Origin of the sequence: Paenibacillus sp. FSL P2-0322 (assembly GCF_037975315.1) — a bacterium.
Lineage (GTDB): Bacteria > Bacillota > Bacilli > Paenibacillales > Paenibacillaceae > Paenibacillus > Paenibacillus polymyxa_B.
Map to the genome: position 1 here is coordinate 678,186 of NZ_CP150243.1, position 57,671 is coordinate 735,856.

A 57,671-nucleotide genomic window follows, 5' to 3' on the forward strand; every position below is an offset into this window, starting at 1 on the left:
ATTACGGTTGATTGCCGTTTCCAGTACAACTTGTACATCGGGCTGGCTCCCTTGGTTTGACAGCCCCAGCGTGGATAAAAGAAACGGACCCACGTCATGCGCTTCACTGATTGCACCAAATTCAAACATCCAGATGCCTTGCGGAAAACGTTCCGTAAGCGTCGAAGCCAGTTCGACAGCAAGGGACGTTTTGCCGATTCCACCAGATCCAATGATGGAAACTAGCGCGTGGTGAGTTAACTGCTCCGCCAAGGCATCTCTGGATTGATGTCGTCCAACAAAGGTGGATGGCATCTTCCGTAATCGGGCTGGTGCCGTGACCGCGGTACCTCGCTTTTCTTTGCCTGTCTCCGGCTGTATAGCTTTGGTTGTCATCAGCGTATCAAACCAGGCCTTATCAAAATCCTCAAACTCGCGTCTCGTGGCTGAACGCGCTTCCGATAAACGCTTTACAGCCATCCAAAGCTGTTCAGCTTCCTGGCGAGGATCTCCCTTCAGAAACAACCCTTCTTCCCAAAAAACCTGAATAATCTGCTTGAGGTTTCCGATGCTGGGTAGACGATCTCCACTTTCCCATTGCTGTACCGTCCTTGGATCAACACCAACCCGCTTCGCCAGATCCACTTGCCGCATCTTTTTTGACGTCTCTTGTCTGGAAGGTCTCGTACGAATTTTTTTGATCCATTCATGGGGCCAATCTTTTGCGTATTTACTGTCATCCATTCAATCACCTGAATTTCATAGTTTGAGCAACTTGAACACACGAACAAACACGAACTTATGTACATTCGTGCTCTGGATTGTAGCAGATAAAATAATCCATATCAACATAAACAAAACAAGGAGGTAACACTGATGCCTTTAACTCGCATTGTTACACTGAAGGGTCGTCCGAGTAAAGAGAAAACGCAGATCGGGGAAGTTGTCTTGCAAACTGTCGTGGATAAACTGCATGTACCTGCAAACGATCGGTTTTTGATTATTGAAGAACTGGATCGCGAAAATTTGAGTTTTGATCCAACGTGTCTCGACATTGAAAGAAGTGATGGATTTCTTATCATTCAAATCACTTTGAACATCGGTCGTTCTGATGAAGTGAAAAAAGATTTTTACGCGGCACTTGCCGAGCAGTTGCATCAGAAGATTGGTATTCGTAAAGAGGATGTATTCATCAATCTTATTGAGGTTACGAAAGAAAACTGGTCGTATGGCAATGGTCTTGGTCCATTCCTCGCCTAACTCATTACCCATTATAAATTTCGTTTATATAAGAAAGGAAGTCATAACCATGTCAACATTATTATATATTACTGCTCACCCTGGTAACCCGGAAGCATCCTACAGCCTTGCTGCCGGCGAACAATTTGTACAAGCTTATCGCGAAAGCCACCCACAGGATGAGGTTATTCATGTGGATCTGTATCGACGCAACATTCCGTACATTGATGCTGACGTATTGGAAGCGTGGGGCAAGCTGCAAACGGGCGGTACGTTCAATCAACTGACAGTGGAACAGCAGCAAAAAGTAACTCAGTTAAATGAACTTCTGGAGGAGTTCGTGACCGCAGACAAATATGTGTTCGTGACACCGATGTGGAATTTCTCATATCCTCCGGTGATGAAAGCATACATTGATTCCTTCTGTGTCAGAGCTAAAACATTCAAATACACCGAAAACGGCCCGGTCGGCCTGCTCAAAAACAAAAAAGCATTCCACATCCAAGCTAGTGGCGGCGTGTACTCCGCAGGTCCTGTCGCTGATCGGGAGAACGGCAGCCGTCACCTGAGAACCGTACTGAATTTTGTGGGAATTACTGACGTGGATCATCTATACATCGAGGGTATATCTTCAGCAGGAGAGCGTGCGCCTCAGATCAAAGCCGAAGCCATTGGACAAGCACGTACAGCAGCGCAAAACTTCTAAGCAATGATGAAGCATGTATCGTAAAACATGTTTGCATACATCTCCGGCTCACGTTTGTCATTCAAAATCTGTTCGGTACGTCTCCGCAGCTATTCAGCATACTGTTTGCCCTGAACGGACTGGGACTAATCATTCCAGGTCAGATTACAGGGCGACTGTCAGTGAGCATTAGCGGGCAAACTCTGTTTATAAGCGAAATTACGCTGGCAACTGTGAGTGGTTTAATCTTATTCATTGTGCTGATCAGTGGTGGGAGACTGTATGCCGTTTGCACCCCTCTATTTTTCACCGTTTCCAGCGTCGGTATCGTAACCACAACCGGTTTCTCCCTTGCGATGCAAAACTATGTACAAGCGGCACCTTTGACCGGCCTCGGTGGGGGTAAATCGGCCATACCCATGGTCCTAATTATTGTGTTATCTAACATGGTTGCAGTTGCGTGTTATATGATCTTCACCCGCAGAAAACCCGGCAACAATCAATGAATTCAAGGAGGAAGCATAATGAAGGTAACCTATCATGGACATTCTGTTGTAAAAATTGAGACCCTCGGGAAAATCATTCTGATCGATCCGTTTATTACAGGGAACGCCAATACGGACCTGGATGCATCCACGGTAAAGACGGATGTGATTCTGTTAACCCATGGGCACGGCGATCATGTGGGAGATACCGTAGAGATTGCCAAACGTAACAACGCGCTGGTTATTGCTTCGGCAGAACTGGCGGACCTGCTCGGATGGGAAGGCGTACGTACACATGCAATGAGCATCGGCGGAGCGTATACATTTGACTTTGGGAAAGTGAAATTGACACAAGCTTTTCATAGTTCAAGTCATGTATACAAAGAAACAAAAACAATTATCTATACGGGGATGCCCACGGGAATACTGTTTTCCGCCGAAGGCAAAACGCTGTTTCATGCCGGGGACACAGGCCTGTTTTACGATATGAAGGTGATTGGAGAACGCAATGCAATTGACCTGGCTTTTCTACCCATCGGGGACAATCACACTATGGGTCCAGAAGACGCCGCAGTGGCTACAGAATGGCTTCAGGCCAAACAGGTTGTACCGATCCATTTCAACACGTTTCCGTTCATTAAGCAAGACCCCCATTTCTTTGTTTCGTTACTGCCGACCGGGATAGGGGTAGTTCTTGAAGCTGGTGAGGGAATTGAACTTTAACGCTGATCATTTTGACTTTATCACGAAATAATCGGCCGAAAACAAGAAAACAAAGAAGTCCATCTTATACGATTATCAAGAGATATTTTTGATAGCCCAGTAAGGTAGGGGGGGATTTCAATTATCCGCTCTTTCGAACAGATTGAAGACGCGTTGCGTCATAGCACACAGCAGGATGAATATATATTGGATGGTACGCTGGTGATTGAGGAGTATATAGACGACGGGGAAGAATACAGCGTTGAGGTGCTGACGACTAATGGAAGGCACGAAGTGCTTGCAATCACAACCAAAGAGGTGGTAATGCCTTATTTCATAGAGGCTGGTCACCTGTTACCCGCACCTTTGAAAATGGAAGATCGAGAGGCTATTCAAGAAACGGTATGCAGTTTACTCACTTCCATTGGACATCTTGAAGGCCCCTCACATACAGAAATCAAGCTACGGCGAGGCATACCGTACATTATCGAGTCTCACACACGATACGGTGGCAATCAAATTTGGGATATGGTTCGGCTAACCACAGGCGTCAACATGCAGCGTGCTACCGTGTGTCATTTGCTCGACATTCCTTATGTGAAAGAGAAGGTGAAATATCCGTTCTGCTGCATAAAATTGTTGCTGCCACAAGTGGAAGGAAAGGTCGTCATTATGAGCGTCAATGGAGTAAACGAGGCGGAGCATGCGCTTTCATTAATCCGAATTGAAACAGCCTCCATCCAGCAGGTTCAATCTATCTGAGCACAACTTGCACGAGACTGTTCATTTGTATCGGGTCTGCCCAAGGGCAGACTCTTTTTTTATACAAGAAAAAGTCCATCTTATAATCGTCAGCTTGGTTTTTTTGTGAAAATATGGTCCAAAGGTCCTTTGTTCTGAACCAATTAATAAAAATATATAAAAAAGATAGAGAATTCCTTATCAAAGATATTGGATTTTGGTACTCAATTTTATTGTTTATCGCACAAATTTTAGTTGACTCGCTAGTACACAACTTTATTGTCTGAAGAGAGGTGTCATATTTAATGAAAAAATTTTCAGATTAAACGAGAAAAATCATCATAATTGACAAAGAAGAAGTTATACAAATTATTGATTGTATAAATACTCATTTTTAGAGTTGTGGATATTCTCATGAAATATGAAAATTAGGGCAGATCTAATAACTTCGAGTCAATGAGTTCTCATTAATTATGAAAATGATCCTCAAATAATGCATGTATTCTGCTGTTGTTTTCTCATTAATTTATGACACCACACATGTGAGTAACTATTAGAAGAGGAATTACTGAATAAAAATTATCTGCAATTATAATTAAGATTAATTGTAGTATGCACCGAGTCTAAACGGGAGAAATAGTTTGTTTAATAATTACTAGTTTGTAAGATGTCATACTTGTTGGAAACATGTGATGATATTTTCCTTGAATTTATTGGATCGCTAAAGCAGCCTCCTTTTGTTTCCGAATATTTCATAGCTCTCTATGCTGTAATCAAAACCATGCGCAGTCATTTGCGCGTGGTTTTTTACGTAAAAACATTTACAATATACATTTGATTGTTTTCCCCTGAATGATTAATATAATGGACAATGTCATAAACCTGCCGTATTAAAAATAGAGATGAGGATTGCTATGAATAAAGCAAAGATTCTTATTATTGAAGATGATGCCCCGATTGCCGACTTGCTTTCGTACGGGCTTTCTATGGAGGGGTTCCAGACACGCACAGCGGCCAGCGGAGCAGCGGGAATGCATGAGTTGCAGTCGTTTCAGCCCGATTTGCTGCTGCTGGATTGGATGCTGCCTGACCAGAGCGGTCTAGATATTTGCAAAAAGGTGACTATGGACTATAACATACCGATTTGCATGATTACGGCCAAATCGGATATTACCGATAAGATTCTCGGCCTTGAATTCGGTGCCGATGATTATATTACCAAGCCTTTTGATCTGCGCGAAGTTGTTGCACGCATTCGAACCATTTTGCGCAGAGTGGAGCAGGCGAGCAGCCCGGACAGGGAAGAAGCCGCGAAAGCCGTCATTAGGTTTGAAAATATTGAAGTGATCGAAGAAGAACGGCTTGTCCAAAAAGAGGGCCGTCCCGTTGAATTGACCCCCAAGGAATTTGACCTGCTTATGATGCTGGTTAAACATCCGGGCAGAAACTTTACACGTTCCGAACTGCTTGATCTGGTATGGGGTTATCATTTTGCCGGAGATACCCGTACGGTTGATACGCATATCCAAAGACTCCGCAAAAAGCTGGATGCCACTGGATGCATTACTACCGTCTTCGGAATCGGGTACAAATTCAAAAAAATGGGTGGATAAGCATGATACGTAAAATCAGCATCAAATTTCTGATCGGTTTTTTTCTGATTTTTTCGTTTTCTTTTGTCGTGCTTAATCAGACAGTCAAGGAATTTATCCGGACAAGCAATCAGAATTTGGTTACCTCCGAACTGATCGGACTGAAAAACAATAGCAATGTGTATGTGCGCCAGGCTTTCCTGATTAACCATTTCAGCAGCAATGAGCTGTATTTTGGAGAGATTGCCAGGGAGATAGCAACTGATCTGAACCATACCACGGACAGCAGTGTTGGCGTATATACGGTGAAAGGCAAATTGCTTTATGCCCCGGACAGCTCCTTATTTCAGCAGCAAATGCAAAGCGATCTACAGCAGGCGATTGATGGCAATACAGCGTACAGCATTACTTATGATCGTAATAAGACGACTGTCCTTTTCTCCTATCCGGTTGTTATAGACGGTTCAAAGGTGGGCATACTGCGTTTTTACAAAGATTTCAGCTCACTCTACGAACAAACCGGACAGATTCGGCAGATTACTCTCTATATTGCCTTGGCGATTTTTGCGGCAGCCTTTCTGTTTTCCTATATTCTTTCCAGGCATATTACCATCCCGCTGACCAGACTGACGCAAGCATCCACCGAGGTGAAAAACGGGAATCTGGATATCCGCCTTCATTTTAAACGCAGGGATGAAATTGGCCGATTGTCCGAAAATTTTAATGATATGATTGATCAAATTAGTAGACAGATTCATATTATTGAGAAGGACCGGGACCATTTAAAGCAGCTTCACCAGCAGGAAAAGCGCTTTTTTGACAATATTACTCACGAACTGAAAACGCCATTAACCTCCATTTTAGGATATGCAGAGCTGATCAGGCTGAACGGTGAGAAAGATCGTGTTTTTTTTGATAAAGGAATGAATCATATTATCGAGGAGAGCAGGCGCCTGCATGCGATGGTGCTAAAACTGCTGGAAGTTTCACGCAAAAATATCATGATCAATGAGCTTGATCGGGTGGATATCGGGCTGATCCTACGGGATGTGTGTGAATCGATGGTGATCCGGGCACAGCGCTATAAAAAGACCATCGAATATGAGATTAGTGAGGAATTGATCATGTTGGCCGATGGGGACAGAATCAGACAGCTGTTCATCAATTTGATAGATAATGCGATAAAATACAGTTTGCCGTTTTCGGCAGTATCGGTAAAAGCGGTGCGGTCAGAAGAAAAGATCCGCTTGATCTTCAGCAATCCAAGCGATCCGATTGAGGCAGAACATCTGTCACGCTTGTTACAACCATTTTATCCGGCTTATTCCGACAGCGCGGAAGAAGGCAGTGTAGGCTTGGGTCTCAGTATTGTGAAATCCATCGTTGAAGAATTTGCAGGTTCCATCATGATTACAAACGAGCATAATGAAACAATCGTAACGGTGGAATTTAAAGCTCTGGAAACCGCGGGGAACGGAGAATGAATAATGGGCAATAAATATAAAAATTTTGTAATGCTGCTGGTCGTATCTGTCGTGGTATTACTGCTGTCAGGATGCGGTTCAGAACCAAAAACAGAGACCGTCGTCATCGCCGACAGCAATGAAGTTTCCAGTGCCGATCAAAGCTCTCGGCCGTTTCAGGTCCAAAGAATATATCGGCTTCCGGATCGTTTTGTGAATACGGGTCAGCTGCTGGGCTGGTCGTCTGCAGATGCTGTCATCGCTTCGTTCGGAGCCATGACCATACTGAAGCGAGGCACGCTGGAACGTTTAACTTATCCGTATGAGCAGAGCAAGGCCATACCCGGAATCGGCAATGTAACTTCCAATACTATACTTTCTCCCGATGGTAAATATATTTGCGAATTTTCTCGTTCTTCCTCGGAGACAACCTTAAAGCTTATTTCCTTGCAGGATGGCAAAGAAAAGGAAATAGACAGGATCAGTACCAGAAACGATTCTTATGTACAATATGTTTCCTGGTCTGCCAACAGTTCGTATATCGGCTACCTGGTAGAAAACCCGGTTGATAATGGAGCTGATAGCCTGTACATCTACGATATGGGGGCTCAAACTTCCAGCAAATATCAGTTAAAAGGTATCCTAAAGGGAGACACGCTTTTGAGTGTTAACCTTGCAAATGATGGTCGCAGCGTACTGCTGCAGTTATTTCGTGCAAAACAAGGTCAGAAAAAGGTGCTAACCATGGGGAAGGTTTCCGGGAAGAATATTGAGTTTCAATACGAGCGTCAGTTTGGTGGAGATTCAGTAGCCTGGATGAATAACGACCAGTTTGTGTTTCTCGGAACGGATAGTTCATTGTACGAATATGATCAGCGAAACGGCGAGCTCTCCGTCATTCTGGAAAAAGTGCTTGATTTTGAATTCTCGCCTGACAGGAAAAATATCGCATACACCGTGTATGATCAAAATGTCACTTACGTAGGCAAGGTGCAAGGAAGAAATATACTGTACAACGAACCGGTGTATCGCGGAATTTTGCCGACGCATATGTACTGGAATCCGAACAATAAAAGTGTACTGCTTCAAGGACAAAAGCAATTGGATTCCTCGCAGACTGCGCCAACGGATTCTCCTAGCAAGGAGTCATTGATCATTGAATTGAAATAGTGATTAGGATCGCCATATTTGTATATGTCAAAAACCTTATTTCGGTTGTTCAGCCGGAATAAGGTTTTTCTTTTTGCAACCGTTGTGACAATTTGTTTACATGTTGATCAAACTTTAGCGACATCTTTTTTCTATAGTAAGTAAATGAAGCAAGATCTATTAGCCTATAAGGACAAGGAATGGACCATAGTGAATGGAAACCGGAATCTGCACCTGAATCAACCCATAAAACGTTATATGACCGGTCTGGATGGGCTAAGGGCCATCTCCGTGCTTGCTGTTATTGCTTATCATCTTCATTTCAGATGGGCAGAGGGTGGGCTGCTGGGAGTGGAGATTTTCTTCGTCCTGTCAGGATATCTAATTACGGATCAGATCCTTTTTGAATGGAGGACGCGCAGCGGTTTTTCTATTGTGCAATTCTGGATAAGACGAATGCGCAGACTACTGCCAGCAATGATCTTTATGATGACTGCAGTGGCATTGTGGTTTTTAATTACCGATTTCTCCAGACTGCAGGAATTAAGAGGGAATTTTGTATCCTCGCTTTTTTACGTAAACAACTGGTATCTCATTTTTCATCATGTTTCCTATTTTGAGAGCTTTGGCCCGCCTTCTCCAATCGGGCACCTCTGGTCGCTTTCCATTGAGGAACAGTTTTACGTAATCTGGCCGCTTGTTCTACTGATCGGTCTGTGCCTTGCACCGCGACGAGGCAGACTGATGTTATACATTCTGGGTTGCGCCGCCGTATCCGCCATAGCAATGGCCGTTATATACGAACCCGGAACAGATCCAAGTAGGGTGTATTACGGGACGGACACGCGGGCGTTTGCCATTTTAATCGGAGCGGCTCTGGCGGTAATCTGGCCCAGCTGGAGACTGAGCGACAATGTATCTTCTTCGTCCCGGACCATGCTGGATATGACTGGCGTGCTGGGCATTGTAATGCTGTTTATCCTGATCGGTCAGACCAACCAGTTTGATGATTCGCTGTATCGCGGCGGTTTTCTTTATTTATCACTCATTACTGCAGTTGTTATTGCTGTACTTGTTCATCCGGCCAATCGACTGGAACGATTGCTCGGCTGCCGGCCTCTAAGCTGGATCGGTAAGCGATCTTACAGTCTGTATATATGGCATTATCCGGTCATTATTTTATCAAGTCCCGCGGTAAGTACCGAAGATGCCAGCTATATGCGCATTGCTCTGCAGGTAATGGTCAGTTTCATAATGGCGGGTCTTTCCTACAGATACATCGAAGAGCCCATCCGCCGCGGGACCTTTGGGACCAGCCTAAAATCACTCCGCAGATCAGGCGCTGGCAGCCAACTAGGTCTTGTCGTAATTGTTATCGCCATCATTCTGGTCCTGACATCATGGAAGACGGATTCACCAGATCCTGTACCCGATGCGCCAGCAACTGTAAGCCGGGAATCCGTCCAGACAGAAACGCTGCAATCCGGCTGTTCCGCTGAAAATCATTCCGCTGAAAATACAGGCCATTCCGCAGAAGGAGAGGGGGTCACGGCGATTGGAGATTCTGTCATTCTGGATGCCGCCCCGTTTCTGGAAAAACAGCTTCCCGGTATCATCATAGATGGCAAGGTGGGACGGCAAATGTCACAGGCCGAGGATGTGCTTGATGGCCTGCGGGCACAGGGCAAACTTGGCCATAAAATTATTATTGAACTCGGCACCAACGGCGTTTTTAACCAGAGTCAACTGAAGTCCTTGCTGGCTTCACTGCAGGATTCCCGGCACATTTATCTGATAACGACCAGAGTACCGAGAGGGTGGCAGAATACCGTAAATGACAATCTACGTGAAATTGCTGGTGAATTTCAAAATGTCCGGCTTATCGACTGGTATTCGGCCAGCGAAAACCGCAACGATCTGTTTTATGACGATGGTGTTCATCTGAAACCAGAAGGCGCTCAGTATTATGCCTCGTTTTTGATTGATGCTATCAAACAAGATAAAACCTACTAGCATGTTAAAGGGAAGGATGAACTAGGTATGAACAAAAAAAATGGATGGATGGTAAAAACATTAGGGGGTTTTATGGTTATCCTTATCGCTTTAGGAGCCATCGGCCTCCATATGCACGCAAAGCAAAATTCGGATGATAACGAATCACGCAGCAAGGATTCTTCTCTATACAATCTTGATGCGATGCAGCCCGCTGCACAAAAGCGTGCGGCTTCCAGCACCAGCGGAGAACAAGCTCAACCATCCGCTTCCTTAAACGGCGAGGGCGTCACGATGATTGGAGATTCGGTTACGGTCGGAATTGAGCCTTATTTAAAAGAGCAGCTTCCGAATATGACGGTTGACGGCAAGGTTGGCCGGCAGATGTCTCAAGCTATAAAAGTCATTAATGAATTGTCCGCCCAAGGCAAACTGGGAGACCAGGTCATTATCGAACTCGGCACCAACGGTCCGTTTAGCAAAGACCAACTGCGCGACGTACTGCAATCCCTTTCTGGAGCCAGACAGGTAATCTTGGTTACCACCCGGGTGCCGAAAGGCTGGCAAGACACGGCGAATGACACGATTGCACAGGTCGCTGGTGAATACAGTAACGTCAGCGTGGTGGACTGGTATTCGGCTAGTGTAGGCAAAGATGAATATTTTTATAGAGATGGCGTCCATTTAAAACCAGATGGTAGCCGATACTACACTTCACTTCTCGTAGCAGCCTTGCAAAAATCTTAAATACAGAAAGGGGCAGGGGCGTTCATCATCCAGAAAGGAAGAATGACATGACACAGAGGAAAAAGAGGATATTGACTGTAACATTGTTACTTGTGGTCGCTGCTGTAATCTTTGTCTTTTACTATTTCTTGTCCATTTACAAAGGATTAGAAGGACTTAACAAAACACCGGCAAACTCCTCGTTCATTAAAGTAAGCACCGATAATGCCGAAGCTCTGGAAGCTCCGGAGTGGGAGGGAACCGAGCCTGTCAACATTCTGCTGATGGGTGTGGATGCCCGTGGAAGTGACAAGGGCGAGGTACCCAGATCCGACAGCATGTTGGTCGTTTCATTGAATCCTGCCAATAAGCATATTCATGTATTTTCGATTCTTCGAGACACTTATACGGATATTCCCGGGTACGGCAAAAATCGAATTAATACCGCTGTTACGCATGGGCCAGATACGGCGATGAAAGCAGTCAGCGAATTGCTGGGGGTGCCTGTTCATTTTTATGTATATACGGATTTCCAGGGGTTTATTAAACTCGTGGATGCTGTAGGCGGACTCGATTTTTATGTCGAAAAGGATATGTACTATGAGAGCAAAGCCGATCAGCATGAGTATGATATTAATTTAAAGCAGGGACAGCAGCATTTCGACGGCAAAACGGCGCTTCAATATGTCCGTTTTCGTCATGATGCCATGTCCGATTATTCCAGAACAAAAAGACAGCGGCAATTGATTACGGCATTAGCCGAGAAGGTAAAAACAACGACTTCCATTATGAAGTTTCCTTCCATTCTAGAGGAAATCAGTCCGTATATCGATACCAATTTGTCAGTCTCTGATATGTGGAATTTGGCTTCGGTAGGGTATCAAAGTACATTACAGGGAAATGAACAAATACCGCCAATGAAGCTGTTAAAAGAAACCTATGTTGGCAGAGCGGCTGTTCTGGACGTAAAAAGTCGAACGGATTTGAAGCAATTTGTGCAAAGTATCATAAACTCCGACGCTTCTAACTCGATTACAGACAATCCTTCCGAACAAAAGTAGAAAACAGATTTTGAATAGGATTGGACAATATATAAAATCATCATTTGCCGGACAATAGTCTGTTAAATGCTCTTTGTGAATAAAGAAGAGTACAACATGGTCTTTCGGTTATAAATAGGGGGAAAAAGAATGGGTACAAAACCGATAGTAAAGTTCTGCTTGGCGTTAACCATATCCGCCGCCATGCTTCTGGAGATCACTGCTCCGCACATGGCTATGGCTGATGCTGCACAGCGTGCAAAAAGCACGTTATTGAACGATAAACAGAGTCAACCAACAAAAACAATTTCAACGCAAGGTGAAAATACCCGGACACTGAAATTGGATAACAATGTAGCATCCATGACGAAGAAAAGAACAATTAAAGCTAGATTTAAACTTCCGAAGGGGACCAATATAAAGAAAATACGCTGGACATATGGTGGAAAGCCATTATCGGAATGGAAATCGTACAAGAATGGCGATTATAATGGCGCCCCCTTTATCACAGTTACTCAGATAAAAGCAGAAAACGGAGAAGTCACTGCAAATATCAATTTCGGTCTTACTTACGGTACGGAGAATCTTGCCGAACCGAGTCTGCAGCGTCCGCTATACGCTTCCCTGATGGGGACCTATGAACTGGCTGCAGTAGTCAACGGAAAAACTGTTGCCCGTGCTCCCATGAAACTGGTCCCGTACGACAGCTTCCGCACGTATGACGAACTGAAGCCGGAGATTGATGCGATTACGGCACAGGCAGCTCAAAAAAACAACAGATACATTAAAACGATGTCGATCGGCAAATCCGTGGAAGGCCGCGATATTTATATGACTGTGCTTGCCAAAGATAAAGCAACGATTGACAAATATCAGAATGTAACTCATCCTGACATGCTGAATCATCCTGCAAAGCTGGAGAACGATATTAAATCCGGTGCATTCGGAGATTATCAAGTGCCCATCTGGATCAACAATATTCATCCAAATGAAGCGCCGGGCTTTGATGCGATTATCAATTATTTTAAGACCATGGCCCTCGATAAAAATGTTACGTACAAGACCACCCCGTCCAATGGAAAATCGAGTACGGTAACTCTGAATTTGGATGATGCGCTTGATCATGTATTTTTCCTGTTCCTGTATACGGAGAATCCGGATGGAAGGGTTCATACCGAACGTTCTAATGCTGAATATTTTGACTTGAATCGGGATAATTCATATCAAACTCAGCCTGAAACACGCAGTATAACAGAGCAAATCGCCAGATGGTCGCCGATTTCTTTCCTAGATCTGCATGGGTTTGATAAGAATTTTCTGATTGAGCCTACCACACCGCCTCACAATCCGAATATTGAATACGATTTGCTTATGGATAACATGGTAGAACAGGCAAAAGTGATGGGTGAAGCAGGTATTGCAAACACGAAGTATGATTACTACCATATTCCTTATGAAGAACATCGTAAAACGGCCGAAAATCCTAAATATGTTTCCAAAGGAACTGCTTCGGGATGGGACGATGCGTCTCCAGCCTATACAGCTGTCTTCGCCATGCACCATGGTGCAATGGGACATACGCTGGAAACACCTGAATCGAATGAGGAGTCGACCAAAGCATTGTACTATAGTGTCGCTGCAGCAACCGATTATGTTATGGAAAAGAAAGAAAAGTTATTTTTGAACCAGCTGAAAATATATGAACGTGGAATTAATAATATGGATGATCATGCCGTAGATCGGTATCTAGTCAATGCAAAAAATCAAGTCATTGGCCGCCCGCGTCACGGTAATAAGAATTTTTTCCCTGAATATTACGTTTTGCCGACTGATAAAAGTCTTCAAAAAAATCCGCTGGAAGCCTACCGGATGATTGAATATTTTATCCGCAATGGAGTAAAGGTTGAACGCTCGACAAAAGCTGTAAGTGCTGCTGGCAAGACCTACCCTGCAGGTTCATTTATCATAAATATGCATCAGGCCACACACGGCATTGCAAACATGGTTTTATATGATGGTATTGACGTCTCAGATTATGCTTCCGTAGCTGGCGAGATTGTACAGGACTTTCCAGTCCTACGAGGATTTGAATGTGATGCGATTAGAGAAGCCGGAGTGTTTGCGGGCAAAACTTCTCCGGTGACTTCCGTATCGATTCCGGCAACACAAATGCCGAATCATTCTGCCTATGTTTTAATTCGAAACACCAATAACGATGCCATCAAAACCGTTAATGAATTGCTTAAATCCGGCAAAGCGGTTACGATGCTATCCAAAAGCGGAACAGGATATGAAGCGGGTGACTTTGCAGTGGCCTATGATGATCTGCACCCGCTGGCCTCGAAATACGATCTTGATGTAACGGCATTCGGCAATAACAGACCTGTTGGCAAAGTTCTTAAACCTTCTACGGTAGCCGCTCTCGGCGAACCAGCTTATGTGCTCAAAAATCTCGGTTTTAAAGTGACCGATGATCAGCAGCATGCCGATGTGCTGGTGAATACATTCGATTCCGACAAACTTGTCGAGAAAGGGAAGCCTTACATTGCTTATGGAAATATGGGGATGGTTAATGTGAAAAACTGGATTCCCCAATTTGCGTTTGCTGGACCGACATGGGAAAGATACGAAGGGGTCTTCCTGGCGAATATCAAACAGGATCATGTGATTACAGCTCCTTACGATAGTGAAGAATACTTCTACACCGTTACAGGTTCTTACATTACGAAACTACCTAAAGCAGCAAAAGTTCTTGCAACCATAAGTAATAAAGAAAACTTCTTCAAAGCGGGCTGGTGGCCAGGTCACGATGCCGCAAGAGGAAAGATCATGGCCTTCACCTATAAGGAAAACAAAAAGAATCTTACTGTTTTCTCCAATGATCTAACCAATGGCGCTCATTCACAGCAGCAATTCCGACTACTGGCCAATTCAATTTTTAATGCCGTCGCCGAAAAATACTGAGTGACTTTTAATAATATTGCAAACAACCTTATTCCAGTGATCAACTGCGAATAAGGTTGTTTTTGCGATAAAACGGTTTCGCCTACTGTGACATTTTGTTTACAACTTGATCAAACTTTAGCGACATCTGCAGGATATATTGGACTATAGCGTGACATCAATCCTCTGCATAACCAGGTTGATAAAAATGTGAATTCAGTATTTTCAGGGAGGAATGCAAGTTGCTAAGCAGTATAAAGCTGATGAGCAGATTCGTCAGAGAGTATGTGGAGGAGACAAGAATTAAGGATACTGTTTATTCCAAAAGCGTTCGACCCGCACAATGGTTACAACAGCAGCAGTTTTGCTCGTGACGGCCCCGCCGCTAATGGTTCTTGGATCAAGCATTTTCTCGAGCGCCTATCTTCTTAGTGATATCGCGGGAGGTTCGATGTCTGCTCTCGCCTGGGCTCCTGCATTTGTTACTGGTATGGCCATTGGTCGCTTTGCTCTCACCAGGATGCGAACTGCTCTCTTACTCACAGGCAGCGGTATCGTTATGCTTGTTATTCGTACAACACTGGCTGCTTATGTACTTCCGAATTGGAGTCTGCACCTTGAATAATGGCTGGTAAGTGTGCACGGAGCTGCTCCTGCACAGCCGGATGAATACGCAATTTGGCCTCTTATAACGTTAAAAATATTTAGTATCATTCCATCTTATACTTTTAATATTGAGGAAAATATAAGATTCGTATAACAACGTATTTATATAAAGATATAAAAATTGGAAAGAAGGCGGTTCTATGAAAAAACACATGTTGATTTTATTGCTATTGGCCTTATCGGCCAGTTCTTTATCAGCGTCCTTTGTTCAAGCAGAAGAGGCGCAGCAGCAGTCTTCCAATACAAGTGTGAAATTAACACTGAGTCAAGCCCAGCAATGGGCGCGATCAAATAGCTTTAGCTTGAAGGAAGCCCAGCAAACGATAGATCGTAACCGGATTAACCTAAAAAATGCAGGTAAGAATTTGGATTTTATTCCGGCAGGTACAGGCAACGGTGAGGAAGATGCGGCTAGTAGCTCAGCTTGGAAGGGGTATGCCTCATCGACGGTTTCTTATTTGGAATCTAAGAAGCAAATTGAACTTGCCCAAGATCAGACAGACTACGCTACAATGAAAAACTATTACGATGTACTTCTGGCTGATAACAAAGTGAAGAGCAGTGAGGATGCACTTACGCTTGCGTTATTGGAGGAAAAAGCTGCTGAGGCGAAAGCCAACCGTGGGAAAATTTCTCCAGGTGATCAAAGTACCATTACTCAGAATCGACTAGAAGCACAAAAGAATGTAGAGATTGCAAAAGCTGCGCTTCGAAAAGCGATGGATTCACTAAATACGCAAATGGGGCAACCTCAAGGTACGGTGTATGAACTGGTTGATCGACCTGTTTACCGGAAGATGGATAACACGAATTTAGATACGCTGGTGACGCGTGCAATCTCGGCGAGTCCTTCGGTATGGAGGCAGGAGGAGGCTGTCAAGCTGGCAAAGATGGAAGTTAAATATTACACGTGGAACTCAGGAAATGATGATTATGAAATTAAACAGATTGAAGTAGATTCAGCAGAAGGCGGATTGGAAAATACCAAGGACCAATTAGCAGAAACACTGAAGAGTATGTACTTTAACTTACAGCAGAGTTATGAACAATACGAACAAATGCAAAGTAATCTGCAGAACACTAATAAAGTATTAGATATATCTCGTAAAAAAAAGGAACGAGGATTTGCTACAGGTACAGAGGTCGCCACGAATCAGTTAAAAGTGAAGCAAATTGAACGGAATAAGGATGAACTAATTGTTCAAATGACAATGCTACAACATGCTTTAAACAAGCCGTGGAGCGTATAGGTTTTAGAAAAAATACATTTTAAGGGGATATAACATTGTCGGAAACAGAAAAGAAAGATGCTTTGCAAGTGTTAAGAAGGAAAAAAAGATTGAAAGGGATCATAGGTATTCTTGTCTTGGTTATTATAGCGGGAATTGGAAGTTTTGTTTATATGAAAAAGGGGCAGGAAAAGCCCGTGGAGAGTCCTGTGAACCAGATCGTACAGGTACAGAAAACAAACATGACCGAGTCGCTTAAAGTGACTGGGACCGTTCAGGCATCTAAGGAAGTGAATATTAATTTTACAAATGTCGAGGGTGCCAAGCTCATTGCTGTCAATGTCAAAGCAGGAGATAGTGTCAAGGCTGGTCAGGTGCTGGCTCGTTTGGATGATTCCGATTCCAGGTTACAAATTAAAAATGCTGAGTCCAATGTAGCGATAGCCCGAGCCAAGCTGGAGGAAACCAAGCGTGGACCGAAGTCCAGTGATATTGAGCTCCAGAAGGCAAATGTCTTAAAGGCACAGATGGCGATTAAAACAGCCAAGGACGGGATGGATTTAGAGGAAGCCACTGCACAAAAAGAGGCGGCCAAGGTGACTTTGGATAAAGCACAAAAGGATTATGATGACCAGGTTTATCTAGTTCAGAATGATGCAGCTGCAGAAAGTGACCTGGCGACGGCCAAGCAAAACCTGGATAAGGAAAAATTGGATATGAATAATGTTGAACTTCAATATAAAAAGGCAAAGAACCGCCAAGCTCAGGCGATTGAGGAGGCGAAAATGGGCTATAAAACAGCTTTAATACAATTAAGAGCTGCACAGTCCCCGCCTGATGCTTCCAACATTCAATCCGCACAGGCTTCTTTACAACAGGCGGAAACGGAATTGGAACAGAAGAAAAGTGTCCTGAACAAATTACAGGCTACAGCGCCATGGGATGGAATAATCATGAAGGTCAACGGCGATGTGGGTACCAGTCCTACAGCACCTTTTATTGTTATGAACAACTCTAATACAGGCATTATGAAGGTTAGTGCCAAGGTTAACGAAAGTGACATTGCTAAAATGAGGACTGGGCTTCAGGCTACGATGCACACAAGTTCATTCCCGGACAAACAATTTAAAGGCAAAGTCCTCTTTGTATCTCCAGAGCCGGTTACTGAATCCAATGTGACTACATACAAAATTGAATTATCTTTAGATAGCCAAAAAATAAAGCTACAGTCAGGGATGAATATAGATGTATCGCTCCAGTTGGCTGAGCACAAAGATACGCTTACAGTGCCACTGTTCGCATTGAGATCCGAAGGTGGAGTGGATGGAGTATATGTAGCGAAGAACCCGGCTAACCCTGCAGATTATGAATTCAGGCCAGTGAAGCTGGGTGTCTATACAGCGGATCAGGCCGAAATCAAGTCCGGTGTCAAGGAAGGCGAGACCATTGTTATTCCACCTCAGAGTGGTAGTGCTGGTTCCAATGGCAGTCAAGAGGGTCAAGACCCTGATGGGGGTCAGGCACAATGAGAGAAAATCAATCCCATAAAGTTGTTATCGAAATTAAAGAACTGAAAAAAATGTATGAGGTAGGCGGTCAGAAGATTCAGGCTCTGCGCAGTGTTAATTTATCTATTAGCGAAGGTGAATTTGTTGCCATTATGGGACCTTCTGGTTCGGGCAAGTCTACCATGATGAATGTCATTGGTTGTCTTGATCATCCCGATACCGGAGAGTACTACCTGGATGGGTACTCCATATTGGATGCTCGTGAGAACGAGCTTTCGGAGATTCGAAATCAGAAACTGGGTTTTGTGTTTCAGAAATTCTATCTACTTCCCCGAACTACAGCATTAGCAAATGTAGAGCTACCTATGATGTATGCAGGTATACCTGCCAAGGAACGCCGGGAACGAGCCGTGGAGGCACTACGTAGCGTTGGTCTTGCAGAACGAATGTATAACAAGCCTAATGAGCTTTCTGGTGGTCAGCAGCAACGTGTCTCCATTGCCCGAGCATTGGTGAATAATCCTGTTATTCTGCTGGCGGATGAGCCTACGGGAGCACTGGATACGAAGACGAGCGTCGAGATTATGGAGCTGTTCCAAGGCTTGAATGAGCTGGGAAAAACTATCGTCTTGGTCACGCATGAGCTGGAAATTGCTGAATATGCCAAACGATTGATTAGTTTTCGGGATGGTAATATTGAACGAGATGAGCGTATTACGAATAGACGAATTTCATCAAGGATGGTAAGCCTATGAATTTGATGGAAACAATCCGTGTATCTATGAATAGCTTAACCACCAACAAGATGCGCTCATTTTTAACGATACTCGGTATTATTATTGGGGTAGCGGCGGTTATTGCCATTATGGCAATCGGAAATGGATCTAAGGCCAGTATTAAGGAGGAAATCGACAAATTAGGAAATAACGTGCTTATGGTTGCTCCAGCCATGCCAATGACTGAAGAAGAAGTCATTGTGAGCAACTTGGCCTCATTTACGTGGGCTGATATCGAGGCGTTGGAACAAAAGAAGTCTATAGATGCATTAATGCCAAATATAACGAGCAATTCAAAAGCTACGTGGGGGCGATATAACTATAACGCCACTATTGTAGGGACTTCCGCTTCATTCTATAAGGTCAAAAAGGCTTCCTTTGCCGAGGGTAGAACATTTACCAACGATGAGATGGATAAACGCATGAATGTCGCCGTCCTTGAAAGCCAAGCGGTTCAACGTCTTTTTGGTGGAGATACCCAAAATGTATTAGGACGAACGTTTCAAGTTAAACAGATCCCTTTCAAAGTGATCGGAGTATTGGATACTCAGCCAGTTACGAACTTAAGCTACGGTAGTGATGATCAAATTTATATCCCTGCTACCACTATGATGAACCGTTTGGGTGAGAAGAATATTGTCACTCTGGATGTGTCCGCCAAGTCACCAGCTTTGATGGATCAGGCTCATTCAGACATATTGGAAAGCTTGCGTGTGACGCACCAGCTAAAACCTTCAGAACCGGATCAATTTCAAGTTACAAGTCTGTCCGAAGCAGTAGGTGCAGCTTTAGGTGTAGATAAAATCATGAGCAACTTGCTGGGAGGTGTAGCCGCGATATCGCTCGTGGTAGGGGGAATCGGAATTATGAATATTATGATGGTTTCAGTTATAGAGCGTACGAGAGAAATCGGGATTCGAAAAGCTATCGGTGCCAAGCCAAGAGATATTATGATTCAATTTCTGTCAGAAGCAGTTATCTTCGGTCTAATGGGTGGTATCCTCGGGGTTGTTACTGGTATAGCAGCATCCAAAATAATTGAAGCAACTTCTCATATGGCCATTGAATTTACGGTCTCGCCTATCATATATTCGTTTCTCAGCTCCGCAGGTACAGGCATTCTATTCGGGGTATATCCAGCTTATAAAGCAGCAAGCTTGAAGCCTATAGATGCATTGAGATACGAATAATTTTATTGGCACATGATCGCAAAATAAAACGTAAACTGCTTCTAGATTTTGGAGAAACATATACTATTGAAAAAAGCTATACGCATAATAGAACCAGAGCTCATCGGATTAAGAGAAGAAGACTACTGTTTATTATTATCATTTGTATTGTTCTAAATATTTTAAAACTCTCTGACATCTTCAGTAGTAAACCACATCCAGTAAAAACGATTGAATTTGCAGAAAAAATAAAAACAGTATCAACCGACAAATTAAATAACGAATCCAAAGGGAGCGAATCCTCTCTAAAAAATGTTACTGATATTGAAGATGCAGCCATTTGTTGAAAAGTACTTGAATCAGCAAATGCTCGTCCAAAAGCCTGAGGAGACAGATGATAAAAATTTCTATGTTATTTATGTCAAGAGAACACTGTAACCAAACAGAACGGAAGGAATAAGCAAAATATGGACATTAAAGATTTAGAGGATCTATTTTTATCTTATAAATCAGAACTCTTTGGAAATCCTTGAGAATAGTGCATAACAAACAGGATGCCGAAGATTTGTTGCACGAATGCTTTAATTCGGTTTATAAGTGCTTCCCTTGACTGGCCCAAAGATCGTATCCGTTTTATCTTTTGAGAATTGCCAAAAATCTTGTTATAGATTTATTAAGAAATGAAAAAAGATGGGAGGATACTCTTCACATAGAGAACTAATTGATTATCACTGGGATACCCTGGATTTGAAAATTCGAGAGGAAGTCGATCGGATTTTTTTGATGGTAAGTAATGACTAGCAAAGGACTGTACTTAATTGCGCCTAGTCCAAGGATACTCCATAAAAGAAATAGCTAATAATTTTAAACAAGAGTGAAGCTTCTGTGAAGTCGTTGCTGCACAGAGCTTCTTTTCAAGCACTAATCCTTAAATTTCTTTTTATTGTTGGGACTTTTTGGACCTGTCTGATTTCAATGCGCAGGTCAGGTGTCGGGCACCCAGGTAGGCCTTTCCGTAATCGTTATTGCCTTTGTTTTGATTCTGGCTTCATGGAAGACGGATACGTCAAAGCCCGACCTTTGCCTGATGCGCCGGCCGCTGTAAGCCAGGAACCGGTCCAGACGGAAAAGCTATGCTTCCGTAGTAGGTGAGATTGTGCAGGATTTCCTGGATCTGCGCGGTTTTGAACGTGATGCGGTTAAAGAAGCTGGCGTATTTGCGGACAAAACCTCTCCGGTAACAGAGATGCTGTATCATTCCATCTATGTGTTAATCCGAAATACAAATAACGAAGCCATCTAAGTGGTCAATGAACTGCTAAAAAAAAGAATAAACGTCACCATGCTTATGAAGAGCGGAGCCGGTTATGAAGCCGGTGACTTCGCAGTGGCTTATGACGATCTGCATCCGCTGGCAGCCAAATACTATCTTGATATAACGGCATTCGGCAATAACAGACCCGTTGGCAAAGTTCTTAAACCTTCTAATGTGAAAAACCGGGTTCCTCAATTTGCGTTTGCTGAACCGACGTGGGAAAGATGCTAAGGGGTCTTCCTGGCAAATGTCAAACAGGATCATGTGATTACAGCCCCTTACGATAATGAAGAATACTTCTACACCATTTCAGGTTCTTACATTACAAAACTACCTAAAGCCGCAAAAGTTCTTGCAACCATAAGTAATAAAGGAAACTTCTTCAAAGCGGGCTGGTGGCCAGGTCACGATGCTGCAAGAGGAAAGATCATGGCCTTCACCTATAAGGAAAACAAAAAGAGTCTTACTGTTTTCTCCAATGATCTAACCAATGGCGCTCATTCACAGCAGCAATTCCGACTACTGGCCAATTCAATTTTAAATGCCGTCGCCGGAAAATACTGAGTGACTTTTAATGATATTGCAAACAACCTTATTCCAGTGATCAACTGCGAATAAGGTTGTTTTTGCGATAAAACGGTTTCGCCTACTGTGACATTTTGTTTACAACTTGATCAAACTTTAGCGACATCTGCAGGATATATTGGACTATAGCGTGACATCAATCCTCTGCATAACCAGGTTGATAAAAATGTGAATTCAGTATTTCAGGGAGGAATGCAAGTTGCTAAGCAGTATAAAGCTGATGAGCAGATTCGTCAGAGAGTATGAGGGAGAGGAAAATATTAAAAAACGAGCTTCTTCCGTAAACAGCCAGTTGAATGAAAATCAAGTAGATGAAAAGACGGTTGCTAATAAATTGGATGAAAAAGCAGTAGATACAGCAGGTATATCCAATACATCCTACGACGGTACACAAAGCGATATTCCTTCTCGAAGCTCTGTAGAAGAGTCGAGGAGAAGGCGGGGCACCGGGCGTCTTGTAGCACTTGATGCAGTACGAGGACTGGCGGTGCTGGGAATGTACTTGCAGCACTTCGGATCGAACCCAAACGTTTCTGCGATTGTTTCCGGAAACACGACACTATTATTCGTATTGTGCGGGGGTATGTCTTATTCCATTATGGCACAGCGCATGATGGATCGGGGAGCGGATACGGCCGCTTTCCGTGCGCGAATGCTGGCACGCGCCGTATTTGTTGATATTATCGGATATTTGCTTATTATGCTGAACACTCCATATGGTGTCATTTTGCCTGCCTATGCAGCTATGTTTGTGTTGGCACTAATGTTATTTCGCCGTTCGCCCCGCACCATTGTTACAACAGCAGCAGTTTTGCTCGTGACGGCCCCGCCACTAATGATTCTTGGATCAAGCATTTTCTCGAAAGCTTATCTTCTTAGTGATATCGCGGGAGGTCCGATGTCAGCTCTCGCCTTGACTCCTGCATTTGTTGCCGGCATGGCCATTGGCCGCTTTGACCTCACCAGGATACGCACAGCTCTCATACTCGCAGGCAGCGGTATTGTTATGCTTGTGATAGGCAAAACGCTGGCCACTTTTGTGCTTCCAGGTTGGAGCCTTCGTTTTGAACAATGGCTGATCAGCGTACAGGGAATTGCTCCTATGCAGCCGGATGAATACGCAATTTGGCCGCTTAACACGGAACCACCAATGTGGCATATGCTTTTGCAGTCGGCTCCGCACACCGCTTCGTCATTCCAGACGATTATAGGCCTGGGAATCTCGTTTCTGGTATTGGGACTAGCATGCTTCGTGGCGAAGAAATTTTCCGCTGTATTAATGCCTTTTGCGGCAGTCGGGCGCGTGGCGCTGACCATGTATGCCATTCAGTTTGTGGTGGTCTGGATTCTTGATCTGATAGGAATCGGGCATAGTCTCGAAGGCGTTCCGTTCGGCGACCTGATTATCGCAGTGGCGGCACTACTGCTGGGCTGGCTGATTGCGCGGCTTCCTGTCGGCCCGCTTGAAGGACTGATGCGCCGTTTTGACCGAGTATTCAGTCCTACCCAACCAGTCTCACAAACAGTAAAGTAGATAGCCTTCTTGATACTCTATATTTATAGTCATAGAAAGTGCCGGGTTATAATTAAAACGGACTGATCAAACAGGATACCAGATAAAGAGAATACAGTCCGATTTTCGGTATTCATCGGCTCTGATCATGGTGCCTAAATAAACTGAGCTATAAGATAATCAATGAACAGAATTGAAAAAGAGAAACTAATCATGAAAATAATAGAAAATATTAATATTTAATTTCTCGGAAGGGGTGGGTTCAATTGTGAACCCATCCATTTTCCATTGAGTACAGTTATGGTTCTTTCTGTAAACAAAATCACTAATTACTGGCTAGAGGAAAAAAAGCCCTACGACTACATACATGAAGTTTTCCGCAAGATCGATGGGTCTCAAGGAAATTATGAGGGAATACGTCTACAATATGCTGATTTGAGTGAAAGTTCCTTTATAAATAGTGATTTTACGGGGGGCAATTTGATTGGTTCCTGTTGGTATAAAGCATATTTACAAGAGGCTGATTTTAACGATTGTTTGATACAAGAAGCACGTTTTGAAAAAGCCAACTTAAGAGGAACGTCTTTTCGAGATGCAGTAGCTGTACCTGGAATATACCAGTCTGAACGATGGGAAAGACCTGGTTTTCAACCCGTAAGTTTTGCAGGAGCAGATCTTACAGGAGCCAAATTTCAGGGGGCCAACTTCATTGGTGCAGCAGTTGAGGGAGCCTGTTTCAAAGGAGCGGTGCTGGATGGAACCCGATTTAGTTTAGGCATGCATCTTTAACCATAATAACAACCTATTTTGTGCTTTGTTAGGCTTGATAAAACATGTAGATTCTTCTTTAGTGTAAGAATATTATAAATAACTCAATTTTGGAGGAGTCTGTATGCCATATTGTAAAGTCAAGAATGCCAATATATATTACGAGGAAATTGGTAAAGGCAAACCGATTATAATGATCCATGGTTTTACACCAGACCATCGGTTAATGAGTGGGTGCATGGAACCGATATTTGAAGATAATCCCGATTGGCGTCGTATCTATCTTGACCTGCCTGGAATGGGACAAACAAAGGACTACGAACAAATATGTAATTCAGATGAAATGCTAGAAGCAGTTATAAATTTTATTGAAACTCTTGTCCCAAACCAAGATTATCTCATAGCAGGCGAATCATACGGTGGATATATTACAAGAGGAATAATTAATAGACATAAAGATCGTATTGGTGGAGCTGCACTGATTTGTCCATTAATTATTCCTGAACACAAAAGAAGAATACTTCCCGAGCATTTTGTTGTTCATTGTGATCGCGAGTTTATGGACACCTTAAGTGAAGAGCAAATAAGTGATTTTAGCGCAAATCAAGTCGTTCTCAATGAATATAATTGGAAAAGGTATTCTGAAGAGATAGTGGCAGGTTGTAAGATCGCTGACTACGATTTTCTTAGCAAGATTCAAAGAAACTATGGATTTTCCACCAATATAGATGAATTAGTTTTCGATAAACCAACAGTTTTTACTCTTGGGCGACAAGATGCAGTCGTTGGTTACATAGATGCTTTTAGAATTTTAGACAATTATCCTAGAGCAACCTTTGCTGTTCTAGATCGAGCAGGCCATAATCTTCAGATTGAACAGGCTCTATTATTTGAGTCACTTATGCGTGAGTGGCTTGAAAGAGTAACAGAGTTTGGATTTTAGTTGTATATTAATCCATTGAACTAATGCTTGGCTCGTCTGCAAAGCTTATGTCCAAAGGTTGGGATAGCTGCTAGTAGTGTGTCATTCGCATCTGTCTGCATATAAATGAAATAAGAGAACAGATGTTTTATTCGGGACGATCATTGACATTTATCCAAATAAACCTTTGCGTTTTTTTCATTGTTTCCCCTTTTCACACTACCTATAATAATGCCGTAAATGATAATCATTTTCAATTAATAGAGAGAAGGAAAGGGGTAACAAGTGTGAAGAAACAACGTGGAAAGCAAATTATACTCTGGGTAGGGAGTTTCCTCCTGTTGTTGATAATATCGGCATGCAGTACTTCTAATGCTAATAGCAGCGTGTCTGATGAACAGAAAGAGGAAAGTGAGAAAACTGTTCAATATACAACGATAACAGGTAAACAGGTTGAAATACCTGCAGATCCAAAACGAGTTGTTTATATTGGCCAGACAATTGGTGATTTCTTGGCGATGGGTATTCCAGTTGTTGGTAATAACCTTCCCCAAGATACTCCTAGTTACTATGAAGGTAGATTTGAAGGAATCGTTGATGTTGGAAATCCTGGTGACTTAGAGACGATTCTGAGTTTAAAACCCGATCTGATTATTAATGGTTATTACAAGGCAGAAGTAGATCATAATGAGGCATTGTCGAAAATTGCTACTACTATCCCCTTTAACCCAGCTCTTCCTTATACAGAACGTGTAAAGGAGATGGGAAATATCTTTGGCAAACAGGAAGAGGCAGCTCAATTGATTGCTAAGTTTAAAGCACAGTCGAAAGAAATGTTTGATAAGTTTCAATTAGCAGAAGGGGAGACAGCGACAATTTTCTACCAGTTGGGTAAAACACTTTATGTTATGGGCGATCGTAGCCTGGGTGCTATTATTTATGGGGAGAACGGTTTCGCCGTCCCATCAGCTGTACAGAAGAATATTCTTGATCAAGAAGGCGTGTCTTTCGTTAATATTTCAGAAGAAGTGCTTTCAGAATTTGCTGGTGATCATTTGTTTGTAATTGTACAAGATGATGATGAAAGTAAAACAGTAGCTGACCGACTGCTACAAAGACCGATATGGGCAACTTTGCCTGCAGTCCAAAAAGGAAATGTTTATGTTGTTCCCAGTGAATGGAATACAGATAATTTGTTAGCTTTGGAGCAATTGTTTGAACAGATGCCACAATGGATGGACCAACAGTAAGAACTTATTTTTGCACATTCAGTTCTTTATATCGCTAGTTTTCTAAAATAGCACATACTCCAACTATTAAAAGCTGAACTATAGTTGAAAGCAGGTCATTATATGTTACAATAACGATAATGATTCTCATTTTCAATTGTTGGAGAGTTGCTTATGAATCTAGCACCCCTGTATATTAGGCTGCAACACTATGATAGGTTTCAAGTTGACCAGATAATTCCAGCGAATGGCCACAATGAGGGAATGAATGACAATGAAACAAATTTATGCACATTATTGATAGCACTCAGTCACGGCATACGGCTGTATGTAGACAATATTGCAATCGATCTACGACAAGGAAGCTGCATTCTGGTTTTGCCTGTACAACGCTACACTATGGAATCAAGTAACAAAGAGGCACAGCTTGCACGCTTTACCTTTGAAACCTTTAAAGTAGAAGGAATGACTTTGAATCCGGTTGCTCATCCACCTTTGCTTTGTGGTTACCCCTATAATCTGTTGATTTCTCAAATCAATCGAGTATTAGGGAATGAAGCATGGATAAGTAACCAATGTTGTTCCTCTCTATCCACATCAGAAATGGCTATGATGCAAGGTAGACTTCAGCTCATTCTGGGGTTGATGGCTCAGTTCGATGAGCAAGTTTCCCAGTTGCAGAACAATGAAAAGATAAACTTGGTTCAACAAACCGTACAGTATATGGAACAGCATTATGATGAAGACTTAACAGTTGAAAAACTTGCTAACATGGCTGGAATGGTCAGATGGCAATATAGTCAAAAGTTTAAAATAATGACCGGCAAAAAGCCAAATGATTATTTGGTCCAATTACGTATAAACCACGCAAAAGAACTTCTGTGTAATTCCACCGAGACATTGGGCAAAATATCTCGACAAATTGGGTTTAAGGATGAATACTATTTCAGCCGGTGCTTTCATAAATTAACTGGACACACCCCGCGTGAGTATGAGAATATTCATCTTCGTACTGGGCAAAGAACAGTTATCGATTCATTTGGCAAAAAGATTCATGTTCCCAAAGATACAACACGTATCGTGACTGATGGCAAATTTACGCTTGGAGAATTGCTCGTTTTAGCCATGCCCCCTATAGGAGCGGCCATCTCTATAATGAAAGATAACGTGATTTATCACAATAAGTTGCGAAATATTCATAATATCGGGCATTGGGCAGATCCAGATAAAATTGCACAACTGCAGCCGGAGTTATTATTGCTTAGCTATGTTCATCCCGAACAAGATTTGCAGAAACTAGATGCGATCGCTCCTACTGTTATATTGAACAGTAAGTTTAGACTATTTGAGCGGTTACGGTATATTGCTAAACTAGTTGAACGTAGTAAAGCGGCGGAGAAGTGGATTACTAGATATGAGAACAAAGTAAGATTGGTACGTAGGCAATTAGCAGATGCTTATGTTGCTGGAGAGACAGCTGCTGTTTATCTCAAGTTTGGTACAAAACTTTATATTATGGGCCAGAGCGGATTGGCTGCCACCTTGTATGAATCTCTTGGCTTTCGTCCTTCTGCCAATGTGATGCACCTAATCGAGCAAGGGCAAGCATGGATAGAAATTCAGCAGCATCAAATGAATCACTATGCGGGAGATCGTAATTTCGTCTTGGCTTCTCGCCAGGAATTGCAAACTGTTGCTCACTGTCCACATATTGCGGCTTTAGCCGATCTAAGTAACAGTAAGACTCATTTTGTGGATAATATATGGAATTATGATGATCCCATTACACGCGGACAGTTGCTAGAGGTGCTACCGTATATTTTTAATAAGAAAATTAAGTGATCAGGGGAGGCTAAACCCTAATCACTTTTTTTGAGCGTGGACAGCGCTTAACCAGCATAACTCGATTAACGAGGAATGTACTCTCCATCTATGGCCAGATTTTCATTCCGCTCGGACAGTGGAACAAGGATTTAGGCCTCTCGCATCTGAATCTACAGCATACTGGGAGAACAAAACATTAATATTTGATGATGAAAAAAAGGGCACGGCCGTGACTATAGCGCCAAGAATTCCTGGTTTCAAGCGAGTGCCCCTCAACTTGATCGGGAAGGTAATGCATGGACTTGGATAAATACGAGAACTTTGATTCTAATCCAGCTTGTGAAACATATGGAAAATTAGCTGATAATATATAAAAATATCATCATTTTACAATTTTAGAGGGAGAAACAACTATTGGTGCTCTGGATATAGGAGGAAATGATGATCGTATGCACATTGATAACGTGTGTGTTTCTCCTTTAAATCAGAATAAAGGAGCAGGTACTGGGCGACGGACTTTTGCTTCGCTGACCCGACCCTGACTGGCCAAGCACCGCTCGATTTTTCGAGTGATGTCGGAGTAAAGAAATATTTATTTGGTGCATTGAGGTGATTTTCATAAGCTTTTGTCGACATATGGAATGCACCTCCTAAATTAAAGTTTTTAGCATTGCTTTTGCCTTATTATAAGATGGAGCTTCACATAAAACAAAGTAAATAAATATGAATAGTAAAAGAATTCGCATTTGGATAAAGCGGAAATCACTTTTGGACATTCAATTTCCGAATCATGGCTGTTATAGTTTTAAAAAAGTTCAATCAACGCATATAAGGGGGTGCAACCCTATGCCGTCAGTTCGGCACGGATTGGTAACAACGGATAGACAGCAGGAATGGCTTGCTCGATTAGACGTAATCTTGATGCAAAACGCAGCAGAGACCGAGAAGGCGGATACGGAAAACGACTTGAATTATATGTTGATAACCGATTTGAGGAAAATCGGTTACCTTAAATTGGCGGTTCCATCAGACCTTGGGGGCGGGGAATTTCCTTGACTGACTTTCTCGTGTTCCAGGAGCACATCGCGCAAGTCGATGCGGCTAGCGCTCTGGCGATCGGTTGGCATATGAGCACTGTGCTTCATTTGGGAACCGTTCGCCCATGGAGGACAACGGAATTTGAATTTTTGTGCAAGGAGATCCTCGGCCGGAACACATTGATAAATCGGGCCGTAAAGCAATGCCGTTCATTCAATAGGTTGATTATGGTCAGATACCACCATAATTGACCTATCTTCGCTTTCTCGCATTTTTAAGATTAATTGCAGCAATGTACATGCATAGGACGATAGTTAGGATGGACTACTGTCAATAGAATGGACACTCTGAAACGAGAATCATTATGCTGCATTTGCATACTGGTTCGGTGACGACGGATTGTAATATTTAAAATATTGTATGGATTTTGACCATTCCATTTAAGCTTGATACAATAGGATAAACTAAGTGGAGATACTTTAACATAGAATGGTGTGGTCTAAACTTGCAACATGAAAACGAACTCTTGGATGTATGGTTGTCTTTGTCTCACATCCATTCCACTTTAAATGATAAGTTAGAACAAGCTCTACTACAAAATTATGATTTATCCTTGAAGGAGTTTTATGTTTTGGGTTTTATATCCAATTCCGAGGAAAAAAAATTACGACTGCAGCAACTTCAAGAATTGGTGGGATTAAGTCAAAGTGCGACATCGAGACTCGTAGTGAGAATGGAAGCCAAAAACTGCGGGGCTTTACAAAGATATACATGCGAGGATGATCGACGAGGTGTGTATACTCGGATTACGGAATTAGGTGAAAATAAATTCCAGCGTGCACTTCAAACCTTTAATCAGGTGTTACAATCAGAACTTCAGAAAGATGGAGTGAAGTCACAATTTCAAAATCTTACGCAAAAGCTATTTTAGACTTTGCAACCTGTGTATATCGTTCTTAGTTTCCTTAGGGTAATATGTGGCTTGAACGTTGTGCCACGAAAGGCTCTTTACAGGGGCTTAGTTTATTACCCTAGACGATTCAATAGAAATGTTATGATTGGAAAGTGAACATTTACATGATTGTGCATGCATGTTTTAATTAAGCTCCCAACCATGTGCGCATAGAAACGCCCTTCCGAAACTCCTCCTCATAAGGAGGAGTTTTATCGTCTGGAACCGCCGCCAGCCCCCTTTGCTTAAGAAACTGAGGCCGTATTGCGCTTTTCCTTGGCGTTGCCGCGGTCGCGACGACTTAGCAGAAATCCGACCAGAGATGCCGTGGATTGCTGGAAAATCATCCCGAGTACAACAGGCAGTGCTACCGGGGCCGGGAAATAGGTGATGGCCAGCACAGCTCCCGCGCTAATATTACGCATGCCGCCGTTAAAGACAAGCGCCGTACGGTCTGCATTATTCCACCGCATCAGCCCTGATATCAGATAACCGATCGCATATCCAGTGGAAGCAAGGACGACTATGGATAGGCATACTCCAACAAGCTTGAGATTAAAATCGACCAGATAAGGCGCGATGACAGATCCGTTAATCATGACGACAAGAGCCATAGCCAGCTTGGAGAACGGGCCTAGCCGAGGTCCCCATACCTGCTTGATCTTCCCTTTAGTCCATTCGTTCAACACCATGCCGATTAGCGAAGGAACGACAATCATCCAGAATAGGCTCTGCATCATCGCCCAAGTATCGAGCTGCACATCCGCTCCGATCAGCAGGGACATGATGCCCGGCACGGCAAATGGGGCCAAAATCGTATCAATTAAAATGATCGCCAATGTCAGCGCCGTATTGCCTTTATAGATGTTGACCCACACGAAGCTGGAAATGCCCGTAGGGATAGCCGCACCAAGAATAAGTCCAGTGATCGTATAAGGATCATTACTGAAAGCCAGATGCCCCAGCATCATGGCAAGAAGCGGCATAGCCAGGTGAAGAATAAACAGACAGGCGATCAGTGGACCAGGATGCTTTATCACATGGACAAAATCCTTAAACCCCATACTGATGCTGCCCGCGAAGGTCATGAATGCAAACAGCCAGGGAGAGAGTTCTGTATATTCTGACAACGGCGTACCGATTAGGACGCCAATTAGAATGCTGATTGGTGTAATTAGCGGCATAGCTGCATTTAGTCTACGATTCAACGTGAGGAGCATACAAAACTTCCTTTTTTAACCTTAAGTATAGACCTTGCACCCCCGATTCGTAAATGATCTGTGACCTTGCGGCAGCCCGATAGAAGCAAATTTGAACACTCCTGATGAACATAGATCAACCCTTCAAATTATTTCGGTATTCCAAAGGAGAGCAGCCCATTATTTTTTTGAATAGCCTGGAAAAGTAGTAAGGGTCCCTAAAACCGAGTTGTATGCTAATTTCTTTAATAGAAGCATTCGTCAAATCCAAAAGCTGACTGGCCCTCTGTATCTTCATTCTTAAATAGTAATCGACAGGAGAGTAGCCGGTGGATTGTTTGAATATCAAGTTCAGATGCTGCTTGGATACCTGAACATGCCGACTAAGCTCCTCAAGCGAAACGGTGGATTCCAATTGTTCACTCATATAGCGTGTTGCCTTATCCACATGACTCTGGTACGTACTGTCTTCCTTGCGAAATGCAACCGATACAACAAAACTCAGCAGATAACGGATAGTTTGCGATACTTGAACTAAATGTATGCTGGAGTATGATTTGTTCAGTAAAAGGTCGTAACACTGATGAAATAGCTCCAGTAGTTTGACTTCATCACTGGAGGCCATTGAAATATACGTTTTAAAAGGCTCAAATAATGCCATAAAATCATCAGCTTGGTCCCCTTTAAGATGAAACCAGTAAATCGTCCAAGGATCTCCATCGTCAGCCCCATAAGCATGCGGCATGTCCCTGGGAATGTACGCAAAGCTTCGCTCCGTCATATCAATCGTTAGGCCATCCTTTGTTCGTATCCAACCTTTTCCGCTGGCACAGTAGATGAATATATGCGAGTCACATCCGTGCATTCTTTCACGAAAATGATGGCGGGCATGGTTGAAGCAGCCTATGTCCGTAATATATAGATTTTTTGTAAGCGGATTCATATTTAATTTATCCAGCATATAGGGTGGAAGGACATATAACTTTTCACCCTCAAATCCATCAGCTTTCTTATTCATAATCTATCCATCTCCTAGCCTTAGGCGGCTCTAATGATGAAATACGTATATAGTCCATCATAAACAGTGGATTGTCAATTGTCTGTAATGTCGCTTACTTGTAAACTCTGAATATAAGAGCGACTATGAGGGAGTGATGGAATTGAGCATCTTCGACGCTAAGGCACGCGTGTGGGAGGAAACCGTGCAGATCCCCACGTATGGAATTGGCAAACCCGACAAAAATCCAATGTTTCTGGAGAAACGTGTCTACCAGGGAAGTTCCGGTCGAGTGTACCCGCATCCGGTAATTGATAAAATTGAGGATGAGAAGAAGCTTGAAAATTACCAAATTGTTTTTCTGGAAAATAAATACTTGCGCATTGAGATCATGCCAGAGCTGGGAGGCCGCATTTATCGTGCGGTCGACAAGACCAACGGTTACGATTTTGTTTATTATAACAGGGTCATCAAACCAGCGCTTGTGGGCTTATTGGGGCCGTGGATATCTGGAGGCATTGAGTTCAACTGGCCTCAGCATCACCGTCCCAACACTTACGGACCCGTTGAATACAAGTTGGAAGAACATGAGGACGGAAGCGCAACGGTATGGGTGAGCGAAATTGATCGTATGTTCGGCACGAAAGTAACAGCTGGATTTACACTCCAACCGGATAAAGCATACCTTAAAGTTGGGGCCCAGCTATACAACCGGACTGCCGAGCCTCAAACGTTTCTATGGTGGGCCAATCCAGCCGTAGCGGTACATGAGCACACACAATCTGTTTTTCCTCCAGACGTATCAGCCGTGTTCGACCATGGAAAGCGAGATGTATCCCGTTTCCCGATCGCTACAGGCACTTATTATAAAATGGATTATTCTGAAGGCGTAGATATCTCCCGATACAAAAATATTCCTGTCCCCACTTCATATATGGCCTATAAATCGGATTACAATTTCATAGGTGGTTACGACCATATGAAACAAGCCGGGCTTTTGCATGTGGCTAACCATCACATCTCTCCCGGAAAAAAGCAATGGACATGGGGAAATGGCGAATTCGGCCAAGCATGGGACCGGAATCTAACAGACGAAGACGGCCCCTACATCGAGTTGATGACGGGGGTATGTACCGATAACCAACCAGATTTCACTTGGCTTCAGCCGTATGAAGAAAAATCGTTCTCGCAGTATTTTATGCCTTACAAACATATTGGTATTGTCAAAAACGCTTCAATTGACGCAGCCGTTAATTTGGAATTAAATCGCAGCGAAGGGACAGCACAGATTGGAGTCTATGTAACTTCGTCATTTCGTGACGCTGTTGTGAAATTAAGTAGTCAGCGGAAAGTTTATATCCAAGAAACCTTAGATCTGACACCTAATAAGGCCTTTATGCAGAAGACAGTTATTTTGGCTGAGGATGAGGATTATGAACTATGCTTAACCGTCAAAGACGTGACCGGAAGGGAGTTGATTAGCTATCAGCCGAAGAAAAAGGAAGTTGAACAGATGCCGGCTGCTGCCGCCCCCCTGCCAGAACCGGAGGAATTAAGAACGAACGAAGAATTATATTTAGCAGGACAACACTTGGAGCAATACCGTCATGCTACCTTTGAACCCGAGGCGTATTATCTTGAGGGCCTGAAAAGAGATAAAAATGACAGCCGCATAAATGTGGCATATGGTACGTTGCTTCTTCGTAGAGGGTTGTATTCAGAAAGTGAAGAGTGCTTTCGTAAAGCTATCTCGCGGGTAACCTGGCGTAACTCTAATCCCTATGACGGTGAGGCCTACTACCAGCTTGGCTTGTCGCTAAAATACCAAGAGCGGATGGATGAGGCGTTCGCTGCATTTTATAAATCAGTATGGAGTGCAGCATGGCAAGACAGCGGGTATTTCTCACTGGCACAGATTGCGACAGAAAAAGGGAACTATGAAGAAGCGTTGGAGCTGGTGGAGCGTTCGATAATCCGAAATGCTCGCAACTACAAAGCACGCAACCTGAAGTCGGTTATTCTTCGTAAGCTTGGCAGCTACGAAGCGGCAATAGCCTATTCCAAGGAAACAATTAAGCTCGATATCGCCGATTTTGGAGCTTACCGTGAGCAAGCATTATCATTAGAGGCTCTCGGGTTACGAGATGATGCTAAAACGGTCTTCGAAGAGCTGGAAAAATGGATGCGTGGAGATGTGCATAATTATATAGCAGTAGCATCGGACTATGCAGCGGCGGGACTCTATGAGGATGCAGTATGTGTGTTGGAAGAAGCTCCAGAGCAGGCGAAAACATACCCTATGCTGTATTACGTTCAGGCCTTCTGCTATGCTAAAATCGGCAAGTATGAGCAGGCGAATAATGCTCTCGCGCAGGCCGCAGTTGCAGTTCCCGACTACTGCTTTCCTAACAGTCTGTTGGAGTTGGATGTGTTACAATTTGCAATTCGAACGAGACCGGGGGATGGAAAGGCGCATTATTACTTAGGTAATTTACTCTATGACAAGAAACGGCATTGGGATGCCATTTCCAGCTGGGAAACGTCTCGTTCCATTGACGATACTTACCCCGTTGTTCACCGTAATCTTGCTCTTGGATATTTTAACAAACAAGGCCAAGTAAAGAAGGCTCGCCATTCGTTAGAGCAGGCCTTTGCGTGCAATACTTCAGACGCGCGTGTTCTTTATGAGCTTGACCAGCTGTATAAGAAGCTGAACATCAAGCCCAACGACAGATTGAACCTAATGGAGAGTTATCCGGGAATCATAAAGCTTCGCGATGATCTGTTTTTGGAATATGTAACCGTTCACAATACGATGAAGCAGCATAAAATAGCGTTGTCCTTGCTGACAGGGAGAATATTTCATCCATGGGAAGGCGGAGAGGGGAAGGTGACTGGACAGTATAGGCTTGCCAAGGTAGAGCTTGCGAAGTCCGACCTGAGGTCTGGGCAGATTGAACAGGCTGTAAAAGGGCTGCAGGAGGCTTTAGTGTATCCAGAGAATCTTGGCGAAGGTAAGCTAGAGGGTTCCCGAGATAACGATATCTACTATTATTTGGGCTGCGCGTATGAGCTATTGAAATTAACAGATGAGGCAAGGCAGGCTTTTTCCACGGCCTCTCAAGGACTGGGAGAACCCATTAACGCCATGTATTATAACGATCAACAGCCGGATATGATATTTTACCAAGGATTGGCCTGGCAGAAACTTGGTTATGCGAAGGAAGGCAATCGTCGATTCAACAAGCTCATTGATTACGCCGAAAGGCACTTGTTCGAACCCGTGAAAATGGATTATTTTGCGGTTTCGTTACCCGACTTTCTCATCTTTGAAGATGACCTGAATAATCGTAATCAGGTTCATTGTACTTATATGAAAGCACTTGGTTTGCTTGGATTAGGACGACAGGACGAAGCTATCTTGCATTTTGAATCGGTGCTTAAGCTGGAAGCTAACCATCAAGGAGCATTGAACCATATGGACTGGAGCTGGGAGGGGAAATCAAATGAGTAATCTCATGAGAAATGTACCGCGCAAATTGACGATCACCATGTGGGACTTTTCTTGGTATACAATGACGCAAGAAGGTGAGCCCTACAGCGATCTTGAAGCCCGTTTTAAAGAAGCGGTCGAAAGAGGGTACAATACGATCCGAATATGTGCTATGCCATTCATGTTGTTTACAGCGGATGGCAAACGTCCTGGACCCTTGGAGTTTGCTAACCTTGGGGAAGTAGGTCAGCGTACGCGTTGGTATAACTGTCGTGGCGGCGCAGTGCTGGACGGGCATGCTCATTTACTTGAACTGTTTAGACAAGCAAAGGCTCATAACTGTTACATTATGTTATCCTCTTGGGAATATCAGCAGAGTCCCAGCTTTCTGGCTCATGCTGAGCTTAGAGATGAATTAGCTGCAATACCTCCTAAGGAGAGATTCATGGCCATTGCAAAATCAATGGATCAGTTGATCCGTTTCGTCACAGCAGAAGGCTATAGGAACCAGATCATCTATACAGAGTTGCATAACGAAGTGGAATTTGGGCAGTTAAACGCTGTTGGGACGTCTGAAGGCATAGCCGAAACGAATGTACCAGCGCTTATTGAAGCCATGCAGCCCTATGTAGAAGAAGCGATTGAATATCTTCGCCAATGTCATCCCGATATTATGATGACGGCAAGCTATACGTTAAATGAAGCCTACCCTAAAGCTTACGTCGCGCGCAATATGCAGGTTGCCCATTTTCATCTTTATATTAAAGGAGTGCTCAATGAGCTTATGGAAGCGGCAGGGCTTTATGATGAGTTGGCGCCGTTCCCCAATCCATTCGTACAATCCCTATTAAGAGAAGATGCTCCTCCATTTGCAAAGTGGACCCTGCCTCCGGAGCAGAATTGGCGGATGGAAGGCAATCCAGTCGGCATGAGGCTTATTTATTTACACGACTGGGTAGATCCCGACCAATGGGATTTATTTTTGTACGATCGGTATGGAGACCATAAAATTGCCATGTTGCAGAAGGCCGACACCCGTTTAGAAGAAATTCATGAATGGACACGTCATTCCGGTATTCCAATAGTCATAGGAGAAGGTTATGTAGGCTACACGCCGCTGTATGCCCAATTTGAAGAAGGCCCAGTCGGCAAATTTATCGCTGAATATGTGTTGCGAAAAGGAATGGCACTTGGGTTCTGGGGAATGACCCTCTGCTCTAACTGTGCTCCCCATCATCCATTCTGGAATGATATCGCTTGGCAGCGCAAATGGAATCAATTTATCTTGAATTCAGATTAACGAGTGAGGGGAGTGAACTCCATGAGAAACTATCGGGTTACAGTCAAAGACGATCAAAAGCATATTGTTAAAGGATATATCAAACTTGGCGGCACCAATCCCAAAGGAGAGGAAATCGGATTCACCAACTATTTTATGGAGAAGGACGGAGAGCCCTTTTTCGGTATTTGTGGTGAATTCCATTATGCCCGTTATGATGAACGCTATTGGGAAGACGAAATTATTAAAATAAAAATGGGCGGCGTAAACATCATTGCCACTTATATTTTTTGGAACCTACATGAAGAAGTTGAAGGTATTTTTGATTGGAGTGGGAACAAAAATCTTCGTCGTTTCATCGAGTTGTGCGGCAAGCATCAGGTATACTCCATGATTCGGATCGGCCCCTTTGATCATGGGGAAATTCGAAACGGCGGTATGCCAGATTGGTTATTTGGTCGACCATTTGAGGTTCGTTCTAATGATGAGGGGTATCTGTTCTATACAAGAAGAATGTATAACGAAATCGGTACCCAGGTTAAAGGGTTGTTATATAAGGAGGGGGGGCCAATTATCGGCACCCAAATCGAAAACGAGCATAATCATTCATCTGCCCAGTGGGCCTTGACTGTAGGAATTAATGATATGTGGTTAAACAGCGGAAGTGACGGTAACTCGCATATGTTAAAACTTAAAGAAATAGCTCTGGAAGCAGGGATTGATACTCCGATCTATACGTGCACAGGATGGGGAGGAGCGACAACTCCTGTACCTGATATGCTGCCATTATGGGGCGGGTATGCCTATTGGCCATGGATCTACTACGAAGAGGGACGGTTGGAGGGGATGAACGAGCATCCTGCGACACCGGAATACATTTTCCGAGACAAGCATAATAACAAGATTCCAAAGAGCTACAATTTTGAGCCTCAATACGCGCCTGAAGACTATCCGTACGCTTGCTGTGAAATGGGTGGCGGCATGGTTCAGTTTTATAAATATCGATTCGCATTTCCCTACCGCAGTGTTCCAGCGATGACTGTCATGAAGGTTGCAGAAGGCTGTAACCTGATCGGATACTACATGTATCATGGGGGTTCCAATCCTCGAGGTAAGGTTAACCCGTTCACAAATGATCTAGCCACTCCTAAAATATCCTATGATTTCAACGCTATGATCGGCGAATTCGGCCAAGTAAGGGAATCATACCAAAGAACAAAGCTGCAGCATTACTTTTTTTCAACGTTCCAAAAGCAATTCTCACTAACAAAGACAATTCTGCCAGGGGATACGTCCCAGATGGACCCTTATGATGTGGATACGTTACGATATGCAGTGCGATCCAGTGCCGGATCGGGTTACCTGTTTCTAAATAATTTCCAAGACCATGCCGAAAATTACGACCTGTGCGATTTTAATGTGAGTATTGAGCTACCCGAGGAAACGATTGTAATCCCTAGTCAAGGTGAACTGACGTTAGCACGTGATAGTTTTGCCATATTGCCATTTAACTTCAATTTAGATGGAATGAAGCTCAAATATGCTACGGCACAGCTGATAACAAGGATAGAAGAGGATGGAGAAGCATATTATTTTTTCTTTGTACCAGAGGGTATGAAAGGAACGTATGTAATGGAGTCAAAAGATATAATTAGTGCCACAATCGACAAAGGTTCGATAGAGCAATTGGATGGGAACACGATCATTAAGGTTGCTGAAGAGGAGGATAGTCTCATCCATCTGGTATCTGAAAGTGGTCAAAAAGTTGCCATCTATACGATGACTGATGAGCAAAGTCTTACATTTTGGAAGGTAAACATGCAAGGCCGGGACAGAGTCATTTTGACAAATGCCAATGTACTTGTATCTGAGGGCGATCTAAGGCTGGAATCAACGGACCAAGAAATGGTAACCCTGAGTGTATTCCCGGATTTTGACGCCTCATTCACATCGATTTCCGGTGGAGAACTGCTTGAAATAACAGAAAACAATGTATTCAAAACATATCGTTTAAAGGCTCCTAAGAAAGAAATTCATTTCAATTTGAAAAGGATAAATAACGATAAATTTACCCTTGATTTCGAATTAGATGCCTTTCACGGAATCAAGGAAGCTCTGCTGCGTATCCATTATACTGGAGATATCGGTTATGCTTTTATTGATGGCGAACTGATCAACGATAATTTCTGCAACCATACGACCTGGGAAATAGGTTTGAAAGCATTTGAGCATCGGCTCATCGAGCAAGAGTTGTACGTATATGTTTCTTCCATTCGAAAAGGTAAGGTTCTCAATAGCAATACGACCATGGCTGGCTGGAAAGAGACGACAAAGGAAAGTATTGTAAATATCAGTTCGGTTAGCCTTGTGCCTGTATATGAAATCAAAATCACCATATAACCCAGAAGGTTACATGGTGATTCCTTTCCAGACTAATTTCACATAAAGTAAGGGGCCAGTGAATACATGAGTATTTTTTATTTTCTTAATGTGTTTTTAGTAGATACCGGCTTTTTTCGATGTTTGTTTGATCCCGTTGCTTCCGTTAACTACAGTTTTTCCCCAATCCGTCAGATTGCCATTAGGTCCTGTTACAAGATCAAGGTAGGAAAGGTTGGAACTATTACCATACCAGGACCAGGCTAACCAGCCTACTCCTTTGGATTGGCCATATCTCATGATTTCTGTCTCGTCGACGTCTGCTCCCTGGTGGTAACCGCCAAATTCACCAATAATCAGAGGAAGTCCTTGATTCAGAACGTTATCAATATTGGTTCGAACAGTTTGAACATCTTTACCCGCGAACTCATACATATGGATGGAGAATACCGTATTCTTCAAAGAATCAGCTGCAAATACAGATTTACCAAAGTCATTGATAGACTGAGGATATTGTCCCCATCCGGCACAATCGACGATGAGCGTATTTTTGATACCTGCGTTTCTCAACTTGGGAATCGCTTGCTTGTATCCATCAGCCCAACCACTTCCATTCCAAGAACCATACCATTCGTTCGCAATGTTTACGATAACCCGGTCTTCCTTGCCGATCAGAGCATCCTTTATGCTAATCCAGTAGTTCACAGCTGCATCCAAAGACGCATAGTCGTCTTTGCCTGTAGCATCATGAACTTCAAGTACAGCAATCATTTTATGGTTGGAGACAAGAGAGATAATATTTTTCACGGAATTAATGTCATCCTTGGTGTACTGGTTTCCGTTAGAAAGGACAATTCGGACGGTATTAGCACCTGTCTGGGCAATTGCCGGGATAGCTGTATAAAGATCATTTTTGTACCATGTGTGAGCATGATTGACGCCTCTCATAACAAATGGCTTGCCTGTAGAATCATACAATTTGGTGCCGCTTACATAAAATCCTGAAGCAGCTTCTACCTTGGAGAAAACTCCTCCTAAACCAATCATGATGAGCAAGCCGACCAGTCCAGACAATAATGCTTTTCTTAACAATACCTTCATTTTTATTCCTCCCTAAATATATTATTCAACTTCCTGCTATACAGAGATGAAGTAGGTATGTAAGTGTGTAAATAGCAGTAAGCTAAACACAAATTAAGCGTTTTCAATTTGGAGAAAAGTTATTTTTGTTATTCTATCATTTGAGTTTTTGTTATTCAATTGATTTTTTTAGTTATTTTTTGTGTTTTCTAATCATAAACACATAGATTTATTATTTAAGTGAGATTTTCTATGGTATCATTGTATTTATTGCTTATATTTGTTTGAAATTTAGTTTATTTCAATAAAGATAACCTAACTTTTTTGCTTTAATATATCTGAAATATGTAGATAAACCTAACGTTGTACTTGGCTAATTATCTTGAACAAAGGCGAGATCTAATCGGACAGCAATACCTAAGCTTCACCGCGATATTAAATTATAGTATGATATTCTTGTGAAAAATTTTACCAGAGTGAATAGGGGCAAGCTGATGAGAAAACCAATCATTGCAGTCGATATGGACGATACCATCTGTCATCTCGTCAAACGAGCCATATACCATAACAATAGTGAATTTCCCACTCATACGCTTCGGTATGAAGAAATGTTAGATTGGAACACCGATCATCTACGTCATCCCAAAAGCACGCATGATGTATTTTATGGGCGACCGGGTTTGTTTGAGGAACTTGAACTGTATGACGAGTATGTTGTAGAAGAGATGGAGAAGCTTTGCAATGCTTTTGATGTCATTATTGTGACAGCGGCAGAACCCAAGACCGTCGTAGAGAAATGGAACTGGCTTCAAAGACATATGCCATTCATTCCGATTGAGAACTTTTTCCCATGTAAACGAAAGAACCTGATTAACTATGATCTCCTGATTGATGATGGTCCTCATAATTTAGTGCCTGCGCTAGAGGAGGGGAAAAAGGTGCTTTGCATTCCTCATCCATGGAATCTGAGAGTAAGAGAGCAATATGAGTTCCCCGTCATGACATCCTGGCAAGGAGCAAAAGAACGAATCGACTCCATTTTAGGAGTTCTGTATAAATAATAGAACCATTCGTAAAAAAACAGCTGGCTCCTTTGGAACTGGCTATTTTGCTAGAAAGAATAGCACTTATGATTGAAATAAAATGGTACAATTGATATGCATTATCCATGAGGAGGGAACGTGTATGACCATGACTATGGGTCAGATTGTGAATCATCTGACCAAGGGAATAAGCATACCCAACACCACCGTAGATCTACTGGACCCAGGATATATAGATACTGAGGTGCAAGGAATTGTAACCGCTTTCTCAGCTTCGCAGTATGTAATAGAGCAAGCTATTTCTTTAGGTGCAAATTTTATCATTACGCATGAAGGCATCTTTTATAGTCATCAGAGAATGCATGAATGTTTACTATATGATCCTGTTTTTTTGCAAAAATCTCGCCTCATTGCCGATGCAGGTATAGGCATTTATCGGTTTCATGATGCCATACATCGTTATCAACCGGATGGAGTGATAGTTGGGCTTCTTCAGGCGCTTGGCTGGCACAACTACATTGTGAAACAACAGCCGACGGCCGCCATTTTGACTATTCCGGCTATGGAAGTTAAGGAGATCGCTGAATATATCAAAGCCAAACTACATATTCGTTATGTACGGGTGGCTGGCGAGGTTTCCATGCCATGTGAACGAGTGGGAATCTCAGTAGGATACAGGGGAGGTGGTGAACTAGCCATTCCATTATTTCTAAATGAAAATGTGGATTTAGTCATTGCCGGTGAGGGCCCAGAATGGGAAACACCAGAATATGTTAAAGATGCTGTCTATCAAGGGCAAAGTAAAGCACTTATCATGCTGGGACATGCTGAAAGTGAAGCACCTGGGATGAAGTATCTCGCAGATGTACTTTCCGCCCAATTTCCAATGCTCCCCGTACACTTTATAGAAGATCGCCCGGTGTATCAAATATTGTAATGAGAACACGTCTTTTGTGATGGTCATCCCGCACTGTTGTTATATCCGCTCATCCACTTTATGAAATGGAGGCAAGATGATGGGAAGCAGAGTGATTATGCCGTTCAAAAAAGACTGGAAATTTATAGAAGGTAATTATGCAGGTGCTGAGAAAATGGACTACAACGATGAGCATTGGCGGCTCCTTCAAGTCCCTCATGATTGGAGCATTGAAAAGTCCTTTGATCCGCATATGCTGTATGGTGGCAATCAAGCTTATTTGCCGAGATGGTCTGTGGGATGGTACAGAAAGCATTTTAATGTGAAGCCCTCCTCTCCAAAACAGCGCGTATACATACAATTTGATGGCATTCACAGTAACAGTGAGGTTTGGATCAATGGGCATTTTGTGGGCAAGCGACCCTATGGATATGTTAGCTTTCAATATGATTTGACTCCATATATTCGGTGGGATGAGGAGAATGTGCTTGCCGTCAAAGTGGACAATACGATTCTTTCACCTGATAGATGGTATTCGGGGGCCGGTATTTATCGTAATGTTTGGCTGATTTGTACGGATTATATTCATATAACCGAATGGGGGACTTACATTACCACACCTGAAATTTCGCCAGATGAAGCCAAGGTGACTGCCAGAATCCAGGTCACTAATCATCACGCGCATGCCGTAGAGTGTACGATTATGACTGAAATGCTGGACTCACAGGGACAGATCAAAGGAAAAGTGGAAAACCGAGTAACTCTTTTGGGCTGTGAAACGGGGGAAATAGAGCAAAAAGCGCGAGTTTTAGAGCCAGAACTATGGTCACCGGACAACCCAGTGCTCTACGAAGCTCAGACGACGATCTATTGCGACAATACAGAGGTGGATCGTTATTGTACTCCGTTTGGTATAAGAGAAATGAAGCTGGATACACAAAAAGGTTTATTGCTGAACGGAAGTAATTTAAAGCTAAAGGGAGTGTGCATTCACCATGATTTAGGCTGTCTGGGGGCTGCTTACCATGATACAGCCATGAAGAGAAGGCTGCAGAGGCTGAAAGAAATGGGCTGTAACTCGATTCGTTTTGCTCATAACCCGATGGCGCCCGAATTATTAGATTTATGTGATCAGATGGGGTTCTTGGTGGTTGATGAAGCTTTTGACAAATGGAAGTCTCTTTTCTATGAGCATTTGTATGATGAGTGGTGGGAAAAAGATCTGGAAGCAATGTTGCTCAGGGACAGGAATCATCCCAGTGTTTTCATGTGGAGCGTTGGGAATGAAGTGGAAAACCAAGGTCAGCCATCCATGCTCAAAATGTTGGAGCAGCTCGTGGGTTTCTGCCATGAAAAAGACCCGACTCGACCAGTTACATGTGCACTTGAGCCGCATAATACACCAATCAGCTTGCGTGAGGGTTCGATTGAGGCCAAAGTGGAGCATACCAAACAGCTGGCACAACGAGTGGATGTTCTGGGGGTAAACTATCAGGAGCAGTGGTATGAGCACTATAGAGCGGCCATGCCGGATACGCTTATCCTTGGAACAGAAACATTCCCATACTATCGGGGTAAGGATAACCGGGTTAAAGGTTATTTGCCTATGAATCCCTGGTTTGATGTCGCTAATCATGATTATGTGATCGGTCAATTTGTTTGGAGTGGAATTGACTATTTGGGAGAAACGAGCTATCCCTCCAAAGGGTGGTCTTCGGGTCTGATTGATACTTGCGGATTCCGCAAACCAGTATCTTATCTCCAACAAAGTTTATGGTCTGATCAGCCTATTGTGCACATAGCCGCATTTAACGAACACATGAAATCGGAATTTAATCCGACATGGACGATGCACTGGAAATCTCCGGCCATGGAAGATCACTGGACATTTCCTGAATACGGTGGAAAATTGATACGGTTGGTTACCTTCACCAATTGTGAGAGCGTGGAATTGATCGTGAATGATGAATCATATGGTAAGAGGAAGCTAGTGGATTACCCTAATCATTTAATCCTATGGGAGCTTCCCTATACACCGGGCAAAATCCGGGCTGTGGGTCGCAATGGAAACGAGAAGGTTTGTGAGCATGAACTGACCACTGCCGGGGCTCCTTATGCTCTAAAGTTGGAGGCCGATCGGACGGTTCTACCTGCTGATGGGCATGAGATATCTCATGTGGAAGTAACGGTCATAGACCCAAACGGGATCATCGTACCTAACCAGGATTTTGATGTAATCTTTAAACTGCAGGGAGATGGTCGTATCCTTGGAATAGACAATGGTAATCTCACCAGCGATGAATCCTTCAAGGGGAATGAGAGACGAACACACAGGGGAAGGTGTCTCGTTGTTATACAATCCGGTTATGTGGCTGGTGAGTTGTTGCTTCAGGCGTCAGCAGATGGAGGGTTGCTGGGAGAAACCAGACTGAAAATAGAAGAAGAATCCAAAAGACAATTCAAGGCTGATTCAGTATAGAGCTTGTATAGTTTAATTAAAAGGTCTGAATAGGTGACGAGTGCTCATGCTCTACCTGCTCAGGCCCTTTTTAATATGTTTACAACTGACAGTCAATAGCCATCTATGACTATAATTCTCTTTTTGACAAATAGTTTGGATACGAATAGAATGACTAATTATAATATAACTTATTAAAAGATTAATAAAAAGTGGTGATAAGGAGATAAGTAAATGCCAGTAGAACCCTCCATGAATCCCAGGGTAATTCGTAACATTTTATTTTTGTTATTCGCTTTACCGGGTGTAGCTTTTGCTTCCTGGGTGTCTCGAACGCCTATTATCCGGGATATTTTACATGTCTCGACTGCCGAAATGGGAATTATAATTTTTGGATTAGCCGCAGGTTCTTTAGTGGGACTACTTAGTGCAGGCAATATGATTTCTCGTATAGGTGGACGGGCGGTCATTCTGAGAAGTGCGATTTTGATTGTGATCGGTTTTGTCATTGTAGGGTTGGGAACTGCATTTTCGCTCACGAGCATCGTATTTGCTGGTTTGGTCATCTTTGGAGGTGGCTATGGGACAGCGGAAGTAGCTCTTAATGTCGAAGGTTCTGCGGTAGAAAATCAATTGCAAAAAACGCTTTTGCCTGCTTTTCACGGTTCATTTAGTATGGGGACACTTGTAGGTGCGGTTATTGGCTCTGGAGCAGCGGCACTACACATACCTGTTGTGGTCCATTTTGGAGCTATGGCTGTCATGATTGCAGCGGTAACCTTCTATTTTTATCGTTTTCTGCCTCACGATACAGGTGTAGAGAAAGAAGTTCCTACTCAAAAGGTCGGATCTAATCTCAAGGCGCAGCTTGCTGTATGGAAAGAAAGACGGATTTTACTAATCGGTATCATCGTGTTAGGTATGGCGTTTGCAGAAGGGTCTGCGAATGACTGGCTGCCGCTAACGATGGTAGATGGTTATGGCGTGGATTCTTTAACAGGTTCCTATATGTATGGACTATTTGTGGCAGCGATGACCATTGGACGTTTTACTGGCGGATTCATACTGGATAAATACGGCCGTGTCCCTGTGTTGAAAGGGAGTGCTGTCCTGGCTGCTATCGGTATCATTCTAGTGATCTGGGGACAGCATTACCTCATGGCCGGACTGGGCGTCGTATTATGGGGGCTTGGAGCCTCACTTGGTTTTCCTGTGGGCTTATCTGCTGCCGGAGACGATCCTCGTGGTGCAGCTATCCGGGTTGGAGCCGTAGCCACGATCGGTTACATTGCCTTTTTAGTAGGCCCCCCAGGATTAGGGTTTTTAGGTGAACATGTTGGACTTCTACATGCCTTGATTGTAGTGCTTGTTGGCGTTATTGTTGCTGGTTTGATATCGGGTGCAGCCCAACCTATTGGGATGAAAGAAAAAAATCAGATTAAAATATAAAGGGGATTGTCCCATGACTATGAAAACGGAAAAACAAAAGATGATGGATGGAGAACTTTATGTAGCTGCTGATCCTCAATTAACGCAAGAAAGAGAGTATGCGAGAAGATGTGTACGTCTCTTTAATCAGACGGCAGAGACGGATCGTAAGTACCGTGAAAAGTTACTTAAGGAGCTTTTCGGATCAACTGGTGAAAATATAGGTATGGAACCCAACATACGCTGTGACTACGGATACAATATCCATGTTGGGGAAAATTTCTACGCCAACTTTGACTGTACCATTTTGGATGTTTGCGAAGTGCGCATTGGAGATAATTGTTTCCTGGCTCCAGGAGTTCATATTTACACAGCGACTCATCCCATAGATCCGTTTGAACGGATCGCTGGCCCAGAGTATGGGAAACCTGTAACGATTGGCAACAATGTATGGATTGGCGGTAGAGCAGTTATTAATCCCGGTGTTACGATAGGTAATAATGTCGTAGTGGCATCAGGAGCAGTAGTAACCAAGGATGTTCCAGATCATGTGGTTGTAGCTGGAAATCCAGCACGAGTGATAAAGCAAATTAAAATCTCCTAAACAGCATACAGGCAAATCATTTAATATTTGTACCGATGATCCTATTAAAAGCGCTCCTTATTTTAATAGGATCATTTAATTTAAAGACTTGTATACTTATGGTCTTCAAGATTGAACTATACAGAGTAATAAATAATCATATTCATCCGAACCAGGGTTTCTCCTAGATTATAGTAAATGTGTGGGCGGTCTGCTTTAAAGCGGATCGAATCTCCAGCTTTAACCGTGTATATTTCCTCACTGACTTTTACCACCATCTCACCCTCAAATACCGTAATAAATTCTTCTGTACCTTCACGATGCGGCGCTGAACTCAGTTCTCCGCCTGCTTCAATCTCTACGGTGTAAACCTCAAAATTTCTACTTCCTTCATAGGGGAAAAATGGATACAACCGATATTGATTATTTTCTTCAAGCACTTGTACTTTGCTTTTAGGAACGACTACTGCATCTGAAGGTGGTTCATTAATCAGAGCAGTGAAAGAGATTTTCAAGCCGTTCGCAATTTTCCATACGGTTGTAATCGAGGGATTAGATTCTCCGCGCTCAATCTGACCGAGCATCGTTTTACTGATCCCCGTCAGATCAGCTAATTTATCTAAACTTAATTTTCTTTCATTTCTTAGATGTTTCAAATTTTTACTTAAAATCAGATTAATATTCTCCATAATTCTTCGCTCCTATTGTGCTTTATAAAGAACATATTGTACAATCATAAAGTACAAATGTACGTCTCAACGTACATTTCATTCAATTATAACATACGGGAGTTGATTGTTGCATGCCGTTTATTCCGTTCCTTTCTTATGCACTTGTTAGCAGCTTTACGCCAGGTCCCAACAATATTATGTCTTTAGACAGTGCCAGGCGGTTGGGTTTGAAAAAAGCATTCCCATTCTTGCTGGGAGTAACAGCAGGTTGTTTCGCCATTATGCTGTTAGCCTGCTATTTTAATCTTGCTTTGTATCATTTTTTGCCACGGGTTAAGATCTGGATGAATGTTCTCGGCAGTCTGTATATGCTTTATCTGGCGGTGAAAATTGCAAAGAGCAAATCCTCTACGGAGGATAATGATCACAATGAGGGATATTCCTTCAAATCAGGACTGTTGCTACAATTTATCAATTTAAAAATCATTTTGTATGGTATTACGGTCATTTCAACGTTTGTAATGCCTTATGATGTATCGTATATAGAGCTTATTACGATTTCATTACTCCTGACCTGTATTGGTTTTGTAGCTGTAGTGAGCTGGGCGATTTTTGGCGCAGTGTTTCAACGTTTCTTGAATAAGCATGAGCGTTCCTTCAATATCATAATGTCCTTATTGCTCCTTTATAGTGCACTATCGATATGGATGTAAATGAGTACCTTATTCATCATAGAAAAGAAAGGTTCCTGACTATAGGCAGGAGCCTTTTTTCGTGTGAATTGAGCTTATTCTACGAGTCATAACATACAATCGGACAGAATGGATGAGTCTCCTGATCATTTAGCTGCAAAACGGGTATTACCTTAATAGATAAAGCTGTTGACAACTTGTATATACATGACTTAATCTTGTATATACAAGATGTTGAAAGCGTTATATTATTTTTTACGCTACTTCATTTCGCAAGAAAGGAATGAGCATGAATGGAAGCAATGAACAAGACTTTAATTCCTCAAGATAAGGACTGGTGGCGCAAATCAGTGGTCTATCAGGTTTATCCCAAAAGTTTTAACGATACAACGGGCAAAGGAACCGGTGATATAAGAGGACTGACGCAAAAGCTGGATTATTTAAAAAAACTGGGTGTGGATATTGTCTGGTTGCAGCCTGTATATGTCTCACCACAACGTGATAACGGGTATGATGTAGCCGATTATTGCCAGATTAATCCCGATTATGGAACAATGCAGGATTTTGAAGAATTGAGCGAGGGAATCCGGGCGCGTGGGATGTACCTAATGATCGACATCGTGGTTAACCATTCTTCCACAGAACATGCCTGGTTCCAGGAGGCACGGCTTTCTAAGGATAGTGAGTATAGGGACTACTATATCTGGCGTGATCCAGCACCCGATGGTGGACCTCCAAACAATTGGGTTTCCAAATTTGGTGGACCAGCTTGGCAATATGACGAGGCAACAGGCCAATATTTCCTGACACTGTTTGATAAGACTCAGGCGGATCTAAACTGGGAAAATCCCAAAGTCCGTCAAGAAGTTGTCAATCTGCTGGAATTTTGGGCTGAGAAGGGAGTTAGTGGTTTCCGACTGGATGTCATTAATTTGATTTCCAAGGATCAGCAATTCTCGGACGATGATAGAAGCACGGCTCCTGGCGACGGACGTAAGTATTATACGGACGGTCCACATGTGCATGAATACATCCATGAGTTACATGAGAAAGTATTTGCCAAACAGAATAGCGTCACTGTGGGTGAGATGTCCTCCACCTCACTGGATCACTGCATCCGTTATTCCAATCCAGAGAGAAAAGAATTGTCCATGACCTTTAATTTTCATCATTTGAAGGTGGATTACCCAAATGGACAGAAGTGGGAACTCATGCCATATGATTTTGAAATGCTGAAAAAGCTATTTTCGGATTGGCAAACGGGCATGCAACAGGGTGGCGGCTGGAGTGCATTGTTTTTTAATAATCATGATCAGCCAAGGGCAATCTCTCGCTTTTTGGATGATGGCGAATACCAAGCGGAAAGCGCTAAGCTGCTGGCAACCACGCTACATGGTCTTCAAGGAACGCCTTATATATTTCAGGGTGAAGAGATTGGGATGGCCAACCCGCAGTGGGCAGACATTGAAGAGTTTCGGGATGTTGAATCTCTGAATATGTATCGTATCTTACAGGAGCAAGGCAAAAGTGCAGAAGAAGCATTGAATATCATTCGAGAGCGGTCTCGTGATAATTCGAGAACACCGATGCAGTGGGATGGTACTCGCAATGCGGGCTTCACTTCAGGTACTCCCTGGATTAAGGTAGATGAACGATATCCACAGATTAATGTTCAGGCTCAGTTAGAGGACCCGAACTCTATCTATCACCATTACCGTAAGCTAATTCAACTGCGTAAGACGGTGCAAGTCATTACCGATGGGAATTATCTACGCCTGGACGAAGCTCATCCTCAGGTCTATGCCTATCAACGCAGCAATGAAGAGGAGACTTTGATCGTCATCTCCAATTTTAGCGGACAGAATACGCAATTCCGTATACCGGATTCATTTTATTCATCATTAGAAAATCAAGCGTTGGATGCGGCTGAGCTCTTAATTGGTAATACTCAGCACGCCCCGGAGCTAAAACAAGTGATCTCTTTGACCCCATATGCTTCCTATATGTGGATTGTTCGTAGACTTAGTGAATAGTATGGAGACATCTAGTAGCACCCCGGGCACGTTATCTTTGATAACCGGGGTTGCTGCTTTAAAATGAGCGAACGTTAAGGGAGTGGGCTAAATGGCGATTGAAAGATCACAGGTAGAAGACATTATAAAAGCCGTTGGTGGCAAAGACAACATAGAGGCCTCTACGCATTGCGTAACTCGTCTGCGATTTGCCCTTTATGATGATAAGCTGGTAGACAAAGATGCACTCGAACAAAATGATCTGGTCAAAGGCCAATTTTCTTCACAAGGACAGTATCAGGTCGTAATTGGCCCAGGTCTGGTGGATAAGGTATATGACGAAATGATCTCCATTACAGGAGGTAGTCGGGCTTCTAAAGACGATGTCAAAAATGCGGCAAGCAAAAAACAAAATCCAATTCAGCGTGCCATCAAGACGCTGGCAGATATTTTTATCCCTATCTTGCCCGCAATCGTGACTGCAGGCTTATTGCTTGGAATAAATAATATTTTGACTGGTAAGGGAATCTTCTTCGAAGGAATGGCTCTGGTTCAGGTCTATCCTCAATGGACCGACTTTGCTGCTATCATTAACATCATTGCCAGCACCGCATTTACATTTCTACCTGCCTTAATTGGATGGTCGGCCGTTGTCAGGTTTGGCGGCAGTCCTTTACTCGGGATCGTACTGGGTCTGATTCTGGTTCATCCGGATCTGCTAAGTGCATACGGTTATGCGGATGCGGTTACAAAGGGCACCGTTCCGGTTTGGAATTTGTTTGGGTGGGAAGTGAACAAGATTGGTTATCAAGGACAGGTTTTACCCGTTTTAGTATCCGCTTACGTGCTCGCCCACATTGAGAAATTCCTAAATAAGAAGATAGCGGATTCATTTAAGCTGTTACTCGTAGCACCGATTACATTATTAATAACGGGATTTCTGGCTTTTACAGTGATCGGTCCGGTTACTTTTATGATTGGTAATGCCATTACGTCTGGTCTTGTATACGTTTTCGATTTGGCACCTGCGCTGGGAGGCCTGATTTATGGAGGCTTGTACTCCTTGCTCGTGATTACGGGAATGCACCATACTTTCCTGGCGGTGGACGTGCAATTAATTGGTACGCAGGGTGGAACATTCCTTTGGCCGATGCTGGCGCTGTCCAATATCGCTCAGGGTGCCGGAGCACTGGCAATGATGCTGGTATTGAAGGAGCAAAAGGGAAAAGGATTGGCTCTTACCTCTTCAGTGTCTGCATTTCTGGGTGTAACCGAGCCTGCCATATTCGGAGTGAATATCCGATATAAATATCCGTTTGTATTCGCAATGATCGGTTCCGGTATTGCAGGTATATTGCTCACCGTAAATCATGTGATGGCTTCTTCCATTGGTGTGGGCGGGATTCCAGGCTTCTTGTCTATTTTCCCAAACAACTGGGGTGTATTCTTCATCGGGATGGCGATCGTGTTAATTGTGCCGTTTGCTTTAACTTTAATGTATGGCAAGTTGTTAACTAAGCGCCGTCAGGCTGCACCAGCCAATGATTCCGTAAGGAAAGACTCGCTTCCGCAAAATACCGCACTAGATGTGCTTGAAGTGAGGACTCCCGTACGAGGACGTGTTGTACCGTTAGAACAAGTTCCTGACCCGGCTTTTGCCGAACGGCAGATGGGTCAAGGTATAGCAGTGGAACCGAAGGATGGCAAAATTCTTGCCCCTTTCAGTGGGCAAGTCATTCACATCATGGTGAAAAGCAAGCATGCCTTGATCTTAGAGCATCCGACAGGTGTACAGATTCTGGTACATGTGGGAATTAACACGGTGTCCCTGAAGGGGGAAGGATTCACCATGCATGTGGAGACAGGTCAAACCGTAAAGCAAGGCCAGCTATTGATGGAATTTGACCGTGAGCTGATTCAGAAATCGGGATACCCCATTATTACACCAGTCATTGTCCCGGATGGTCAGAGTATGATTGAATCGGTTGAGGAACTGCCGGGTGAGGCAGACGATTTGCAGTATACCTTAATGAGAATTCATTTGAATTCTTCATCAGACAATACGAATTAAGTAAGATTCATCGTACAGCCTATTTTAGTGAACAGGAAGTGAAAGGATGCTACAATGAACGTGGTGATGAAAATTGACAAAGAATATATTTTTGCAAATTTATCAGGAGTACTCGGGACGAATCCAGACAGGCGAATTGGCTCCAGGCACGAAAATGCCATCTGAAAATGAACTGGCCCGAGAGTATAACACTTCTCGCGAAACCGTACGTAAGGCACTTCACATGCTTGCACAAAATGGGTATATCCATAAAATAAAAGCTAAAGGATCTTTTGTTCTGGATATGGGACGGATGGATTTCCCTATAGGAGGCTTGGTCAGTTTCAAGGAAATGTCTGAACGGATTGGGCGTACATCACGAACAATTGTACATGAAAATCATTTAATTCCAGTTCCAGATGACATAGCCAATCATCTTGAGATTAACAAAGACAAGTATTTGGTCTGGAAAGTTATTCGTGCGCGTGAGATTGAGGGTGAATGCGTCATACTGGATAAAGATTACTTTCGATCAGACATTGTACCTGTGCTTACCGAGGAAATTAGTCGTGGGTCCATCTACGAATATTTGGAGGGAGAACTCCATCTTCAAATCAGCTATGCCAAAAAAGTGGTTTCCGTAGAAAATGCAGACGAAGAAGATCATAAACTGATGGACCTTCAGAACTACACTCATGTGGTCGTAGTACGTAACTATGTTTATCTGGAGGACACCACCTTGTTCCAGTATACCGAGTCAAGGCATCGGTTGGACAAATTCCAATTTGTCGACTTTGCCAGACGTTCCCACGGTGAAGAGAAAAGAACTGATTTTTTTAAATAACGATCAATAAAACAGTTAAGAAACCCCGTCTTTTGAAGACGAGGGTTTCTTTTTTACCTTGGATGCAGCTGCTGAGCAGCTTGTATACTGGCATTTGAGGGATTTGAATTTGCGTTTTATCCAAAAGCTGTTTATAGAATATTAAAAGGTTATATACTGTTTAGAATACAATTCCATGATCAGTGCAATGGGAATGAGGTGTATGTTATTTATGTATAGAGTGGCTATCTGCGATGATGAGCACAAGCACAGAGAACTTGTTAAAAATATGCTGATTACTTTGTCGTTAAAGACCAATATAGAATTTAAAGTTGAATTATTCGACTCAGGAGAACAGCTGGTATCTTATTATCAAAACTATGAGTCTCCATTCCATATCTTAATATTGGATGTTGAAATGAATGGCATAAACGGAATTCAAACCGCCCAAAAAATAAGGAATTTAAATCATCTAGATGAACAGATTGTTTTTTTAACGAGCTACCCTGAATATATGGTGGAAAGTTTTGACGTAGTCACATTTCAGTATTTAATAAAACCGATTGCTCCCCATATCTTTGAGGAAAAAATGATAAAGCTGTGTCAATATTTTCAATCTCTCGATAAAAAATTCGTTATCATCAAGTCAGCTTATGAGGAAGTGCTTTTAAAATATGATGATATCATTAGTATTGAAGTGGTCAAAAGCTTAACCATAAAAAACAAACTGCATTTTGTAACCTCTACTCAAACCTATGATAGCAAAGGGATTCTTTCGGACTATGCTTCAGCATTAAAAGAACATAATTTTCTACAAATTCATCGTTCGATTATTATAAACTTAATTCATGTGAAAAAATTTGCTGGCGGTGATGTTTTGATGTCAAATGATGTGAAGTTACCTATTGGGCGTTCTAAAATAAAAGAAGTTAAAGATCTATATACCAAATTTATGATCATGAAGATGCATTAATATGATGGAATATAGCTACCTGCTTCTTAACCTATGTGTTGTACTGGTGATGTGCTTTCAAGTGAATTTTTACTTTAACTCGGTTTTTGATAAGTCCAATCGAAAGCCAAATAGATTCATATATTTCATTATTTTCGGGTTGCTGAACATCTTATATTTAAGTGTTTATCTGTCTCCTACGCTATCCTCGATTTTGGCATTACTTGTCATATTTAGTTTAGCGCAATCTTATACAGTGGAAATAAAGACAAAGATCATTTTTTCTATCCTTTATGCTGTATTGATAACCATCGTTAATTTTATATCTCTTTATATTTTATATGCTGTAGGCTCCGTTAAAATTAGCAACTTTAGCCATTTGGGTGGGCAAGATCACTTGATATCCTCTAAGGTTATGTTACTCAGCTGCATTATCATGTTTGCTGTCATTCAGATTATACGGCTATTTGCCAAACGCAGAACCTTCCCTTTGCAGCATCGTTACTATATTTTATTTTTAATCGTTCCCATCATAAGTTTATACCAGGTCAATGTTTTATCTGTTTATAGTGAAAAGAATATGTATTATTTTGGTTCTATTATTAGCTTTATTTTTTTAAATGTTTTTATCATATATATTTTCGATAATATCATTGAAAAATTTCAATTAATGCATGAAAATGCTCAATTACAACATCAGATGGACTACCAAGATGCTAACTACGAAAAAACGGTTTACAGCTTCAAAAATATGAAAAGAATCATTCATGATACACACCAACAGTTTTTGTATATTGAAGAATGTATCAAGAGAAATGAATTGGCTGAGGCGAGTGAACATATTAAGGTTACATTAAATAAAATCGAAGGAGCCTATCAAAGGGTTAATACCGGTAATCTGGTTATAGATGCTCTTGTCACAAATAGTCTTAATATTGCTCAGGCCAATGGCATCAAGGTAGATACTCAGCTTAACTTGTATTCACAAAAAGTAAATATTGAACGTTATGACTTGTGTGTCGCTCTGGGCAATATGCTGGATAATGCCATAGAAGCATCTAAAAAGGTCAAGATTGCGGATGATAGGTACATTCTTATTAAAATACATTCCAATGAGTCCGCGCTTTTCATTCACATCCTGAATCATGTGGAGAATGAAGTGGCTCATTTGCATAGTCAAAAATCAAACCCGGATGTACATGGCATTGGCTTGACCAATATATCCAGAATATGTGACAAATACGGTGGGAATATGACCATTGAAACAAAAAATAAAGTATTCGATAATATGGCTTTATTGCCATTTTATAAGGACAATTCTTAGACATCTTGCTGTTTAGGGATTGTTTTTTTCGTTTCAGGGTGACTTTTTTATATAGAATCCTCGTTCATAGTATGATCAGTCCAGTAATAATCTGGGAACCCATAAGAGGAGGAAATATGGAATGAAGAAAATAATAGCTGTGTTCATTTCGGCTATGCTTTTTGTACTGCCGATGACGAATGCTTTTGCTCAAGACAATCCTGAACCCATTAAGGAAAAGGCTCGCAATCTGGCCTCGGAGCTGGTATCCAAATACGGTGCTAGCGGTGTGCAGTATGCCATTAGGGACCATGGAAACATCGTATTATCGGATAGCGTGGGTGTAAAGAATAAAGCAACCAACGAGCCAATCACCAAGGATACGATGTTCGGTATAGGCTCTACAAGCAAAATGTATGTATCTGCTGCAACGATGATGCTGGTGGATACCCATAAGGTAGATATTGATCAGCCGCTAACAACATACATTAAGGACTTTACAATGGCTGATGAAAGATACAAACAAATTACACCGCGTATGCTGTTAAATCATTCGTCGGGTCTTTACGGTGCCCACTATAAAAATAGTATGTTATTTAATGACAATGATACAGAAAATCATGATGAGCTATTGCTGAGATTACGATCAGAGACTTTAAAATCCAACCCCGGTGAATATTCTGTATATAGTAATGATAGTTTTCAATTGCTTGAAATATTGGTTGAACGGGTGAGTGGTCTAAGTTATACCGAATTTCTGGCAAAGCATATTAGTGCCCCTTTGGGTTTGAACTCTACGAAAACACCACTCGATCAGTTTGACAGACAAAAGCTGTCCAAAACTTATTTTCCTGCGATTGAGGGGGCCTTACCCGTTGAAAATGCCAATGTCATCGGGACAGGGGGCTTATACTCTACCGCAGAAGAGGTGGCTATGTTTTCAGAAGTATTAATGGGGAACAGACCCGATATTTTATCTGCACAATCGGCGAAGTCCATGCAAAGTCATGAATATCGAAAAGGAATATGGGTACCTGAAGAGACAAACAGCTTTAATTATGGGCTTGGCTGGGATGCGGTTCAGTTGGCACCGTTTAGTGATTACGGAATAACTGCGCTATCCAAGGGTGGGGATACTGTTTTGTATCACTCTACTTTGATCACCATACCAGAGCATCAAATTTCTATGGCTGTGCTTTCATCTGGAGGGTCTTCCATCTTAGATAGTATTTTTGCTTCTAACGTTTTATTGGAAGTTTTAAAAGATAAGGGCATCATTAAAGACATCATACCAGATAAAACATTTGAGGCTCCTGTAAAAGTGGAAATGCCATCTGATTTACTTTCTTATTCGGGATTATACGGTTCTGTGGGTACAACCATCAATGTAGAGATTAAAAACGGTGAGTTTGATTTACCTGCTTTTTTGGATGGATTCGTCCCGGCGCAAAAATATGTGTATACAGGTGATGGACAATTCAAAAGCAGTGATGGCAGTGTAGCCGTAAGCTTTGACAAACAAAAAAACGGGAAAACGTATATTAAGGCTAACATTTATTTAAACTTTCCGGGATTAGGCCAAATGGTTATGGTGATTTATGAATATCAAAAGCTTGATGCCAATCCTCTAAATACTACAGTTAAAAAGGCATGGGAAAATAGAAACGGGAAAAATTATTATGCTTTGGATGAAAAGATATCTTCCATATTTTATCTGGCCCCCTCATTTATAACAAAAAAAATATCCGTTGATCATGATGGATACGCAAGTGGTACTAAAATTGTGGATGAGAATAAAGCAGTAAATGCCGTTGAGATTCCTGTTATGAGTGGAAGAGATGCATTTGATCTGAATTTTTATACCAAGGATGGTTCGGAGTATTTAACCATAGATGGACAATCCTATATCAGTGAAGATGCTGTTAAACCTATCTTGGGAGGAAAATCAGTGTACACCATACCATCTAATGGCCAAGCCACATGGTATAAAATAGATAAAAACTCAGCCAATAAAACGATGACCGTTGATTTTCCAAAAAGCGGAGGCTTCGCTGTCTATGATGAAAACGGAGCGGTTGTACAA

Annotated in this window: 48 protein-coding genes (2 of these 48 cut by a window edge); 42 read left to right on the top strand and 6 right to left on the bottom strand. The window is 42.6% G+C overall.

Annotation, left to right across the window (positions count from 1 at the left end):
* Positions 1–723, bottom strand: partial view of a helix-turn-helix domain-containing protein gene (locus MKY24_RS03125; protein ID WP_339201394.1) — the beginning only. It extends 1,806 nt beyond the left edge of the window; only the first 723 of its 2,529 coding nucleotides appear in the window; its start codon is at positions 721–723; the stop codon falls past the left edge of the window.
* Positions 724–855: 132 nt separating this feature from the next.
* On the opposite strand from MKY24_RS03125, the gene MKY24_RS03130 reads away from it, so the two are divergent.
* The 25 genes from MKY24_RS03130 to MKY24_RS03250 all read left to right on the top strand — a co-directional run bounded on the left by MKY24_RS03130 (position 856) and on the right by MKY24_RS03250 (position 28,258).
* Complete coding sequence (locus MKY24_RS03130; RefSeq protein WP_023986848.1) at positions 856–1,239, top strand: tautomerase family protein; 384 nt, start codon at positions 856–858, stop codon at positions 1,237–1,239.
* 49 nt (positions 1,240–1,288) lie between these two features.
* Positions 1,289–1,924: an FMN-dependent NADH-azoreductase gene (locus MKY24_RS03135; protein WP_339201395.1), complete on the top strand. Its 636-nt coding sequence runs from the start codon at positions 1,289–1,291 to the stop codon at positions 1,922–1,924.
* 503 nt (positions 1,925–2,427) lie between these two features.
* Positions 2,428–3,111 (top strand): metal-dependent hydrolase, encoded by a 684-nt coding sequence (locus tag MKY24_RS03140; protein WP_339201397.1) that lies wholly within the window; start codon positions 2,428–2,430, stop codon positions 3,109–3,111.
* Positions 3,112–3,252: 141 nt separating this feature from the next.
* The gene (locus tag MKY24_RS03145; RefSeq protein WP_339202256.1) at positions 3,253–3,852 is read left to right on the top strand and encodes an ATP-grasp domain-containing protein; all 600 of its coding nucleotides are present in this window, start codon (positions 3,253–3,255) and stop codon (positions 3,850–3,852) included.
* An 893-nt stretch (positions 3,853–4,745) separates the two neighbouring features.
* The gene (locus tag MKY24_RS03150; RefSeq protein ID WP_028541108.1) at positions 4,746–5,444 is read left to right on the top strand and encodes a response regulator transcription factor; all 699 of its coding nucleotides are present in this window, start codon (positions 4,746–4,748) and stop codon (positions 5,442–5,444) included.
* Between the two features lie 2 nt (positions 5,445–5,446).
* Positions 5,447–6,907 (top strand): HAMP domain-containing sensor histidine kinase, encoded by a 1,461-nt coding sequence (locus MKY24_RS03155; protein ID WP_339201398.1) that lies wholly within the window; start codon positions 5,447–5,449, stop codon positions 6,905–6,907.
* 3 nt (positions 6,908–6,910) lie between these two features.
* Entirely contained in the window at positions 6,911–8,056 is a 1,146-nt protein-coding gene (locus MKY24_RS03160; RefSeq protein WP_339201399.1) for a hypothetical protein, read from the top strand.
* Between the two features lie 189 nt (positions 8,057–8,245).
* Complete coding sequence (locus MKY24_RS03165) at positions 8,246–10,048, top strand: acyltransferase family protein (protein ID WP_028541105.1); 1,803 nt, start codon at positions 8,246–8,248, stop codon at positions 10,046–10,048.
* Between the two features lie 27 nt (positions 10,049–10,075).
* Positions 10,076–10,774 (top strand): hypothetical protein, encoded by a 699-nt coding sequence (locus tag MKY24_RS03170; RefSeq protein WP_028541104.1) that lies wholly within the window; start codon positions 10,076–10,078, stop codon positions 10,772–10,774.
* A 47-nt stretch (positions 10,775–10,821) separates the two neighbouring features.
* On the top strand, positions 10,822–11,814 hold the full coding sequence (locus MKY24_RS03175; RefSeq protein ID WP_028541103.1) for an LCP family protein: 993 nt from the start codon (positions 10,822–10,824) through the stop codon (positions 11,812–11,814).
* A gap of 129 nt (positions 11,815–11,943) precedes the next feature.
* Positions 11,944–14,757, top strand: a complete 2,814-nt coding sequence (locus tag MKY24_RS03180; RefSeq protein WP_076265434.1) for a M14 family zinc carboxypeptidase — start codon at positions 11,944–11,946, stop codon at positions 14,755–14,757.
* A 322-nt stretch (positions 14,758–15,079) separates the two neighbouring features.
* Positions 15,080–15,361: a hypothetical protein gene (locus tag MKY24_RS03185; protein ID WP_256703711.1), complete on the top strand. Its 282-nt coding sequence runs from the start codon at positions 15,080–15,082 to the stop codon at positions 15,359–15,361.
* A 181-nt stretch (positions 15,362–15,542) separates the two neighbouring features.
* Positions 15,543–16,652, top strand: coding sequence for a TolC family protein (locus MKY24_RS03190; protein ID WP_068941295.1), 1,110 nt, complete (start codon positions 15,543–15,545; stop codon positions 16,650–16,652).
* Between the two features lie 35 nt (positions 16,653–16,687).
* Positions 16,688–18,160 (top strand): efflux RND transporter periplasmic adaptor subunit, encoded by a 1,473-nt coding sequence (locus MKY24_RS03195; RefSeq protein WP_339201400.1) that lies wholly within the window; start codon positions 16,688–16,690, stop codon positions 18,158–18,160.
* A complete protein-coding gene (locus tag MKY24_RS03200) occupies positions 18,157–18,894 on the top strand; it encodes an ABC transporter ATP-binding protein (protein ID WP_053324566.1) in 738 nt (245 codons plus the stop codon). The genes MKY24_RS03195 and MKY24_RS03200 overlap by 4 nt, the downstream gene beginning before the upstream one ends.
* Positions 18,891–20,105: an ABC transporter permease gene (locus MKY24_RS03205; protein WP_339201401.1), complete on the top strand. Its 1,215-nt coding sequence runs from the start codon at positions 18,891–18,893 to the stop codon at positions 20,103–20,105. The genes MKY24_RS03200 and MKY24_RS03205 overlap by 4 nt, the downstream gene beginning before the upstream one ends.
* A 5-nt stretch (positions 20,106–20,110) precedes the next feature.
* Entirely contained in the window at positions 20,111–20,431 is a 321-nt protein-coding gene (locus MKY24_RS03210; RefSeq protein WP_339201402.1) for a hypothetical protein, read from the top strand.
* An 809-nt stretch (positions 20,432–21,240) separates the two neighbouring features.
* Positions 21,241–21,387, top strand: coding sequence for a hypothetical protein (locus MKY24_RS03215; protein ID WP_218639123.1), 147 nt, complete (start codon positions 21,241–21,243; stop codon positions 21,385–21,387).
* 45 nt (positions 21,388–21,432) lie between these two features.
* Positions 21,433–21,630, top strand: coding sequence for a hypothetical protein (locus tag MKY24_RS03220; RefSeq protein ID WP_218639122.1), 198 nt, complete (start codon positions 21,433–21,435; stop codon positions 21,628–21,630).
* Positions 21,631–21,663: 33 nt separating this feature from the next.
* Positions 21,664–21,963, top strand: coding sequence for a hypothetical protein (locus MKY24_RS03225; protein ID WP_339201403.1), 300 nt, complete (start codon positions 21,664–21,666; stop codon positions 21,961–21,963).
* A 220-nt stretch (positions 21,964–22,183) separates the two neighbouring features.
* Positions 22,184–23,518 carry a DUF418 domain-containing protein gene (locus MKY24_RS03230; protein WP_339201404.1) on the top strand — a complete coding sequence of 445 codons (1,335 nt, stop codon included), beginning with the start codon at positions 22,184–22,186 and terminating at the stop codon, positions 23,516–23,518.
* A 267-nt stretch (positions 23,519–23,785) separates the two neighbouring features.
* A complete protein-coding gene (locus MKY24_RS03235) occupies positions 23,786–24,286 on the top strand; it encodes a pentapeptide repeat-containing protein (protein WP_339201405.1) in 501 nt (166 codons plus the stop codon).
* 103 nt (positions 24,287–24,389) lie between these two features.
* Entirely contained in the window at positions 24,390–25,208 is an 819-nt protein-coding gene (locus tag MKY24_RS03240) for an alpha/beta hydrolase (RefSeq protein ID WP_339201406.1), read from the top strand.
* A gap of 266 nt (positions 25,209–25,474) precedes the next feature.
* On the top strand, positions 25,475–26,437 hold the full coding sequence (locus MKY24_RS03245) for an ABC transporter substrate-binding protein (RefSeq protein WP_080751592.1): 963 nt from the start codon (positions 25,475–25,477) through the stop codon (positions 26,435–26,437).
* 153 nt (positions 26,438–26,590) lie between these two features.
* The gene (locus tag MKY24_RS03250) at positions 26,591–28,258 is read left to right on the top strand and encodes an AraC family transcriptional regulator (protein WP_023986865.1); all 1,668 of its coding nucleotides are present in this window, start codon (positions 26,591–26,593) and stop codon (positions 28,256–28,258) included.
* 393 nt (positions 28,259–28,651) lie between these two features.
* Here MKY24_RS03250 and MKY24_RS03255 read toward each other — a convergent pair whose 3' ends face one another.
* Positions 28,652–28,876, bottom strand: coding sequence for a hypothetical protein (locus MKY24_RS03255; protein ID WP_023986866.1), 225 nt, complete (start codon positions 28,874–28,876; stop codon positions 28,652–28,654).
* Between the two features lie 210 nt (positions 28,877–29,086).
* On the opposite strand from MKY24_RS03255, the gene MKY24_RS03260 reads away from it, so the two are divergent.
* Complete coding sequence (locus MKY24_RS03260; RefSeq protein ID WP_023986867.1) at positions 29,087–29,296, top strand: hypothetical protein; 210 nt, start codon at positions 29,087–29,089, stop codon at positions 29,294–29,296.
* 487 nt (positions 29,297–29,783) lie between these two features.
* Complete coding sequence (locus tag MKY24_RS03265; protein WP_023986869.1) at positions 29,784–30,209, top strand: MarR family transcriptional regulator; 426 nt, start codon at positions 29,784–29,786, stop codon at positions 30,207–30,209.
* A 266-nt stretch (positions 30,210–30,475) separates the two neighbouring features.
* Here the strand turns inward: MKY24_RS03265 and MKY24_RS03270 are convergent, their stop codons facing one another.
* Positions 30,476–31,450: a bile acid:sodium symporter family protein gene (locus tag MKY24_RS03270; protein ID WP_076295395.1), complete on the bottom strand. Its 975-nt coding sequence runs from the start codon at positions 31,448–31,450 to the stop codon at positions 30,476–30,478.
* A 115-nt stretch (positions 31,451–31,565) separates the two neighbouring features.
* On the bottom strand, positions 31,566–32,447 hold the full coding sequence (locus tag MKY24_RS03275) for a helix-turn-helix domain-containing protein (protein ID WP_339201407.1): 882 nt from the start codon (positions 32,445–32,447) through the stop codon (positions 31,566–31,568).
* A gap of 136 nt (positions 32,448–32,583) precedes the next feature.
* Here MKY24_RS03275 and MKY24_RS03280 point away from each other — a divergent pair, with 136 nt between their 5' ends.
* From MKY24_RS03280 to MKY24_RS03290, 3 genes are read left to right on the top strand one after another with little or no spacing between them, the layout of a single operon-like run.
* Positions 32,584–35,940, top strand: a complete 3,357-nt coding sequence (locus tag MKY24_RS03280; RefSeq protein WP_339201408.1) for a DUF5107 domain-containing protein — start codon at positions 32,584–32,586, stop codon at positions 35,938–35,940.
* Positions 35,933–37,219, top strand: a complete 1,287-nt coding sequence (locus tag MKY24_RS03285) for a cellulase-like family protein (RefSeq protein WP_068941324.1) — start codon at positions 35,933–35,935, stop codon at positions 37,217–37,219. Before MKY24_RS03280 ends, MKY24_RS03285 begins: the two co-directional genes overlap by 8 nt.
* Before the next feature lie 21 nt (positions 37,220–37,240).
* Positions 37,241–39,598 (top strand): beta-galactosidase, encoded by a 2,358-nt coding sequence (locus MKY24_RS03290; protein ID WP_339201409.1) that lies wholly within the window; start codon positions 37,241–37,243, stop codon positions 39,596–39,598.
* A 96-nt stretch (positions 39,599–39,694) separates the two neighbouring features.
* Here MKY24_RS03290 and MKY24_RS03295 read toward each other — a convergent pair whose 3' ends face one another.
* Entirely contained in the window at positions 39,695–40,678 is a 984-nt protein-coding gene (locus tag MKY24_RS03295) for a glycoside hydrolase family 5 protein (protein WP_053324578.1), read from the bottom strand.
* A 473-nt stretch (positions 40,679–41,151) separates the two neighbouring features.
* Between MKY24_RS03295 and MKY24_RS03300 the strand changes: the two genes are divergently transcribed.
* From MKY24_RS03300 to MKY24_RS03320, 5 genes are all read left to right on the top strand, one after another.
* Complete coding sequence (locus MKY24_RS03300) at positions 41,152–41,718, top strand: 5'-nucleotidase (protein ID WP_023986876.1); 567 nt, start codon at positions 41,152–41,154, stop codon at positions 41,716–41,718.
* 124 nt (positions 41,719–41,842) lie between these two features.
* Positions 41,843–42,637 (top strand): Nif3-like dinuclear metal center hexameric protein, encoded by a 795-nt coding sequence (locus tag MKY24_RS03305; RefSeq protein WP_075153702.1) that lies wholly within the window; start codon positions 41,843–41,845, stop codon positions 42,635–42,637.
* 79 nt (positions 42,638–42,716) lie between these two features.
* Entirely contained in the window at positions 42,717–45,095 is a 2,379-nt protein-coding gene (locus MKY24_RS03310; protein ID WP_076161310.1) for a glycoside hydrolase family 2, read from the top strand.
* Between the two features lie 231 nt (positions 45,096–45,326).
* Entirely contained in the window at positions 45,327–46,523 is a 1,197-nt protein-coding gene (locus MKY24_RS03315) for an MFS transporter (RefSeq protein ID WP_339202260.1), read from the top strand.
* Positions 46,524–46,536: 13 nt separating this feature from the next.
* The gene (locus tag MKY24_RS03320; protein WP_280922029.1) at positions 46,537–47,106 is read left to right on the top strand and encodes a sugar O-acetyltransferase; all 570 of its coding nucleotides are present in this window, start codon (positions 46,537–46,539) and stop codon (positions 47,104–47,106) included.
* Positions 47,107–47,222: 116 nt separating this feature from the next.
* On the opposite strand, the gene MKY24_RS03325 is transcribed toward MKY24_RS03320, so the two are convergent.
* Complete coding sequence (locus tag MKY24_RS03325; protein ID WP_202403976.1) at positions 47,223–47,774, bottom strand: XRE family transcriptional regulator; 552 nt, start codon at positions 47,772–47,774, stop codon at positions 47,223–47,225.
* Positions 47,775–47,887: 113 nt separating this feature from the next.
* On the opposite strand from MKY24_RS03325, the gene MKY24_RS03330 reads away from it, so the two are divergent.
* The 7 genes from MKY24_RS03330 to MKY24_RS03360 all read left to right on the top strand — a co-directional run.
* Complete coding sequence (locus MKY24_RS03330; protein WP_023986882.1) at positions 47,888–48,469, top strand: LysE family transporter; 582 nt, start codon at positions 47,888–47,890, stop codon at positions 48,467–48,469.
* A gap of 272 nt (positions 48,470–48,741) precedes the next feature.
* Positions 48,742–50,481, top strand: coding sequence for an alpha,alpha-phosphotrehalase (treC, locus tag MKY24_RS03335; protein ID WP_339201410.1), 1,740 nt, complete (start codon positions 48,742–48,744; stop codon positions 50,479–50,481).
* 91 nt (positions 50,482–50,572) lie between these two features.
* On the top strand, positions 50,573–52,531 hold the full coding sequence (gene treP, locus MKY24_RS03340; RefSeq protein WP_339201411.1) for a PTS system trehalose-specific EIIBC component: 1,959 nt from the start codon (positions 50,573–50,575) through the stop codon (positions 52,529–52,531).
* A 73-nt stretch (positions 52,532–52,604) separates the two neighbouring features.
* Positions 52,605–53,354, top strand: a complete 750-nt coding sequence (gene treR, locus MKY24_RS03345; RefSeq protein WP_075153708.1) for a trehalose operon repressor — start codon at positions 52,605–52,607, stop codon at positions 53,352–53,354.
* Between the two features lie 211 nt (positions 53,355–53,565).
* Entirely contained in the window at positions 53,566–54,306 is a 741-nt protein-coding gene (locus MKY24_RS03350; protein WP_339201413.1) for a LytTR family DNA-binding domain-containing protein, read from the top strand.
* Between the two features lies 1 nt (position 54,307).
* On the top strand, positions 54,308–55,609 hold the full coding sequence (locus MKY24_RS03355; RefSeq protein ID WP_071559340.1) for a sensor histidine kinase: 1,302 nt from the start codon (positions 54,308–54,310) through the stop codon (positions 55,607–55,609).
* 121 nt (positions 55,610–55,730) lie between these two features.
* Positions 55,731–57,671: the 5' portion of a serine hydrolase domain-containing protein gene (locus MKY24_RS03360; protein WP_071559339.1), read on the top strand. 102 nt of this gene lie beyond the right edge of the window; 1,941 of the gene's 2,043 nt are visible here — the first part of the coding sequence; the start codon lies at positions 55,731–55,733; its stop codon lies beyond the right edge, outside the window.

Coding starts and splice junctions, on each gene's coding strand:
- MKY24_RS03130 (WP_023986848.1), top strand. CDS start 856: ATGCCTTTAACTCGCATTGTTACACTGAAGGGTCGTCCGAGTAAAGAG.
- MKY24_RS03135 (WP_339201395.1), top strand. CDS start 1,289: ATGTCAACATTATTATATATTACTGCTCACCCTGGTAACCCGGAAGCA.
- MKY24_RS03140 (WP_339201397.1), top strand. CDS start 2,428: ATGAAGGTAACCTATCATGGACATTCTGTTGTAAAAATTGAGACCCTC.
- MKY24_RS03150 (WP_028541108.1), top strand. CDS start 4,746: ATGAATAAAGCAAAGATTCTTATTATTGAAGATGATGCCCCGATTGCC.
- MKY24_RS03155 (WP_339201398.1), top strand. CDS start 5,447: ATGATACGTAAAATCAGCATCAAATTTCTGATCGGTTTTTTTCTGATT.
- MKY24_RS03160 (WP_339201399.1), top strand. CDS start 6,911: ATGGGCAATAAATATAAAAATTTTGTAATGCTGCTGGTCGTATCTGTC.
- MKY24_RS03170 (WP_028541104.1), top strand. CDS start 10,076: ATGAACAAAAAAAATGGATGGATGGTAAAAACATTAGGGGGTTTTATG.
- MKY24_RS03175 (WP_028541103.1), top strand. CDS start 10,822: ATGACACAGAGGAAAAAGAGGATATTGACTGTAACATTGTTACTTGTG.
- MKY24_RS03180 (WP_076265434.1), top strand. CDS start 11,944: ATGGGTACAAAACCGATAGTAAAGTTCTGCTTGGCGTTAACCATATCC.
- MKY24_RS03185 (WP_256703711.1), top strand. CDS start 15,080: ATGGTTACAACAGCAGCAGTTTTGCTCGTGACGGCCCCGCCGCTAATG.
- MKY24_RS03190 (WP_068941295.1), top strand. CDS start 15,543: ATGAAAAAACACATGTTGATTTTATTGCTATTGGCCTTATCGGCCAGT.
- MKY24_RS03200 (WP_053324566.1), top strand. CDS start 18,157: ATGAGAGAAAATCAATCCCATAAAGTTGTTATCGAAATTAAAGAACTG.
- MKY24_RS03205 (WP_339201401.1), top strand. CDS start 18,891: ATGAATTTGATGGAAACAATCCGTGTATCTATGAATAGCTTAACCACC.
- MKY24_RS03220 (WP_218639122.1), top strand. CDS start 21,433: ATGAAGAGCGGAGCCGGTTATGAAGCCGGTGACTTCGCAGTGGCTTAT.
- MKY24_RS03240 (WP_339201406.1), top strand. CDS start 24,390: ATGCCATATTGTAAAGTCAAGAATGCCAATATATATTACGAGGAAATT.
- MKY24_RS03250 (WP_023986865.1), top strand. CDS start 26,591: ATGAATCTAGCACCCCTGTATATTAGGCTGCAACACTATGATAGGTTT.
- MKY24_RS03255 (WP_023986866.1), bottom strand. CDS start 28,876: ATGTCGACAAAAGCTTATGAAAATCACCTCAATGCACCAAATAAATAT.
- MKY24_RS03260 (WP_023986867.1), top strand. CDS start 29,087: ATGCCGTCAGTTCGGCACGGATTGGTAACAACGGATAGACAGCAGGAA.
- MKY24_RS03270 (WP_076295395.1), bottom strand. CDS start 31,450: ATGCTCCTCACGTTGAATCGTAGACTAAATGCAGCTATGCCGCTAATT.
- MKY24_RS03275 (WP_339201407.1), bottom strand. CDS start 32,447: ATGAATAAGAAAGCTGATGGATTTGAGGGTGAAAAGTTATATGTCCTT.
- MKY24_RS03280 (WP_339201408.1), top strand. CDS start 32,584: ATGGAATTGAGCATCTTCGACGCTAAGGCACGCGTGTGGGAGGAAACC.
- MKY24_RS03285 (WP_068941324.1), top strand. CDS start 35,933: ATGAGTAATCTCATGAGAAATGTACCGCGCAAATTGACGATCACCATG.
- MKY24_RS03290 (WP_339201409.1), top strand. CDS start 37,241: ATGAGAAACTATCGGGTTACAGTCAAAGACGATCAAAAGCATATTGTT.
- MKY24_RS03295 (WP_053324578.1), bottom strand. CDS start 40,678: ATGAAGGTATTGTTAAGAAAAGCATTATTGTCTGGACTGGTCGGCTTG.
- MKY24_RS03300 (WP_023986876.1), top strand. CDS start 41,152: ATGAGAAAACCAATCATTGCAGTCGATATGGACGATACCATCTGTCAT.
- MKY24_RS03305 (WP_075153702.1), top strand. CDS start 41,843: ATGACCATGACTATGGGTCAGATTGTGAATCATCTGACCAAGGGAATA.
- MKY24_RS03310 (WP_076161310.1), top strand. CDS start 42,717: ATGGGAAGCAGAGTGATTATGCCGTTCAAAAAAGACTGGAAATTTATA.
- MKY24_RS03315 (WP_339202260.1), top strand. CDS start 45,327: ATGAATCCCAGGGTAATTCGTAACATTTTATTTTTGTTATTCGCTTTA.
- MKY24_RS03320 (WP_280922029.1), top strand. CDS start 46,537: ATGACTATGAAAACGGAAAAACAAAAGATGATGGATGGAGAACTTTAT.
- MKY24_RS03325 (WP_202403976.1), bottom strand. CDS start 47,774: ATGGAGAATATTAATCTGATTTTAAGTAAAAATTTGAAACATCTAAGA.
- MKY24_RS03330 (WP_023986882.1), top strand. CDS start 47,888: ATGCCGTTTATTCCGTTCCTTTCTTATGCACTTGTTAGCAGCTTTACG.
- treC (WP_339201410.1), top strand. CDS start 48,742: ATGGAAGCAATGAACAAGACTTTAATTCCTCAAGATAAGGACTGGTGG.
- treP (WP_339201411.1), top strand. CDS start 50,573: ATGGCGATTGAAAGATCACAGGTAGAAGACATTATAAAAGCCGTTGGT.
- MKY24_RS03350 (WP_339201413.1), top strand. CDS start 53,566: ATGTATAGAGTGGCTATCTGCGATGATGAGCACAAGCACAGAGAACTT.
- MKY24_RS03355 (WP_071559340.1), top strand. CDS start 54,308: ATGATGGAATATAGCTACCTGCTTCTTAACCTATGTGTTGTACTGGTG.